Below are 57671 nucleotides of genomic sequence, written 5' to 3' on the forward strand. Positions count from 1 at the left end.
CCTTCGCGCCCCGCCGCGCACTTCTGGCTCTAGCCCTTACCCTGGGCGCCACGGCCGCCTGGGCAGCGCCTGACGTGCCGGCCACCACCGCGCCCGCCAGTAACTGGAAGATCTCGGCCGGCCCTGGCGTGTACGCCGCGCCGGATTTCCCCGGCTCCCGCAGCACGCTTGTTTATCCGATCATCTATCAGGACATCGACTACGGCGGCCGCTTCTTCTCGCGCGGCTTCGACCTGCTCGGGGTCTACGCGCTCAACAACGATATCTGGCAGATCGGCGCCGACTTCCAGTTCGACCCGACCTGGCGCAAAAGCAAGAATGACAGCCGGCTCAGGGGCCTGGGCGACGTCAACATGACCATGCGGGCGCGCGCATTCGCGCAGGCGCAGGTGTCGTTCGTGACGTTCTCGGCGGATGTGGCGCAGGATATCGCTGGCCAGGGCCAGGGCCTGATTGCGAATGGCGATGTGCTGTTCAGCCTGCCAGCGGGTAAGTGGCTATTCACATTGGGGCCAGGGGTGACCTGGACCAACGGCAAGTACATGCAGACGTTCTTTGGCGTCACGGCCGAGCAGAGCGCGCGGTCCGGCCTGCAGACGCATGCCGTGGGTGCCGGCCTGCGCGAGTGGCATGCGAATGGCATCGTTACCTACGAAATTTCGCGCAACTGGTCCGCGCTAGCCTCCGTGACCTTTGCCCGGCTGCAGGGCGATGCGGCCAGCAGCCCGATCACCGAGCGGCGCCAGCAATGGACCACCATGGGCGCCGTGACCTATCGTTTCCGCTAAGCGCGGGTAGCACGGATAGCGCAAGATGGGCTAGATGAGCGGGATGGCCGTGCCTCCCGCCTTCAGGGCCGGCCCGGCCCCGGCGCTACCGCATTCGCGCTCGCTGCCGGGGCCGCGGGCCGCAGCACCAGCCAGACGGCCATCCCGATCAGCGCCCCGCCAGCGGCGTGTGCCCACGACAACTGCTCGCCAAGGAAAATGGCGCCCCAGACGATGCCGAACGGCGGGATCAGGAAGGTCACGGTCAGCGAGCGAACCGGGCCCAGGTCGGCAATCAGCCGGTAGTACAGGATGTACGCAATCGCCGTGCAGAGCATCCCCACCCCCAGCATCGCCATCCACACGCCCGGGCCGGCTGCCGGCAGCGTGTTTTCGCGCATCAGTGCAGCCGCACTGAACGGCAGCAGGAACAGGGTGGCGCCAATCATGCTGCCCGTTGCCACAAGGCGGGCGTCCAGACCGCCCTGCGCGGTGATCCAGCGCCGCGCGAGGAAACCCGCCAGACCGTAGCATGCGGTCGCCACCAGGCAGGCGGCGGCGCCGAGCAGCACCTGGGGCGAGAACGCCACCGGTCCAGTGCGGGTCAGCACCGCTACGCCGGCAACGCCGAGGACGACGCCGCCGGCCTTGGCCAGCGTCAGGCGCTCGCTAAAGCACAACGCGCCGATCAGCACGCCCATCAGCGGCGTCATGGCATTGAACACCGCGGAGTAGCCTGCCGGCAGCCACAGCGCCGCGAAGGAGTACATGGCGAAAGGGATGCCCGAGTTGATCACGCCCAGCACCATGACCTGGCGCCACTTGCCGCGCATATCCCAGCGCACGCGCATCAACGCCAGGCAGGCCAAGAGCGTCAGCGCCCCGATCAGTACCCGCAGAAAGGCGGCGGTCAGGGGACCAAGCACCGGCGCGCCGATCCGCAGGAACAGGAAGCTGGCGCCCCAGATGGCGGCAAGGCTGAGCAGGCGAATCAGGTCGGTGGGTTTCATGGCGGGGAGAGAGACAAGGATGGCGTGCCCCGGATTAGACCCCGGTGCCAGTGTGGCCGCAAGCTGGTTTCGGACATCTCCCTGCCTGATATCGCCGCCAAATAAGAGATCTAATATTCACTTTTAAGCGGAATCGCCACGGAGACACCCTACTGAAGAGGGGACAGCTACACGTGTTTCGTGACAAATCGTAGTTAATTATTTTAAAATCTGATCTGCGCCAGAGTTAATTGACCCCTCCGACGCATTCCCGACAAGCCGCCACTCACGTGGCGGCTTCTTTTTTTGCGGCGCACGGTTCACAACTATAAATCAACGTCAACCGCAACGGGAGATGACGCGTTTGCAGCGTCATGAAACGACAGTTCCTTGGCTTGCTAGCCCGCATTTACGTCCTCCAATTTGCCGTCGAGGTGCCGGCCACCGTGGCCATGCTCGCCGAGATGCTGATGGAGTACGGCTTTCAGGTGGACATTGGCACCGTCCGTCCCTTGCTGCGCGCCTTGCAGATGGAAGGCTACATGGAAAGCGTCCTGCGCGACGGCATCGGGCGCGTCTACCTGATCACGGAACGTGGCCGGGAAGAACTGCGCAGCAGCCGCAGCCATGTGGACGACCTGTATCGCCGACTGCACTCGCGCAACGATCCCTCGGAAGCATCTCACAGCTGATTGCCAGCACGGCGGCCGGGCCTGGCCGCTTCCACGCAGCGCCCCCGGCGGCGCTTGCATCGGAGCAGCGTGAGTCCACACTCACGCCCTCGCCTCTCCTCGCATTCCCCCCGCAAGCTGTCCACCAAAAACGCCCAAACGGGGTCGTTTTGCCGCAACTCGTCATGCGACGAATAACGTACCCGTTTCTGCGTGGACCACCATGCTTTGCATCAATGAAAGCGCCCGGGCAAGCCGCATGCGCTGGATTGCACGCGGCTTGCCCGGGCTTGCCCGGGCTTGCCGGCTGACGATGATCGCCGGGTTTTACTGCTTTGCTTTCTGACTGATTTACTTCTTCTCGGCCTTGCCTTCGTAGCGCTTGCTCCACTCGGCAAGAATGCGGTCGCGGTTGGCGCTGGCCCAGGTGAAGTCGTTCTTGATCAGGCGCTTCTCGTAGTCAGCCGGCAGCAGCGGATCCGGCTTGGCGATGCCAGGGATGGCCAGCACCGCGAAGTTCTTCTCGTACAGCGCCATGGCGTCGGACGAGGCGGAGAAGTCGGCCAGCTTGCGCGCCGCCTCCAGGTTCTTGGTGCCCTTGATGATCGCGGTGGCCTCGATGTCCCAGCCCAGCCCTTCGGACGGCAGCACGATGTCGATGGGCGCGCCTTCCTTCTTGGACTTCATCGCACGGTATTCAAACGCGATGCCGATCGGGAACTCGCCTTGCGCCGCCATCTTGCAGGGCTTGGAGCCGGAGTGCGTATACAGGCCGATGTTCTTGTGCAAGGCGTCCATGTAGGACCAGCCCTTTTGCTCGCCCATCATCTGCAGCCACGCGCTCACGTCCAGGTAGCCGGTGCCCGACGACGCCGGATGCGGCATGACAATCTTGCCGGCGTATACCGGCTTGGTCAGGTCGGCCCACGACGTGGGCTTGGGCAAGCCCTGCTTTTGCGCTTCGATGGTGTTGAAGCAGATTGCCGCGCCCCACACGTCCATGCCAACCCACGCCGGCGGATTGGCGGCGCTGCGGTATTGCGCGTCCACCGCCGCCAGGTTCTTCGGCGCGTACGGCTGCAGCATGCCTTCCTTGTCGAGAATGGCGAGGCTGGAACCGGCCAGGCCCCACACCGCGTCGGCGCGCGGCGCTGCCTTCTCGGCCAGCAGCTTGGCGGTCACGATGCCGGTGGAGTCGCGCACCCACTTGATCTCGATGTCCGGGTTGGCCTTTTCGAACGCGGCCTTGTAGGCGGCGATCTGGTCGGCCTCCAGCGCGGTGTAAACCGTCAGCACGGTATTGGCATGGGCTGCGCCGGCCAGCAGCGCGAAGGCGGCCACGGCAGTGGCGGTGCGGAACAGGTGAGTCATGGTTTCTCCTTGGTGGAAAGCGTGTCGTGAAATTCGGGAGGTGAAAGGCGCCTTGATTGGCCGGCGCTGGTTAGCGACGGCGAATCAAGGCACCGGCGCGCGCCAGGCTTGCGTGCGGCGCAGCCAGCCGCGCGCGGCGCCCATCAGCAGCAGGCAGGCCAGCGCCGAAGTCAGCAGGATCAGCGTGGACATGGCCGCGGCCGGCGCGGTGTCGCCGGCGTCATCCATGTTCAGCACCGAAATCGCTGCCAGCACGGTATCGGGGCTGTAGAGGAAGATCACCGCGGATACCGTGGTCATGGCCGAGACGAACAGGTAGCGGAAGATATCGATCAGCGCGGGCAGGCAGATCGGCACCGTCACCCGCCAGCAGGTGACCAGCGGCGCCACGCCCAGCGACAGCGCGGCGGCCTCGAACTCGGCATCGAGCTGGCGCAGCGCGGCGGCGGCGGTAAGGTGGCCGGTGGTGTAGAAGTGGGCCACGTTACAGATCACCAGCAGCGTCATGGTGCCGTATAGCGCGTGCAGCGGATTAGACGGCGCGTTGAAGAAAAACACATAGCCCAGCCCGAGCACCAGGCCGGGCACGGCCATCGGCAACACAAAGCCGGCGCGCAGCACGCCATGCAACCACGCCGGCCCGCGCGTGCGCTCGGTCAGCCACGCGCCGAAGAAGATCGCCAGCGTGCCGGCCAGTGCGCTCAGCGCGGCCAGGCGCAAGCTGTTGCGGTAAGCCAGCCAGCCGCCGCCATCCATATTGTCGAAGTCGTAATGCGCCAGCGTGAGCTGCAGGTTGTACGGCCACAGCTTGACCAGCGAAGCGCCCACCGCCGCCGCCAGCATGGTCAGCAAGGCGGCGCCGATCACCATCACCACCAGCGTGCAACATGTGTCGCGCAGCCCGTCGCGGCCCGGCACATAGACCTGGGCACGGCTCGACATCTGCGCGCGTTGCCGGCGCTGCATGGCGATGTCCACGCCGAAGGTCAGCAGCGCCGGCAACAGCAGCAGCATGCCGATCAATGCGCCACGCGCGAACTGCTGTTGCCCCACCACGGCCTTGTAGGCTTCCAGCGCCAGCACCGGATAGCCGCCGCCCACCACCTTGGGCACGCCGAAATCCGTCACCACCAGCGTAAACACCAGGCACGCCGCGCCAAACAGGCCGTGGCGCGCGCCCGGCAGCGTCACCGTGAGGAAGGTGCGCCAGGCGGAGGCCCCCATGGCGCGCGCGGCCTCATACAGGCGCGCGTCGGCCAGCGAGAGCGCGGCCATCAGCACCATCAACGCATGGGGAAACGTATAGAAGGCCTCGCCCAGCACGATGCCCCAGAAACCATAGATGCCCCCCGCGCCGAATGCCCCCTTGAAGACGCCCTGGTTGCCGAACAGGTAAACCAGCGCGATACCCGGCAGCAGCGAAGGGGCGAACAGCGGCAGCAGCGCAATGCCCCGCCAGAGCGGCTTGAACGCGATCCGGGAGCGTTGCAGCGCGTAGGCAAAGCCAAAGGCCAGCGGCACGACCAGCGCGGCCACGGTCAGCGAGACGGCCACGCTGCGCCCCAGCAGCGGCAGGAAATTCGGGTTGGCGACCAACTCGGCCACGCGCGCGGGCAAGGCCCAGCGCCCGGCTTCATCGAACCACGCCTGGCCAAACAGCGCCAGCAGCGGCAGCACCAGCGCCACAGCCAGCCCGGCAAGCCAGAGCCACTTCATCGCAGCGGGCGCGGCATGCGCGATGCGGTCCGCCGCGCTGCCGGCGCCACGCCCGCGACCGGCAGTGGCACCGCTATCGGCCTTCGCCCCGGCCACGGGCAATGCGCGCGTCATGCGAACACCTGCAGCGCCTGGCTGGGCAGCGACACCCAGAACTTGTGGCTGCCCGGCGCCGGCAGCAGGTGGCGCTCCTCGCGCAGCACGTCGGCGAACAACGTGTGGCCCGGCAGGCGATCGGCCTCCAGCATCAGGCGATAGCGGCTGCCCAGATAGGTCTGGTCGACAATGCGTGCCAGCAGGCGGTTAGGCTCGCCTTCCACCGGATGCAGCCGGATGGCCTCCGGGCGGCAGCAAAGCCGGGCTGCGCCATCGGCCACCTCGCCGGCACGGGCCGGGGACACGGCCAGGTCGAGTTCGCCCACGCTGAAGGTATCGCGCCCGCTGAGCCGGCCATCCAGCCAGTTGGCCTGGCCGATGAATTCGGCCACGAAGGCCGAGGCCGGGCGCTCGTAGATCTCGCCGGGCGTGCCAACCTGGGCGATGCGCCCGCCCTCCATTACGGCGATGCGGTCCGCCATCGCCATGGCTTCGTCCTGGTCGTGCGTGACCATGACGGTGGTGACGTTCAGGCGCCGCTGCAACTGGCGCAACTCCAGCCTCAGATGCTCGCGCACCCGCGCATCGAGTGCCGACATCGGTTCATCGAGCAGCAGCAGCGACGGTGCCGGCGCCAGCGCGCGCGCCAGTGCCACGCGCTGCTGCTGGCCGCCCGAGAGCTGCCCGGGGAACTTGCGCTCGCTGCCCGCCAGGCCTACCAGCGACAGCATTTCGGTGACGCGAGCCTCGCGATGCGCGCGTCCCATGCCCCGGCCCTGCAAGCCGTAGGCCACATTCTGGGCCACCGACAGATTCGGAAACAGCGCATAGGACTGGAACAGGATGCCGTAGTCGCGCGCCTGCGGCGGCAAGCCTGTCAGCTCGCGCCCGCCGGCGTGGATACGGCCGGTGTCCTCGCGCTCCAGCCCCGCGATGATGCGCAGCAAGGTGGTCTTGCCGCAACCCGAGGGGCCCAGCAGGCACAGCAGTTCCCCCTGCGCCACCGACAGCGAAACGCCGTCCAGCGCCTGGAACCCTCCCGCCCCTCCGAAACGCTTGCCTACCTGCTCGACCGCCAGGAACGCGCGGCCCGGCGCGGACTCACCTGCTTGCATGGACAACCCTCTGCGCTTTGATAACAGCGGGCAGCATAGGAGCGGCGCATGCCAGCCGTGTGGCAGTTGGGCAAAGAATCCCGATGCAGGTATCGGCGGATTTTGGGGGGTGCGCCTCAATCGGCGGCCGGCACCCGCTGCGCCCAGGCCTGCAGGGTCGCTTCACCGCCTGCCGCGCAGATCTCCATCAGGCCGGCCAGCGGCACCGCCTGGCAGAACAGGTAGCCCTGCACGGCATCGCAGCCATGTTCGCGCAGGAAGGCGAACTGCGCGGGCGACTCCACGCCTTCGGCCACCACCTGCAGGTGGAGCTGGTGGCCAAGGGTGATGATGGCGGCCGCCACGGCCTGGTGATGCTCATCGTGCGCCACATCGTCGACAAAGGATTTGTCGATCTTCAGCTTGTCGATCGGCAGCCGCGTCAGGTAGCTCAAGCCCGAATAGCCCGTGCCGAAATCGTCGATCGACAATCCCACGCCGAGCGCGCGCACACGCTCGAAGGTGTCGATGGTCTTGCTGCCGCCCTCGATCAGGATGCCCTCCGTCACCTCGATGGTAAGGCTCGAAGCCGGCAGCCCGGCCGCCGCCAGGCAGTGCGTGACCATGGCGGGAAACCCTTCCTGGCGCAGTTGCAGCGGCGAGATATTCACCGCCACATCCAGCTCCACGCCAAGCTCGCCGCGCAGGTGCTGGATCTCGCGGCAGGCGGTGGCCAGGATCCACTCGCCCAGCGGCATGATCAGCCCGCTCTGCTCGGCAATCGGGATGAACTCCGTTGGCGGGATCACGCCGCGCTCGGGCGTTTCCCATTGAATGAGCGCTTCCACGCCGGCAATGCGCAGCGTGGCCGTGTCGACAATGGGCTGGTAGCGCAGCTTGAACGCCTGGGTGGCCAGCGCGCGCCGCAGCAGCCCCTCGATGGTGAAACGCGCCATGGATGCCTCGGCCATCTCGCTGGAGAAGCGGCTGAGCTGCGCACCGCCGCGGCGCTTGGCCGCGTACATGGCGGCATCGGCGTTCCTGAGCAGGTCGGCCAGGTTGTCGCCATCGTCGGGGCACAGCACCATGCCGATCGAGGGCGTCACGCGCAGGCGCTGGTTGCCTAGCTGCAGGTCTTCCGACAGGCGGGCCAGGATCTTGGCGGCGACCAGCTCGGCCTCGCTGTCCTGGCTCAACGGGTCGAGCACCACCACGAACTCGTCGCCGCCCATGCGGGCGACCAGGTCGGCGTGGCGCACCGCGGCCTTGAGGCGATCGGCCACGATACGCAGCACCTCATCGCCGATGTGGTGGCCAAGCGATTCGTTGATGCGCTTGAACTGGTCGAGATCGAGCAACAGCAGCGCGATGCGCTCGCCCTTGCGCAGCGCGCGCTGCAGCAACAGTTCCGTGCGCGCATGCAGCTGGGCGCGGTTGGGCAGGCCCGTAAGCGCGTCGTGATGCGCCAGGTGCCGGATGTACTCGTCGGCACGCTTGCGCTCCGTCAGGTCATGCGCGATGGCGAGATAGCCGCCGGTATCCAGGCCACCGATGCCGGCCTCGCCAGCAAAGGCCGGGGCCAGCGCATCTCCCGTGCCGCCGGGCGCGTGCGCCTCGGGCAGCGCGGTCAGCGTCAGTTGCACCGGCAGGCGCGAGCCACCCTTGCGGACATAGGTCCACTCCTGTTCGTCGGTCAGCCCGAGCCGGGCCTTGCCGACCACGGCGGCCAGGCCCGGCGCCACCGGCTCGCCCAGCTCGTTGGTAAGCACGGCAGCGCGCGCCGCGACCTCCTTGGGATCGAGGAAGTCCAGATAGCGCATGCCCGCGGCCACCTCGCTGGCCTGGTACCACAGCATGCGCTGGCCGGCGCGGTTGATGCCGGTCACCGTGCCGTTGCGGTCGAAGGTGATGACGCACAGCGCGGTGTGATCCAGCACGCGCGCGCTGCGCTCTGCCGCATCGGCGGCCGCCAGTTCGGCGCGGCGGATGGCGCTCAGGTCGGTCACTACCCACAGCACCCGCCCGGGCCCGGCGGTGGGCACCGGCGCCACCGCCACGCGCACGGGAATGATGGTGCCGTCGGACCTGCGGGCGTGGCTCTCCAGCCGCCCCTCCAGCGCCGTCGCGGCCAGCGTGGCGGCATCGGGCAGCAAGGTCGCGATGAGGGTGCCGGGGAACTGGTCCGGCGCCTTGCCGAACAGCCCTGTGGCCGCCGCGCTGGCGATCTGGACACGGCCGCCGGCATCGCACACCAGGAAGGCATCGCTGGCGCTGGCCAGGCCCGCGCGCTGCAGGGCGCCATCCGCCTGCCGGCCCTGGCGCGCCCGCGCCGCAAGCTGCCACGCCCTGCGCCGCTGGCGTGCCAGGCCAAACACAATCCAGGCGAGCAGCAGCGTGCCTGCCGTGCCGCCCGCCAGTACCAGCATGGAGCGCCGCGGGCGATGCGCCGATTCGAAGGCTGGCGTGGTGGTGGCGCGCAAGGTCCAGACCCTGCCGCCATAGGTCAGCTCGCGGTCGGCCTGCAGCAACGGCGCCGGGACCGGCGCGCCAGCCGGCAAGGGCTCGGCGTCACCGGCCAGGAGCGCCCCGGGCTTGGTGTCGCGGCCTTCATAAAGCAGTAGCGACAAGGCGCCGGCCGCGGGCAGGCTGACCCCGCGCAACAGGTCTTCCAGGCGCAGCGAGGTATAGACGTAGCCGGTCACGGCCAGCTGCCGCTGGGTGGGGGTGTTCAGCGGCAGGCCACTGCCATACACCGGCAGGTACAGCACCGCGCCGCGCTGCGGCGCCTGTGTTTCGCTCTCCCGCGTGAGTTCCACGCCGGCGCTCAGGCGCGCCTCGCCGCTATCGCGGGCAGCTTCGGCGGCAGCGCGGCGCACGGGATCGGACATGATGTCAAAGCCAAGCGCGCGCGTGATGCGCCCGGCGAAGGGCTCGACATACACCACCGGCGCGTACACATCGCGCGGGCCCAGCGGGTAGACCTCGAAGCCAGGCTGGCCCTCGCGGCGTATCGTCTCAACCAGCCAGTCGAGCTCCCGTGGCGGGGTCAGGCGCGCATAGCCGATCGAATGCGTGCCGGGCGGCAGGTCATCCAGCTGGGTGGTGTACAGGTAGGTGCGCCACTGCTCGCGGGTGAGGGCGGGATCGGCGGCGAACAGCCCGGCGGTGCCGCGCAGCAGTTGCTCGTTGTCCTGCAAGCGCCTTTGCAAGGCGGAGAAGACCGGCGAGAACACCGCCTCGAAATCGTCCCGCGCCACCTCGCGCTCGAGCGTATGCATGCCACGCCAGGCGCCGCCAGTCGCCAGGGCGCCGGCCGCGGCGACCAGCAGGGACAGCAGGACTGGCGAAATTGAGGGCAGTTTCATGAATTGGGGGTGCGCATGGGAGCCCTCGGTGGCCTCGCCCTGCCGCCGCAGGGCGACGGTCCACTATACCGTGGCGGCAATGGCTCGCCCACCCCCGGCGCGCCACTGTAACGTGCGGCGCCACACGCTGGCGTGCGCGGCCCGCGCACGCCCATGCCAGACTCGCGCGGGGCTAGCGCTTGTGGTAGGGTTGGCGGGCCTGCAAGCCTGCCGAAGCCCGACTCCCGGCAACCATGCGGGCCGGCCGTCCAGAAGGCGCGCGCCGTCCCCCGACACCGCCGGCTCGCATGCCCCAAGTTTCGCTTTCCCTGAAGGCGCGTCTCGCGCTGATTACCACGGCGCTTGCCGCCGTGCTTGGTACCGGCATCGTGCTGGCATCGCTCTATTACGCGCACGACGACCTGCGCGCCGCGCTGCAAGACCAGCAGGATTCCATCGTCAAGCTCGCCGCGGACCAGCTCGACACCGCCATGGAAGACCGCATCACCCTGCTGTCCCACGTGGCGCCGCAACTGGCCGGCGAGCTCGGCCGCCCGGGCGCGGAACTGCGCCTGCTGCTGGAGCGGCGGATTCCCGTGCCCGGCACCTTCAATGCGTTCATGCTGGCCGATGCCCAGGGCCGCGTGCTGGCCAGGGATGGCGTGCAGGTCAGCATTGCCGACCGCGACTACTTCCGCGAAGCCGCGCGCACCCTCGAACCCGTGATCACCCCGCCTATCCGCGCCCGTATCAATGGCGCGACCGGCGTGCTGGTGGCGGTGCCCATCGTCTCGAAGCAAGGCGAATTCCTTGGCCTGCTGGGAGGCTGGCTCGACCTGTCGAGCGCCAACTTCCTGGTGGAGATCACCCACAACCGGCTCGGCACCACCGGCTTCTATTGCCTGGTCTCGGGAGGGCGGATGCCGGTCTATGTGCGGCACCCCGATCCGGCCAAGGCCACGCAGCCGGCCCGCGCGCTGGGAGACACTTGTGGCGTCGACGACCACAGTGGGCGCGCCGAATTTCTCACGCCCGCCAGGCCGCTGATCTCGCGCTACCTGATGGAGAGCACTGGATGGGAACTGGTAGCGGTGCTGCCCGCGCAGGAGGCGTTTGCGCCGCTGCACGCCATGCAGGTGCGCTTCCTCGCGCTGGCGCTGCTGTCGCTGGCGGTGGTGGCCCTGCTGATCTGGCTGACGGTACGGCATCTGTTGATGCCCCTTACGCGCCTGCACGAGGTGGTCAGCGACAGCGCACATGACCTCGCGGCCTACGAGAAACTGCCGGCGCAGCAGCATGACGAGATCGGCGATCTGGCGCGCGCCTTCGGGCAGTTGATGCGTGACGTGCGCGAGCGGCGCGAGCAGCTCGACCTGAGCGAGCGCCAGTTGCGCGCGGTCACCGATACGCTGCCCGCGCTGCTGGCCTTTATCGGTCCCGATGAGCGCTATATCTTCAACAATCTCGCCTACGAGCGGACTTTCGGTATCACGGTGCAGGCGCTGCGCGGCATGACCGTGCGCGAGGTGATCGGCGACACCCGCTATGCGCGCGCCCGGCCGTTCCTGCAAAAAGCGCTGGCGGGCAGCGCGGTGACGTTCGAGACGGAAGAAAGCGATCCGGATTACCACTGCATGGAGACCAGCCTGCGCCCCGAATGGAGCGCGGATGGCAGCCATGTGGTGGGCGTGCATGTGCATGTGCAGGACGTGACCCAGCGCAAGCTGGAGACCCTGCGGCTATCGCGCATCTCCCGGCTCGACCATCTGACCCAGTTGCTCAACCGCAACGCCTTCGAGGCGCTGCTGCAGGCCGCCATGGCGCGCAGCCGCGAAGACGGCCGGCTCATGGCGCTGCTCTACCTGGACATGGATCGCTTCAAGGCGGTCAACGACTTCCACGGCCACATCACCGGCGACCTGCTGCTGCAGGCCTTCGGGCGGCGCTTGCAGCGCTGCGTGCGCGAGCGCGACACGGTGGCCCGCCTGGGCGGCGACGAGTTCGCGGTAGTGCTGGAGGATATCGGCGGCGCGGCCAATGCGCAGCGCATCGCGCAGGCCATCGTGCACTCGGTGAGCCGGCGCTTTTTCATCGACGGGGTGTTTGCCGATGTGGATGTGAGCATCGGCGTGGCGCTCTACAAGGGCGCGCCCATGCCGGACCAGGAACTGATGCGCCAGGCCGATGCCCTGCTCTACCGCGCCAAGGCGGCAGGCCGGGGCCGCTTCGAGATGGGGCCGCCGGAACTGCTGGATAGCTGACTAAGCTCGCCTGGCTGACTTACTTGCCTTCTTCGAACGGCACGTGCTTGCCATCGCGCGACTGATAGCCCAGCTTGGTGTCCGCGCCCATCATCCGCTCCCATGCCACCATGGCATCCGCCACGGCCTGGGGCTCGCCCTTGAACACCAGCACGTCGTTGCCGCAGCTCGGGCACTGCCCGCCAAACACGGCATCGATGCCGCGCAGGTTGGGAGCGTCGATGGCATCGAAGGTACTGAACGCCGTCTTGCACGCGCCGCACACCAGTTGCGCGGGCCGCATGCCTTCGAGCCGCGCGCGGGCCTGGTCGGCACGCTCTGCCTGGCTGCCCCGTTGTTTTGCTTCACCCATGATGGACTTCCTTTGCGCAGCCGCCTGGCTGCGCTTCACTTGATTGATTCATCCGTTGCGCGCCCCTCAGAACGGCGCGGGGCCCACAGCCGACTGTGGCGCCACCGGCGGGAACGCGATCAGCCCGGTCTGGCGTTGCAACGCATAGCGCACATAGACGCCGGCATACCACTGGCGATAGTCGCGCGCGTTGTCGATGCCAAGCATGCCGCCGACAAACAGCTGCTGGGCCGCCTGATACTCCATCGAGCCAACCAGATTGTAGGCCAGGCCGGTCTTGGACTGGCCGGGATAGACGAGATTGCCGGCCGCCGACTGGGCCGCTCGATCGGTCGGGAAATAGTCCGTCGCATCCTCGCGGAACGCCTGCATGCCTAGCGCGCCGCGCACATTGTAGGCCAGCCGGCCGCTGCGGCCTGCCAGCGAGAGCGGCACGGTCACGGCGAAGTAAGTCTGCGGGCTGAAGTAACCGCCCTGCCCGAAGGTGAAGTAGCGCAGGTTATCCGCGTATCCCATCGAGGTGAAGTTCACGCCGCTCATCAGGCGCTGCTCGGTGCTGTCGATCAGGCGCAGGTAGAACCCGCCACCGCCTTCCCAACGCGTGTTGCGCTTCACATCGTGCCCGGTCAGCAAGCCGTAGCCGCCGTAGCCGTAGATGCCGAAGAAGCCATCGTCCCAACCCAGGTCGACACGCCCGCTGCTATTCATCACGCCGCCCCACTGCAGGCCGGTGCGGTCATCGCGCGCGCCCGCATACGACAGCAAGCTGTCGGTGACGGGACGGCGCGATGCGCCAAGCGACAGCGTGGTGCGTTGTGTCAGCGGCAGGTTGAAGCGCACACCGGTATTGACGTCGGTGTAACGGAAGCCCAGCGGCGTGCTGCCAATGTCAGCCTTGATGCGGTCCGACTCATAGGCCACGCCCAGCGCCACACCAAAGGCGTTCTGCTGGCCGGCGGACGTGGATTGCAGCGGCGTGCCGGCCGAGTTGACGGGCGCGCCGCCCACCGGGACCGCCAGCGGGCCGCCGCCAAAGCGCGAGGCGGTGTTGAAGTCGCTGCCGACGGAGCCAGCATCCAGCGCAACCGGTGTCACGCGCGCCACCAGCTTGCCGTTGCCAACGGCCACCTTGGCTTCGGCCACCACTTGCATCTCGGTGAGCTGGCTCATGCCGGAGTCGCCATTGCGCCCGCGTAGCACGGGGCCACCGGCGAGCGTGCTGGTGCGCTGCGATTCGATCTCGTTGAGTTCCTGCTGCGCGGTCTTGGGACCGGTCGGGTTAGCCTGCGAATCGGCTTCGGCCAGCCAAGGCGCGCGCGACTGCGCGCCAATCGGCTGACGCCCGGTCGCTGCCGGCGCGGCGTACTGCGCAGCGGGATACTGAGGTGCCACGGCCTGCTGCGGCACAGGATAGGGCACGCCCGGTTGCTGGGCGACCTGCGCGTTGGCCGGATAAGCGGGGTAAGCCTGATTGGCCGGATACGCCTGCGCCGGCGCCTTGGCCGCGCGCGTGTTCTTGCCGCGCGTGCTGGCGGGCGCCTGCATCGGCATGGGCGCTTGCACCTGCTGCGGATAGTAGGCCTGCGGCTGCTGGATCTCCGGTGCCATGCCCTGCCCGGCAGCGGACACCGGCGCCGGGATGTAGGGTTGCGAGGCCTGTGCGCCGGCGTTCATCATCACCGGCGCGGGCGCCATTGCGGGCTGGGGCGCGGCCGCGGCGCGCGTGGGCCCGGGCACGATCAGGTACGGCGCCTGCGACCCGGGCGGCGGCAACTGCGAGCTGCCGCGCTGGCCTGGCAGGCCGACAAACGGGTTGGACGGCACGCGGTCGAAGCCCGCGCCATCCTGGCGCGCGCCGGCCGAGGATATGCCCGCGGCGTTTTCTGCCGCCACCGCTGCGCGGAAGTACTCCGCGGCGCGCGAGGTCTTGCCTTGGGCGCGGTAGAGCCGCCCGGCGGCGGTCAGCACCTTGGGCGATCCGGGTGCCTGCGCCAGCGCCATCTGCAGCGTGCCTTCGGCCCAGCTGTACTCCTTGGCGGCGGTGGCGGTGCCGATCGCCGCCAGCATCAGGTCAAGGTTGCGCGGATCCTTCTCCAGGACGCTCTCGTACAGCATCAGGGCCTTCTTGTTCTCGCCCGCCTGCGCGTACATGCGCGCCAGGCTGGCGCGCACGGCGCTGTTGCCGGGGCGCTCGGAGAGCGCCGGCGCCAGCATGTCGTAGGCAGCCACGAGGTCGCCGCTCTCGGTCAGCGCATCGGCCTGGCGCACGATGTAGGCGACCCGCAGGTCGTCATAGTCGCGGCGCTGCGAAGTACTCAGGTTGGCGTTGGCAAGCTGGCGCAGCACACCGGCCAGCTCCACATCCTGCTTGGTCTTGAGCAGAATGGCAGCGTACTGCAGTTGCATGCCGACGTCCGGGCGCACCGTGCGGCCCATGACGTTGCGCATCAGCGAGAGTGCACGCGCCTCGTCGCCCGCATCGGCGTAAGCCAGCGCCAGCGCGCCGAGCTGGTCGGGGTCCTGCTGGGCGTAACGTTCCGCTTGCTGCAAAACGCCCAGCGCGGCGGCCTGCTGGCCGCCGGCGGCGAGCCCGCTGGCTCGCTCGGCTTCGGCGTGCACCCACAGGCGGCGCTGCAGGGTGCCCATGTCGCGGGTGCGGTTCTGCGGGGGAATGCGCTCCAGCGCTTCAAGCCCGCTTTGCCAGTCGCCGGTTTCGGCGGACAGCAGCGCGCTGGCGTACAGCGCGTCCGGCATATTGGGGTTGGACAGCAGCAGGCCGTCCATGACGCTGCGCGCCTGCTCCTTCAAGCCCATCGACGCATAGGCGCGCGCCACATCCAGGCGCACCCACGGATTGGTCGGGTCGGCCGCCATCGCGTCTTCCAGCGCGCGGCGCGCGCTGGCGGTATCGCCGCGCTGCAAGGCGGCGCGAGCCTGGCCACGGGCCTCCTCGGCGCGCAGCTTGCCCAGCGAGCCCACCTTGTCCTGCTGGGCAGGCGTCAGGTTCTGCACGATGGCGAGCGCCTCCGCGCTCTTGTTCTGCGCCGCCAGCACGCCAACCAGGCCGCGCGTGGCGTCGGGGTTGTCAGGCTGCTGCTTGAGCACGCGGCGATACGCGGCTTCGGCCGGGGCGTACTGGCCTTCCTCGGCCATCACGTCGGCCAGCGCCACCTGGGCGGAAGGCTCGCGCGGGTCGAGCTTGACCGCACGCTCCAGCAGGCTGCGGGCCTCGGCGCGGTTGCCCGCGCCGCGTGCGGCGCTGGCCTGCTCGGACAGCAGCCAGTACGTGGCGCTGTTCTGCGCGCTGCGGTAGCGGCCGCCGGCACCACGCTTGGCGGCCTGGTCGAGGAAATCCAGGGCCTCCGCAAACTTCTCCTGCTTGAGGCGCAGCACGCCCATGCCGCCGAGCGCGTCGGCGTCGCCGGGGCGCTCCTGCAGCGCGGTCTGGAACCGGTCGCCGGCGCGTTCGAGGTCGCCGGCATCCATGGCATCGAAGCCTTGCTGCACGACCTGGCGCACGGGGTTGCCAGCGGCGCCTGCCGCTTGCGTGGCTTGCTGCTGTTGCTGCTGGGCCTTGACCGCATCGAGCTTGGCGCGGATGGTGGCGTCGTCGGGATGGCTTGCCAGCCAGGCCTGGTACAGCGGCACATCCGCCGGGCGGCCGCCCAGCCAGGTCAGCGCCCGCCGCCAGCTCTCGCTGGCCTGGCCAGCTACGTCACTGCTTTTGGACAGCGCCTCCAGCTGGCGAATGCCATCGCGGCGCGTGGACTCGCGATAGGTCAGGTGCTGCGCCAGCGCGAGCTGCGCGCGGTTGTCCGAGGGATTGGCGCGGGCCAGTTGCTCCAGGCCCTTGCGCGCTTCGTCCCAGCCCTGCGCCGTGCCGCCCAGCGTCTGGTAGTACTCCAGCGCCAGGTTGCCTTGCGGCACCGCGCCGCCCGTGGCTTGCTGATAGCGCTTGACCGCTTCCTCGCTCTGGCCGCTGCGCGCCAGCTGGCGCGCCTGCTCGACCTGCTGGGTCGCGCCGCCGCTGCTGATCACCTGCGTGAGGCGCGCCACCAGCGGGGAGTTGGGCTGGGCCTTCTTCAGGCGCTCCAGGTAGGTGCGCGCGCCGTCGGGGCGGCCCGCCTCGGCTTCGGCCACGCCCATGCCATACAGGGCTTCCGGCTGGGCCGGATTCAGGCGCAGGATCTTCTGCCACGCTTCGGCAGCGCGGTCGCTGCGGCCGCGTTCCTGCCAGTACTTGCCCTGGTCCACCAGCAGCTTGACCGGGTCTTCCTGCGCCGTGGCGGCCGCGGCAAACGCCGTCAGCAGGCTCAGCACCAGCGTCTTGGCACGCAGGCCCTTGCCGCGCGCGGTGTCCGCAACAATATGCTTCCCGCCCGCCGAGCGGGGGGTGTTCGCGCGTCCGTTCATGGCCGGGCGCTTGCGGTTCGACATGTCTTCTCCCACTCCAGCTCCAGTTGCCCCGAAGGCGCGAACCGGTAGCGGCCTTCGGCAAAGCCGAGGCCGAATAATCCCAATACGGTGTCGTAGTACGTGGCGGCGGATTTGCCCGTGGCCGAGTCGATCATCGTCTCCGCCCGGGTGCGCTGCACCGCGGCTGCCGGCGATCCGGCCGCCTGCAGGAACGGCACCAGTGCGGCGGAGAAGCCCGCCGGGCCGTCTCCGTCCACGGCGCCGCTGTCGGCGTGCATGCGTTCGGGCGGCGCGGCGCGTCCCGCCATGCGCTGCGCCTGCGGCGCCAGCGCCTTCATCAGCATGCGGCCAGCGGCGTCGCCGCGCGGCGTCACGCCGGCCCACAGGTAGACGCGGATGGCGTCATAGCTGCTGACATCGCCCTTGTCCGGGTCGGTGAGAAAACCGGTGCCGGCCGCGTCGCTGCGGTAGGCCGACCAGTCGGGCACGATGCCCTGCTTGGCCACTGCGTCGACCAGCTTGCCGGCCTGCGTGGCGAGCGTGCCCCACGGGCCGGACGGCTCGACTGCGGCCAGGCGGCGCAGCAACGGCACCGGCAGGTAGCTGGCATTGAGCCGCCACTGGCGCGGGCCGTCGGCATTGCCCTGGACAAAGCCCTGCGGCGCCGGCAACAGCATGGTGCCAAAGCCGGGCAGCGACACCACCTCTTGCTTGGCCACCAGCTTGAGCAGCGCGCGCGCCTGCTCGCCATAACGCGGCTGCTTCCACAACCGCGCGGCTTCGAGCAGCGCGAAGGCGAACCACAGGTCGGCATCCGATGCGGGGTTCGCATCGATCACGCCCCACGAGCCGTCAGCCCGGTGGCCCCACTGCCAGGCGGGCAGCTTGTCCTGCAGGTTGCCCGCGCCGAGGTTGGCAACGCTCCATTGCCACAGGCGGTCGAAGGTAGCGCGGTCATTGGCCATCAGGGCGAACACCATGCCGTAGGACTGGCCTTCGGAGGTGCTTTGCTGCTCCTTGGTGGACGGGTCGAGCACGCGGCCATCGGCCTGCACGAAGCGGGACAGGAACTGCTGGTACAGCGGCCACGCGCAGGCAACCTGCGGCGATGTCTTCGGCGCCGCGGCGCGGGCCAGCGCGGGCCAGCCACCCAGCGCCCCGAGCGCGCCCAGGCCGGGCAAGCCCGCCAGCCATCGGCGGCGTGTGCGGTTCACGCTCACTTGTGTTCCCCCATCTTGCGGCGCACGGCGCGCGCCCGCAGCGACAGATACATCAACACTGCCAGCAGCAGCGCGGCGCCGCCGATCATCAGCACCATGACTAGGGGGCGCTGCGATAGCCACCACTGCACATAGGTCCAGGGCGGCAGCTTGCCCACGTGGTAGTTCTGCTGTGCCGCCAGGCTGTCGATCTCTTTGCCGCGCACCAGCGCCAGGCTGCCTTGCACCTTCGTGACCCGGTCGGGATCGAGCAGCACCTCGGTCACGGTCTGCAGGCCTTGCGGCGCGTTGCTGGTGACGGCCACCACACTGCGCCCGGACGCCAGTGGCGACTCGAAGGCGCTTAGCGCGGCATCGGTGCTGGCGCTGCTGATCGACATGCGCGTCTCGACCGGGCGGTTGCGCGTGCCATCCGCGCCGTTCCACCAGCCCGTCACGGCGGACACCAGATCGGTCAGCGCAAAGCGCTTTTCATTGCCGGCCAGCGTGACCGGCATGCGCTCGGCCCATTGCGTGAAGAGCGGCTGGCTCTGCGTGGTGCCGATCACCAGCAGGTCGCGCGCGGCCTGCTTGTCGACCTGCGCGGCGCCGCTCACGGCAACTCCGGTGGCGGGGTATCCGGTGGATTCGCCCATGCGCCCCATCAGCGTGAGGTAGGTCGAGTAGTCCTCGGCAGCGGGCTTGTCCGGCAGGATGACCGCGGTCTCGGAGAGGTCGGCCATGCGCGTGAAGGGGAAGCCGCTGTTGCCGAACACCGCCAGGTCAGGCAGCGCGATAAAGTGCGGCAGGCCGGTGATGTTGATGGTCGAGTCCGGGTCGATCGCGCCCTTGACGTTGTCCAGCATCACGTCCTTGCACGCGCCCTGCTTGAGGTAGTCGTAGTAGAAATGGAACTGCAACTGCGACTGCGCGGGCAGCATGAACAGCGGCAGCTCGATGCGCTCGTCGACCGGCACCGAGCCATCCGGCAGCACCTTGGCCAGCAACTGGCTGGCACGGCCATCCTGGTTCTTGACCGAGCGCAGCGCGTAGGCGCGCAGGAACTGGTTGCTCACACTGATGTTGAGGGTGGACTTGTCCACCACCGGGCGCGGCGTATAGCGGTACTTCAGGTCGATCGGGATGCCCTTGCTGCGCCAGCCGAACAGGTCGGGCGGCAGCCGGAAATTCACCCGCACCAGGTCCGGGTTGTAGCCCGAGACATTGAGGTCGCGCACTTCGGCGAGCTCGCCGAAGCGCACCGGGCGGTCGCCGCGGATCCAGTTGGGTGCGTCGTAGGGCACGCGCGGTGCCACGTCGTCGAGCTTGTTGATGGTGGCGCTCTGCCCGGACAGCGCGCGCGCGCCGAGCGTGAGCGCCTGCGCCGCGGTCTTGAGCTCGGCGCTGTCGCGGCCCATCACCAGCAGCAGCTTGCCGTTCGCATCGCCCGGATTCGGCACCACCGCGATCGACGGCCCGCCGATGGCGGGCACCTGCACGCCGGCGGGCTTTTCTTCGTTGCTGACGAACACCACCGCATTGCCGGTGGCTGGGACCTGGTTGAGCGTGGCGGCAAACGACGCACCGCGATAGCCGGCCAGTGCGCCGAACCACGACGAGACCGTGCCGGCGGCTTCCAGCGTGGCCGTCGACGGCGCGCCGGCGAACACGAAGGGCAGCCTGAGGCGGCTAACGTCCCGGCGATCGAAGAACGGCAGCGGCAGCAGCGCCAGGTCGTTGGCCAGCGCCACCGGCGTGAGCGTGAGCTCCAGCACGCTGCTGTTGCCAACGGTGGCCCACAGGCTGGAGTGGAAGGGATCTTCGCAATCGGTGGTGTAGTGGCCGATCAGCTGCAGGTTGAGGCGGTTGAACTCGGTGATCAGCCGCGGCTCGATCGGCACTTCGCGCTCCAGGCTGGTGCCCGCGGTGTCCTTGGGCACCGGCACGGTGCCGGCAACCTCGCCGTTGACCATCACGTTGATATGCGACAACGCCGGTATCAGCGCGGGCGAATACGTGTAGCGCAATTTCAGGCGCGCGCCGGTCACGACCTCGTCGGCGCGGATCGAGAACGGCACGCCGTTGATGGCGTCCACGCCGCGCAACTGGAACGGTGCGGTGGCGCCCAGTTGCTTGAGCGTGAGCTGCACGGTGCGCGCGCCGCTGCGGGGCGCTGCGGCGGCGGCCTGCGCCGCCACCCCTGCGGGCGACTGCGCCGCGACCGCCTCGCGCGTGGTGTCGGGCACGCCGGCGCGCTGGGCGCCGGCCGGGGTCACCGTCAGCATGGCGAGCGCGAGCAATGCGCTAAGGCGGGTCGCGGCGGGCAGGCGCGCGGTGCGGTGCGCGGTTGAGCGCGCAGGCGAGCGATCGGTCAGGCGTGGTGTCTTGGTCAAACGCATTCTCTGTCTTTTTGCCAGTGGTCCGGTGCGTGTTCAAGCCGCGACCCGAACCGTTCCGGGACGCGGCGCTGGGCCAACGAGGCCGATCAACGGGTGGAAGCGCCAGGTTCTGGACGGCGCAACAAGTGGCGCATCTCGCGCCCAAGGTGGAACATCACGTTATGGAAGCCAAGCAGGCCGATGCGCAGGATCTGGCCGGCGGCCAGCCCCGGGGCATCCGGCCGCTTGCGGCCCCACGAATCGATCCACGCGTCGGCTCGCGCAAAGGTGCACTGCACGAAAGCCATTTCCTCGCGCGGGCTCATTTCCGCCAGCTCCAGGCCGGTGTGCGTGTCGCCCTGGAACACCACCTTGGCGGGGAACATATGCTCGTCGTTCTGCAGGTAGAGCGAGATCTGCACCTGCTCGCCCACGGCTGCCTTCATGCCCGGCGGCAGCCGCATGCCGATGCCGCCCTCGGCGAAGTCGATGGTCTCGCACACCAGCGTGCGGCCATCGGGAAAGTGCAGCGTGGCGGGCAGCTTCATCGCCACGCGGTGCGCCACGCGGATCTGGCGCGTCTCGCTGGCGACCGCAATCGAGGCGCCGAGGATGATCAGGTTGTAGAACGTCCAGATCAGGTTGAGCACCACCGTGGTGGCCTCGAACTGGTTCCACAGGAACAGCCGCAGGAAGCCCACCACCACGCCCAGCACGTTGAACAGCAGCAGCACCAGGTAAGGCCGCGAGATCACCCAGTCGAAGTAGGCTTCCTCGATCACGCCGCCCTTGGGCGTCACGTTGAACTTGCCGGCCGCGGGGTTGACGAACGCCACCAGCACGGGCCGCATGATGTACCACGCCAGCACGGATTCGTAGACCTCGTTCCAGAACGAATGACGGAACTTGCCCTGGATGCGCGAGTTGGTCATGTTCGCGTGCAACAGGTGCGGCAGCGCGAAGGTGGCGATGGTCAGCGCCGGGGCCTGGATCACGTGGGCGCCGAACAGCAGGTAGGCCAGCGGCGCCGTCAGGAACACCAGCCGCGGCAAGCCGTAGAAGAAGTGCAGCATGGCGTTGAGGTAGCACAGGCGCTGCGGGATCGACAGGCCCGGCCCAAACAGCGGGTTGTCCACCCGGCAGATCTGCGCCATGCCCCGGGCCCAGCGAATGCGCTGCCCGACGTGGCCGGAGAGGCTTTCCGTGGCCAGCCCCGCCGCCTGGGGGATCGCCAGGTAGGCGGTGCCGTAGCCCTTGCGGTGCAGCTTGAGCGCGGTGTGCGCGTCCTCGGTCACGGTTTCCACCGCGATGCCGCCCACTTCCAGCAGCGGCGCGCGGCGGATCACGGCGCACGAACCGCAGAAGAAGGTAGCGTCCCACAGGTCGTTGCCGTCCTGCACCAGGCCGTAGAACAACTCGCCCTCGTTGGGGACTTCCTGGAAGGTGCGCAGGTTCTTCTCGAACGGATCGGGCGAGAAGAAATAGTGCGGCGTCTGCAGCATGGCCAGCTTGGGGTCCTTGAGGAACCAGCCCATGCTGATCTGCAGGAAGGAGCGCGTGGGAATGTGGTCGCAATCGAAAATCGCCACGTACTCGCCGTGCGTGCCCTTGAGCGCCTCGTTGATGTTGCCTGCCTTGGCATGGCGATTATGGTTACGCGTCACGTGGGTAACGCCGACCTTCTCGCAGAACTCGCGGAATTCCTCGCGCCGGCCGTCGTCCAGCACGTAGACGTTGATCTTGTCGCGCGGCCAGTCCAGCGACATCGCCGCGAATACCGTCGGCTTGACCACCGACAGCGGCTCGTTGTAGGTCGGGATGAAGATATCCACGGTCGGCCAGCTGGCAATGTCCGCGGGCATGGCCACCGGACGGCGCTTGAGCGGCCACGCGGTCTGAAAGTAGCCCAGCATCAGCACCACGAACGCGTAGATCTCTGCCAGCACCAGGCCGATGCCAAAAGCCGAGTCGAACCAGCCGCCCAGCCCCACCGTTTCCGTCAGGCGCCAGTACATATAGCGGCTGGAAGCCGCAATCGACAGGATCACCATCATCAGCGTGGCGAGGTGGCCCTTGACCCGGTTCAGCCAGACCGCCAGCCCGAAGCACACCGCGGCAAACCCGACCTGCTGCCAGAAATCCAGCGGCACCGTGATGACCAGCGCAAACATGAACAACCCGGCCAGCAACGCCAGCATCCGCGCCACCGCGCTATCCCAAAAGGGAAGCGAGACGAAGTTGTTGCCGAAACCCTGCAACGCGGCCGACAGCGCGTTGGGCTTGTCGTTGCCCTTGCTTTTGACTTTGCCCTTGGCCCGTGCGCCCTTGGGCGCCGCGGCGGCCTTTGCCTTGGCTGGCTTCACGCGGCTTCTCCGTGAGCGGCCAGGGCCTGGCGCACCCATGCAGCGCAACGCTGCAGGTCGTGCGTGGCCTGGCTGTGAGGGTTGTATTCGAGCACGCTGCGGTCGTAGGCCAGCGCCTCTGCCACCGCCTGGTCCTGGTGGATCACGCCCAGCACACGCTCGCCCAGCTGGGCGCGCAGCACCTGCACCACATCCTTGCCAAGCTGACGGCTCACGTCGACCTGGTTGATCACCAGCATATGGCCCAGGTAATCGGGCCGGCCCTCGCAATAGGTGCGGATCAGGTCTTCCATCAGGGGCATGGTGGCGTAGGACGCGGCGTCCGGCAGCGACACCATCAGGCACAGCTGCGCACATGACAGTGCCTGGCGCATGTAGGGCGACGGGCCCGGCGGCGTATCAATCACAACGACATCGTCGCGGCCCAGGCCAAGTCCGGCAAGCTGGGTGCGCAGCCATCCCGGATGGGTGGAGAGGTGCGCTTCAAACGCTGAGCGGTCCGTCTCGTTGAGCGAGCCGAACGGCATGACCAGCACACGGGAGCGGCCCTTGTACATGCTCTGCTGCCACGCTTCCCCGGCCAGCGTGGCGCGCGCATGCCCGGCAACTTCCTGCGGCGGCATGCCGAAATGCAGGCGCAGCGCATTCTGCGGATCCAGGTCCACGGCGAGTACGTTCTCGCCGGCAACCGCCAGCGCTTCAGCCAGGTTGGCCGACAGCGTGGTCTTGCCCACGCCGCCTTTGGCCGAGACAACAGCAATGATCTTCACGAGCGATTCAGCCGATCAAGAAAGGAGCGGCGCGCGGGTGCGCGCTCGCTGGTGGTGGCCGGCTCCTGGCGGCCTTCGAGGCGGGCGAACACCTTGGATAATTCGGTGTCGGCGGCGCGGGCTGGCTCAGGCGCCGCCGGGGACCAGATGCGGGCCGGCTCGGGCTCGGGGGCAACGACCGGGTTCGCTACGGCTGCCGGTTGGGGCGGCGCTGCGGCAACTTCCGGCGTTGATCGCGGCATCGAGGCCGACGCCACCGGCGCCATGCCTTCCGGCGTGCGGAAACGCGGCATCATCGCCGAGGCGGTCGCGCCCGGTGCCGCCGTTGCCACCGGTGCGGCCGGGGGGGCAGCCTGGGCGGCAGGCGGAAGCTCGCCTGCCGGCAGGGCCGCGCGCCACAATGGCGCGGGCGGCGCAGACGGCGCCTCTGCCGTGCCGGCAACGTCATGCGCATGCGGCGCGGCAGGCTGCACGGGTGGCACTACGGCAGCGCGGTCGACCCGCACGGAAGTCAGCAGCGGCCAGCGCTCGCGCGCCTGCGTCGCCGCGTCTTCGCGCACGATCTCTTTGTATGACTCCGCCTTGCCGCCGAAACGCTGGAACAGCTTGGACAAATCGTCGGATTGACTCATGGGATCTCACTCACGCAAGGCAGTACGCCGGCGCGAAAACTGCTGCAAACGGCGGACGGCACTTCAACGCCCGAACCGGAACTCCACGCATCCGGTGGCATCGATCGGTGTACTTTGGCTGACCCGCAGGGTCTCGGACGAGCCGAGCATGCGGAACCAGTGCTGGTACGCCCCCTCCAGGAATGCCGGCGACCAGGTGTCGGCCCCGTCCCCAAGCGCCGCATTCAGCGGCGCGCAGTAATGCCGGACCACCAGTGCGCCGCCCACATCCTCGATGCTGGTCCAGCCCCAGTCCACATCCAGCCAGATCTGCGCGACGGCGCGCTCCAGCTCGGCAAGCGTCGCGCAGGCACCAGGATCGAAACGCTTGGCAAAACGCGTGCCAACGCGCCACATCACGGCGCGCAGGCCGGCCACGTCCATGGTCTCGGATAGTTCTTCGGCGAGCGCCGACAGCACATCACGCCATTGCGACGAGCAATGCCGCTCAGTGAGATATTGCAGAATTGCTTGATTCACCCCGAGATCCTGTCTTAATTGCTTACAGTCAATATTCTTCTTATTGTTGGAGCGCCATTTTCTTACCAACCCGGCGATCTGGGCAAATGCTTTGCGCGCAACAATGGCTATGTTCCATCCTCGCAACATCCACAACGGCGCCGCCATGCCCCGAACCGCACGATTTCCCGCGCGGGTAGGCGCCACGGCCTTTCGCGGGCAGCCCAAGCCTGACAGTTTCCACGTCACACGGGAACCCACCCCCTTCTGAAGCGGGGAACACTTCACATTGCCAGTCAAATGTCTCTACATTACCCCGCAAGGTGCCGTTGCCGGTCAGCGAAGACCGCTCACAGTGCCATTCTTGCGCGATAAATTGCAGACCGGCGCATGTATTTTCTCCCGGCGGGAATATAGCGCGGCTTGGGGCGAGAAACGATAGGACAGGGCCCGCGGCACTAAGGCAGGTGGCTGGGGCTTAGTCCGGCATGACCTGTGCGCCGGGGCGGGCCGCAGCGACGAATGCATCAATCAGGCGCGCTCCGCGCCGTTCGCGCAAGAAATAGAGATACTCGCTCATTTCCTCGCTACTATCCTCAAAATCCAGCATTTTCAGGTGTGGATGGCTCGGCACCTCATGGCGGGCAATGACGGATACGCCGAGCCCGCGAATGACCGCCTCGCGAATCGATTCCCGGCTGCCGATTTCCATCGGCGTGGCAGGCACCACGCCCGCCCGTGCCAGCATCTGCTCGGTGACGATACGCGTGGTCGACCCTGCCTCGCGCATCAGCAGCCGGCAACTGGCCAGCGCGGCGACCGGCACCCGTGCCTGCGCCGCCAGCGCATGGCTGCGATGCACCACCAGCACGAGCGGGTCCTCGCCCAGCAGCATGCGCTCCAGGCGGGGGTCATCCACCTTCTGGGAGGACGAGGCCACGTCCACGCGATATTCCTGCAGGGCATCGAGCACTTCCTGCGAGTTGCCGGTCTCGACCGTCACATCAATGGCCGGGTAGCGCGCGCTGAAGCGGCCGATGATGTCGAGCACGTAGTACGGCGCGGTGGCGCCAATGCGCAGGCTGCCCGTGCGCAGGTCGCCCGAGTGGCGCAGGAAAAAGTCGATTTCCGTTTCCTGCTGGACCAGCGCTTCGACCTTGGGCAGCAGCGCCAGCCCGGCATCCGACAAGGCCAGCCGGCGCCCGCCGCGATGGAACAGCTCGACGCCGTAGGCCTCCTCCAGCGCGCGGATCTGGGCGGTGATGGTCGGCTGCGACAGGCCAAGCCGCTTGGCGGCCTGGGTCACGCTGCCGATGCGGGCGACCATGAAAAAGGACTTGAGCTGGGCAATGAGCATGCTGGAGACGCGTGGTGATAGCGCAGGTGAATCGGGTGCTTGCCCTCGGTGGACGCGCCCGGCACAACGGATGACGCCGTTGCTGCCGGGGGCGTATTCTAAGGCCCGGGATCTGTTGCCACGCCGCTTTCGACCGAACAGGAGAATGCCATGCCCGAGCGCAAGCAGGACGCCACCCGGATCGAGACCGACAGCCTGGGCGACGTACCGGTGCCAGCCCGGCACCTGTGGGGCGCGCAGACCGAGCGCTCGCGCCAGAACTTCCGCATCGGCTGCGAGACGATGCCGCCCGCGCTGATCGAGGCGTTCGCCATCCTCAAGCTCTGCGCAGCGCGTGCCAACAGAGAGCTGCACGTGCTCAAGCCGGAACTGGCCCACGCCATCGAGGCGGCGGCGCAGGAGATCATCGCCGGCAAGTGGCCCGGGGAGTTTCCGCTCTCGGTCTGGCAGACCGGCTCGGGCACGCAGACCAATATGAACCTGAACGAGGTGATTGCCAACCGCGCGATCCAGTTGCTGGGCGGCGAGCCGGGCGCGAAGCGGCCGGTGCATCCCAACGATCACGTCAACGCCAGCCAGTCTTCAAACGACAGCTTTCCCACGGCGATGCATATCGCCGCCACCCGGGCGATCCAGCTGCAACTGCTGCCCGCGCTGGAGCGCTTGCAGCAGGCGCTCGGGCGCAAGGTGGACGCGTTCAGCGATATCGTCAAGGTGGGCCGCACGCACTTGCAGGACGCCGTGCCGCTGACGCTCGGCCAGGAGTTCTCCGGCTACGAAGCCCAGGTGGGCGATGCCCAGTCGCGCCTGCGCCAGGCCATGCTGCGCGCCATGCCGGTACCGCAGGGCGGCACCGCGGTAGGCACCGGGCTGAATGCGCCGCACGGTTTTGCCGCGGCCTTCGCGCGCGCGCTGTCGGACTACACGGGCCTGCCGTTCGAGCCCGCGCCGAACCGCTATGCGCTGCAAGCCTCGCACGATGCGCTGGCCGACCTGTCGGGCGCGCTCAATACCACGGCATCGTCCTTCCTGAAAATAGCGCGCGATTTCATGCTGCTCGGCTCCGGTCCGCGCGCGGGCCTTGCCGAACTGATCCTGCCGGCCAACGAGACCGGCTCTTCGATCATGCCGGGCAAGGTCAATCCCACCCAGGCCGAGGCGCTGGCCATGGTGTGCTGCCGGGTGATCGGCAACCACACCACCGTCACGCTGGCCAATAGCCTCGGCACGCTCGAGCTCAACGCGTACAAGCCCGTGATCATCTACAGCCTGCTGCAATCGGTCACGCTGCTTGCCGATGCCGCCGCGAGCTTTGCCGAACGCATGGTGGAAGGGGTACAGGCGGATCGCGAGCGCATCGCCGAGATGCTCGGGCGCTCGCTGATGCCCGTGACGGCGCTCAACCCGCACATCGGCTACGACCGCGCCGCCGAGATCGCCAAGCTGGCGGTCACGCGAGGCCTGCCGCTGCGCGAGGCGGCGCTCGCCTCGGGACATGTCACGGCGGCCCAGTTCGATGCATGGATCGACCTGAAGGGAATGACCAAGGAAATATGAGGCGCCGCTTAGCGCTGGCCCATCTCGCACACGGCGCAGACGGTAACGGCCGCACCACAGGTGAAGACCAGCATCACCAACACCATCAAGGCGTCGACAAAGCTCATGCTGCCCGGTGCAATCGCGCTGACCAGCCGCCAGCAGATCCAGGCGATCCATCCCAGCGCCGCGATGGCACTGCAGACCGCCAGGGTTGCACAGGCACGGTGCGTCGGCCGGCGCCAGGAACCCGCAGGAACGGCAGCAGGGGCGCTTTCGTTATCGGAAATAGCAGTCTGCATCCGGATTCTCCTTAGCCAAGCCTTGCGGCCTTGGCGGAGCACGCCTGGGCCCGCATCGTATGCGCCTGAGAAGAGCCCCGCGCGGCGAGGCGCGCACGGGGCTATGAGGACGCATTGGGCCGCATTCGACGATCAGCTTGCGTGCCGCCCGAATGCCGCCCGGACTGAAGTATGGTTCGGCGAACGCCGGTTGGCTATCGGTGGCCGTCTGACAGGGTGCATGGGCCGACCTTTGTGGCCGAAAAGCAAAAGCGTACCCGTTTCTGCGTACCTTGAAACCCAGTTGCAACGGCAAGAGAGGGGCTCGCGCCTACTTGCCCGCGGCCTTCTGCCGATAACGCGCCAGTTCGGCGCCTAGCCACGGTGCGCTCTCCACCGGCTGGGCCTGGCCGCACTTGACCAGGTAAGGCTTGCCGCTGACGCTGCTCTTGCTCGCGCCCAGTTCGATAAAGCTCTCGCTGGTGCTGATGGCCCCCTTGTCGGCCAGGTAGTCGTACTTCTTCTTGAGGTGGGCAGCCGCATCTGGCGCCGGATACCAGCTGCCATTGCGGTTGAACTGGCAATTCGAGCCTGCCAGGTAGGCAAAGAGATGGGTGACCTCGGCCTGCGTGGCAGCGGGCGGTGGCGCCGCGGCGGCGGGGGCCATGGGGACCGCCAGCGCAGTGGCTAGCAGCAGGGCGGACAGGAAGGCAGGCTTCATTTTCACGGAGTCGATAAGTCGCATCCGCTGCATTAGAGCGGTATTTCCGCTCCAGTTCAAGGCTTGAGGAGCGGCCAGAGCGCCCGCCGCGCGGGCGGAACCAACTGCCCGCGCGCCAAAGCGTACCCGTTTCTGCGTAGCAATCCGGAGCCTCAGCCGATCGCGCCACCGCCATCGAGCAGCACCGTCGAACCCGTGGCAAAGCCCGTCCCGGCCAGGTAAAGGATGGCTTGCGCCACGTCTTCGGGCTGGCCAATGCGCTGCGCCGGGAGCCGCGCGGCCACGTTTTCGAACATGGCCTTGCGCGCGGCGCCGTCCAGCTTGTCCCACAGCGGCGTGGCGATCAGGCCCGGGGAGACGGTATTGACGCGCACCGGCGACAGTTCCAATGCCAAGCCGCGGCTGAGCGCGTCCAGCGCGGCATTGATGGCGCCCTGCAGCACGGATGCCTTGCTCGGCCGAACGCCCAGGAAACCCGAAACCAGCGTCAGCGAGCCATGCTCGCTGATCGGCACCAGGCGCGCAACGCGATAGGCGCCCCAGAACTTGCTGTTCATCGCGGCGTAGGCATCGGCCAACGGCAACTGGCGCACCGGGCCGGTGGGTGTCTGCGCGGCGGAGATCACGACGTGGTCCCACGGGGTGGCGCCGTCCATGAACTGCGCCACGCTGGCGTCGTCGGTAATATCGACCGTGGCGCCGCTGACCGTGCCGGCGCTGGCCAGCGTGCGTACAGCGGCATCGACTTTTTCCTGCGAGCGCGAGGCAATCGTGACGCTGGCGCCGCGCTCGGCAAAGGCAGCCGCAGTGGCCAGGCCGATGCCGGAACTGCCGCCAACCACCAGTACCCTGGCGTTCTTGAAATCGGGAAACATGGCAAGACTCCTTGAATTTCCTTCAATGGCCAATCCATGCGGCAAGAAGGAAGGCCGCATGCTTGCCAGCCATTATGGTCACGGCGCGCCGGCGGATCATCCACCCAGGATTGGAAGCACTCTTGGCAGGTATTTGATAATCGAGGGAGCGCCGGAGCACGCCAGCAAGCCCGGCGCACCGCCGCTACAATGCGGCGGTGCAGCTTAGGCCCCGTCCCGGGACCGCTCACCCTCCTCCCAGCCGTCGCCAACGGCCCCGAAACAATCTCCTGCCCATCATGAAGCCGCTCCTGCTCGTCCTCAGCCACGTCAGCGCACAGCATCTGTCCTGGATTGCCGAACAATACGAGGTGCGCTACGCGCCCGACAGCGCGGCCCGTGCCGCGCAGGTCCGGGAGGCCGGCGCCCGCGTGCGCGCGGTGCTGACGATCGGCACGGTCGGCCTCACCGCTGCGGAGATCGACGCCATGCCCGCGCTGGAGCTGGTGTGCGCGCTGGGCGCAGGGTACGAGAACATTGCCGTGGCCCACGCCCGTGCGCGCGGCATCGTCGTGGCCAACGGCGCCGGCACCAACGACAGCTGCGTGGCGGACCACGCCATGGCGCTGCTGCTAGCCACCGTGCGCGCCATCCCGGTCCTGGACCAGGCCACGCGCGCCGGCAAATGGCGCACCGCGCTGCCGATGCAGCCCAATGTGTCGGGCAAGCGCATGGGGATTCTCGGCCTCGGCACCATCGGCCGGCGCATTGCCCAGCGCGGCCTGGGCTTCGACCTGGAGGTGGGCTATCACAACCGGACCCGGCGCGATGACGCGCCGTATCGCTATTTCGACAACCTCGGCGCGCTGGCCGAATGGGCCGACTACCTGATCATCGCCACGCCCGGCGGCGCGGACACCCGCCACCTGGTCGACGCCAAGGTGCTGGCCCAGTTGGGCCCGGGCGGCTTCGTGGTCAATATCGCGCGCGGCAGCGTGCTCGACACCGCGGCGCTGGCTGATGCCCTGCGCGCCGGCAAGCTCGGCGGCGCCGGACTTGACGTGTACGAGACCGAGCCCGAGCCGCCCGCCGAGCTGTTCGACTGCCCCAATGTGGTCCTGACCCCGCACGTGGCAGGCAGGTCGCCAGAAGCCATCGATGCCTCGGTGCGGCAGTTCCTGGAAAACAGCCGGCTGCATTTTGCCGGCGAGCCTGTACTCACACCGGTAGGCTGACAAGAGGCCCCGCCGCGCGCTCACGCGGCGGGAAACACCACCCGCACGCGCAGCCCGGGCGCGGCATCTTCCAGCGAGACCTGCGCGCCGTGCGATTGCGCGATCTCCGCCACGATGGCCAGGCCCAGCCCGCTGCCCCCGGTGGGCGCTTCCGGCACCCGGTAGAAGCGGTCAAACACGCGCGCGCGCTCGGCGGGGGCAATTCCCGGGCCATCGTCCTGCACGATCAGTTCCGCGCTCTGCGTACCCGATTCTCCTCCGCCCGGCGCGGCCCGCCCCCGGCCAACCAGCACATCGACCCTGCCGCCGGCCGGCACATAGCGCAGCGCATTGTCGACCAGGTTGGTCAACAGGATGCGCAGCGCATCGACGTCGCCGCGCACCATGACCGGGCCGGCGGCGGCGTCGAGCCCCAGGTCGATGTGGCGGTCGAGCGCGGCCTGGGTCATCTCCGCCACCACGCTTTGCGCCAGCGCGCGCAGGTCCACCGGCTCATGCGGGGGCGCTGCCGCACCGGGCTCCTGGCGCGCCAGCGTGAGCAGCTGGGCCACCATGTGCGTGAGCCGCTCCAGCCCCTGGCGCAGCTTGGCCACGGCCTCCTGCCGCTCCTCGGCCGTATCGGCGCGCTCCACCAGCTGGGCCTGCAACTGCAGCGCGGCCAGCGGCGTGCGCAGCGCGTGCGCGGCGTCAGCCACGAAGGCGCGCTGGGTATCGATGGCGTGGGAGAGCCGCGCCAGCAACTGGTTGAGTGCCTCGGTCAACGGCGCGATCTCGTCCGGCATGCGGCTGACCGCCAGCGGGGCCAGGGCGTTGGCGTCACGCTGGCGCACCCCGGCGGCGATCTCGCGCAAGGGCCGCAGGCCGCGTCCCACGGCCACCCACACCAGCCAGCCAATCAGCGGCAGCAGCAACAGCAGGGGCGCCACGGTGCGTAGCGCCATGCGCGCGGCAACCTCGCTGCGCGCCGACATCGGCTGGGCAATCTGCACCACGCCGAGCCCGAGCTGCACGCTGTAGATCCGCCATTCGCCCTGCGCGGTCTTGACGTTGGAAAATCCCAGCTCGGCACGCGGCGGCAACGCCGGATGCGCGTGCGACAAATACAGGCTGCGGCCGGAGCCATCCCAGATATGGATCACGACGTCTTCATCGGCATGGAACAGGCTGTCGCTAGGCGAGCCCGGCGCGCCGGGCGACTGCTGCGCAACGAACGGCGGCATCACCGGATCGGCGAACTGGCTGGGCAGCGCGGCGGCCACCTGCTTCATCTGGTAGTCGAACAGTGCGTTGGCTTCCTGCCGGGCCTGCCCGTAGATCAGCGCGGTGGCAATGGCGATGCCGGCCAGCAGGCCCAGGGCAAGCCACCACAGCAGGGTTCTCTGGATGGAACGCATCAGCCCGCGCTCCCGGCTTCGAGCTTGGGCACCACATAGCCCACGCCGCGGATATTGCGGATCAGCCCCGCGCCGAATTTCTTGCGCAGCGCGTGGATGTAGACCTCCACTGTGTTGCTGCCGACTTCATCGCCCCAGCCGTACAGGCGCTCCTCCAGCTGTGCCACCGACCACACCTTGCCGGGCCGCGCCAGCAGCGCCGAGAGCAAGCCGAACTCGCGCGCCGACAGGCGCACCGCCTCGCCGTCAAGAGTGGCCTCGCGAGTCACGGGATTGATCACGATGCCGCCATAGCGCAGCAGCGGCTCCGCCCGGCCTTCGGCGCGGCGCACCAGCGCGTGCATGCGCGCGGCCAGTTCCTGCAGGTCGAAGGGCTTGACGAGGTAGTCGTCAGCGCCGGCGTTCAGTCCCGCCACGCGATCGGCCACGGCGTCGCGCGCGGTCAGGATCAGCACTGGCGTATTCACGCCGCGCGCGCGCAGCGCGGCGAGCACCTCCAGCCCGGAGCGGCGCGGCAGGCCCAGGTCGAGCAGGATCAGCGCATAGCAGGCCTCGCCATCGGGGCCGCCCGACTGGGTGGCCGCGGCCAGGCCGGCCTCGCCGTCCTGCACCCAGTCCACCGCGAAGCCTTCCTGGCGCAATGCCAGCTTCACGCTATCGCCGATCATGGCGTCGTCTTCCACCAGCAACACTCGCATGGTCAGGTCCGGATCAGGCAGGGTTAGGTTGGTTGGCCGGGTTGGCTCGACTGGCGCCATCGCCATCGCCATCGCCGTCGACGCCGTGCGTGATCGCTTCCTCCAGCGCCTGCGCCAGTCCGGGCAGCGCCGGGTACTGCGCGTTGATCACGTAAACCGGCAGGCTTTCCAGGTACGCGCTCATCCGCCCCTTGGCGGTAAAGCGCGCGTTGAACGCGGAGTTGCGCAGCGCGGGCACGAAGCGCGGCACGATGCCGCCGCCCAGGTAAACGCCGCCACGCGCACCCAGTACCAGCGCAATATCGGCCGCCACGGAACCCAGCAAGCCGCAAAACACGGCAAGCGCGCGCTCGCAGAGCGGGTCGTGCCGGTGAATCGCGCCTTCGGTTACCGCTGCCGGTTCGAGCTGGCGAGCCAGGGGCGTACCCGTTTCTGCGTGCAACGCGGCATGCGTCAGCGACAGCCCCATGCCCGACAAAAGACGCTCGGCCGAGACACGGCCGAAGGCCTGGTGCGCCGCGCGCCACGCGGTCCATTCGTCTTCGGTCTCCGGCATCAGCTCGATATGGCCGCCCTCGCCGGCCAGCGCCACGGCCGGCCCGGAGCGCGCGGGCACCAGCCCGGACACGCCCAGCCCGGTGCCCGGCCCCACCAGCGCGAGCGGCGCGCCGGCCACGGCCACGCCCTGGCGCAGCGGTGTCAGGTCCTGCGTGCCAAGGTGTGGCAAACCCAGCGCCAACGCGGTGAAATCGTTGATGGCCAGCAGCAGGTCCAGGCCCAGCGAGCGCTGCATCTGCGAGATGGAGAACGCCCAGGCGTGATTGGTCAGCTTGACGCGATCGCCGGTCACCGGGTTGGCGAGGCCTACGGCCGCGTGGCGCGGCCTGGCAATGCCGGCCGGCAAGCCGCCGAGGTAGTGCTGCATGGCAGCCTCGAGCGAGGGGAAATCGGCGACTTTAAGCGCGGTCACCGGGCCGATGCGCTGCGGCGCGGTCTCCAGCGCAAAGCGCACATTGGTACCGCCGACATCGCCCAGCAGGCGTGGAAAGCTCTGCATGGCGTCAGGCCGAGAAGACATCGGTGCCATGCCGGTGCCGGCTCAGCACCAGGCTGATGGGCAACGCCGGGGTAGGTCCCTTGCAGGCGCGCGCGAACACGGCCGTCTTGACGGGCCCCGCGAACGACAGGAAGACGCGCTCGGCAGCCAGCAGCGCCGCCAGGTTCAGCGTGATGCGCGCGTGCGGCGCCTCGCGCGGATGCGTGACCATATAGCCCGGCTGCGGCTCGGCAAGGGCCTGCTCCAACTCGGGCGCCTCGGGAAACAGCGAAGCGGTGTGGCCATCCTCGCCCATGCCCAGCACGATCACGTCGGGCTGGCGCCAGGCCGCGTTCAGCCGTGCCACCGCGCTGGCGGGGTCGACCACTTCGGCGGCGTCGGCCACCAGCGGCACGAAGGCCGCCTTGCCAGCCGCCTCGCGCAGCAGGTGGCGGCGCACCAGCGCGCCGTTGCTGTCGTCATGGTCGGGCGGCACCACACGCTCGTCGACGAGCGTGATGGTGACCGCGTCCCAGCGGATGGTGCGATGGCGCAGGCGCTCGAACATCGCCACCGGCGAGCGGCCGCCGGACACCGCCAGCACCGCCCAGCCGTTCACGCCGATGGCGATCTCCAGCGCGTGGGCTACCGAGATCGCCATCGCTTCGGCCAGGTCCGCCTCGGAGGTATGTTCGTAGCGTCGCATGGGCAGTGTCTCCTGTTCGAATGAGGGTCTATCAATGATCAGCGGGCGCGGCTCACACCTCTTCGTGCCAGAGCGAGCCGTCGCGCGACATCAGCGCGGACGAAGAGGCCGGACCCCATGTGCCGGCGGTATACGCCTTGGGCGGCATGGTGCTGCCAGCCCACGTATCGATGATGGGCTCGACCCAGCGCCACGCCTGCGCCTGCTCGTCGCGCCGCACGAACAGCCCGAGGCGGCCGCGAATGACATCGAGCAGCAAGCGCTCGTAGGCGCCTGCGCGGCGCACCTTGAAGGAGTTGGCGAAGTCCAGGTCGAGCGAGGTGCCCGTGAGCGCCACCGTATCACCGGGCTGCTTGACCAGGAAATACAGGCGGATGCTTTCCTCCGGTTGCAGCCGGATCACCAGCCGGTTCTGCGGCGACAAGGTCAGCGGGCGCGGGAAGATGGCGTGCGGCACATCGCGGAAGTGGATGACGATCTCCGCCACGCGCGACTGCATGCGCTTGCCGGTGCGCAGGTAAAACGGCACGCCAGACCAGCGCCAGTTGGCGATCTCGGCCTTGATGGCGACAAAGGTCTCGGTATGGCTGTCGGGCGCGATGCCCTTCTCGTCGAGGTAGCCCACCACCGGCTTGCCGCCCACGGCGCCGGCACGGTACTGCCCGCGCACGGTTTTCTCGGCCACGTCCTGCGGCGTGATGGGCTTGAGCGCCTTGAGGATCTTGATCTTTTCGTCGCGGATCGCATCCTCGGACAGGCTGGTGGGCGGCTCCATCGCCACCATGCACAGCAGTTGCAGCAGGTGGTTCTGCACCATGTCGCGCAGCGCGCCGGTGTTGTCGTAGAACTCGCCGCGCGTTTCCACGCCAAGCTCCTCGGCGATGGTGATCTGCACGTCCTGCACCCATTCGCGGCGCCACAGCGGCTCGAACAGCGCGTTGCCGAAGCGGATCGCCATCAGGTTCTGCACCGACTCCTTGCCCAGGTAGTGGTCGATCCGGTAGATCTGGTCTTCGGCGAAGTACTGCGCCACGGCCGAGTTGATCGCGTCGGACGAATGCAGGTCGTGCCCGAGCGGCTTCTCCAGGACGATGCGGACATTGGGATGATTGAGCCCGGTGCGCGCGAGCTGCTCGCAGATGGGGACAAAGATATGCGGCCCGGTGGCGAGATAGCACACCACCACCTCTGGCGAGCGCTGCAGCACCTTGGCCGCCAGCGCGTCGAAGTGCTCGGGCACGCGGGCGTCGGCCTGCACGTAGCTGATGCGCGCAAGGAAGGTGGCCCAGGCTTCGGGTGGTGCATGCTCAAGACCCGGCCGCACGCTCTGCTCCAGCGAACCGATATAGTCTTCGGTGGAAAGGGGATGGCTGCCGGTGGCAAGAATGCGGGCGTTGGGATGAAGCAGACCCGCGCGGTGTGCATCGAACAGCGCCGGCAGCAGCTTGCGCCGCGCCAGGTCCCCGGTGCCACCGAACAGCACCATGTCGAAATCGGGCATGCTCACCCTGTACTCCTTGTCTTGGCCAACGTGAGTGCGGCGCAAGGGCCCGGCGGGGCCTGCGGGGTTCCAGGAACACCAGTGCGCGTCACTTTACTGAGTGCCGTGGTGCGCCGCATAAGTTCCGGCCAGTTTAGTTGAGTCGCTGCCGCTTGGCGAGGCGTGGAACGCTCGGCGCGGCCGCGGAGGTTTGCCTGCGCGCGCTAGCCGAGCAGCAGATCCACCCACAGGCCGCGAGCCTGGAGCTGGTAGGCGCGCGTGGCCTCGATCAGGGCGCGGCGGGGCGCCGGGTCCATGATGGCCTCGGGCAGCAGCGGATCGCGCACGATGGCGCGGATGATGGCGCGGCCCACCAGCATGGCTTCGCGCGCGGCGGCATCCGGCGCCATGCGCGCCAGCTTGGCCTGGCTGCGCTCAAGTTGCGCCAGCGCGCGGCGGTACGCGGATTGCAGCGCCGGCACATCCCACAGCTGCACCATGCGCGCGGCGGCATCGGCATCGAACTCGCGGCCCACAAAGAGCAGGCTGGCGCCGGCCATCCCGAGCCGGGACAACGCGGTACGTATGGCCGGGGCGCCGCCCGCGAGATTGTCCGGGCGCACGTTGATGCCAGCGGCCAGCACCCGAAAGCCGGACAACGAGAGCGCGCGCGCATGGTGGCGCCAGGCGGTCTTCTCGCTGCGCGCCACGGCGGCGTCCTGCACCACCAGCCAGTCGCCAGCCCAGTGCCCCAGCCGGCTCTCTTTTTCGAACCAATGCTCGACCTCGTCGTAGACCGGGTTGCCTTCCGGCAGCACCGCGTAGCAGCCACGCTCCGTCTTGACGATGCGGCCCTGGCGCTGCAAGCGCGTCAGCGCCACACGCACGCTGGGCGTGCCGATGCCCATCACCTCGGCGCCGCGCGCCAGCGCCTGCACTGGCAGGGTACGCTCCGGATGGCCATAGAGCAGGTCCAGGACCAGGTCGGTCGCCGAGGGCTCGCGGATCTCTATTTCATGCATGGGTCGAAAGCGGGAGCAGCGTAGGCGGCAAAGGATGCCGCGAAGGGTAAACCAGAAATATTTCTTTTCTTGGCACAAATATATCATCCGATGAAATATTTATGCATGTGGAAAAACACCTGGAAAGTGCCCGATTCGTGCAATTCACCCCTGCCAGGCGCAGGCACCGAGGATACGAGCATGGATAGTAAGCCCAGTCAGCCCAACCATTATGTCAGGACCGAAACGTCCGGCCCGGTCCTCACCATCATTCTGGACCGCGCCGACAAGCGCAACGCCGTGGACGGCCCGATGGCGCTGGCGCTGCGCGAGGCATTTGCCGGGTTCGAATCCGACCCGGCGCTGCGCGTGGCCGTGCTATGGGGCGCGGGCGGGCATTTCTGCGGCGGCGCCGACCTGTCGGCGGTGAGCGACCCGACGCGCCGTCACGAGCTGGATCCGCAAGGCGGTGGCGCGGGCCCGATGGGCCCGAGCCGGATGGCGCTTTCCAAGCCGCTGGTAGCCGCGGTCAGCGGCTATGCGGTAGCGGGCGGGCTGGAGCTGGCGCTGTTGGCGGACCTGCGCGTGGCGGAGCGCGATGCCGTCTTCGGCGTGTTCTGCCGGCGCTGGGGCGTACCGCTGATCGACGGCGGCACGGTGCGCTTGCCGCGCATCGTCGGCATGGGCCGCGCGCTCGACATGATCCTGAGCGGCCGCCCGGTGCCCGCCGAGGAAGCGCTCGCCATGGGGCTGGCCAACCGCATGGTCGAGCCCGGCCAGGCCCGCGCCGCGGCCGAGGCGCTGGCGCATGAGCTGGCCGCCTTCCCGCAGCGCTGCATGCTGGCGGACCGGGCCTCCGCCTACGGGCAATGGGACCTGCCGCTGGCCGACGCACTGCGGGCCGAAGGCATCAACGGCACGCCGATCGTGTTCGAGGAGGGCATCCAGGGGGCCGCCCGCTTTGTCGGGGGTGCCGGCCGGCACGGCGATTTCTCCGGCTAGGCGGGCATCGGGAACAGGGGCGGGAACGGGGCAAACACGCCCCGGCTCGGCAAAGCGTACCCGTTTCTGCGTAGCCGGGGCGGGATGCAATGGCAGTGGAATCAGCCCTGTCCCGCCAGTGCCGAACTCAACCCACCATGCATGGCCGGCCCGGCGGCGACGATCCCCTGGCACCCCCACGTAAACGGCTTGCCATCCAGCGCGGTCACCACGCCACCCGCCTCGGTCACCAGCAACACGCCTGGCAACCAGTCGTAGTAATCCTGTCCGCATTCCCAGTAGCCGTCTAGCGCGCCACCGGCAACCAGCGCCAGCAACAACGACGTAGGACCGTATACGCGCTGCCCGAACACCTGCGGCAACAAACGGCCAAAGCGATCCAGAAAGGCCGCGGTATCGTTGCGCACCTGCCCTGGCCAGTTGGGATGCGCCGTGGCAATCAGCGCCGAGGCCAGCTCCCCACGCGCATTGGCGCGCAATGGTGCCCCATCGCAATCGGCGCCCTGGCCGGCCACCGCCCGATACGTCCGCCCGGTGGCCGGGTCATGCACCAGCGCCAGTGCTGGCACGCCTTCTACCACCAGGCACAGTGCAATGGTCCAGCCCGGCATGCCGCTCAGGTAGTGCAGGGCGCCATCGATGGGGTCGCAAACCCAGTAAGCGTCGGCATACTCAGGCGCCTGCTGCTCGCCGCTCTCCAGTTCCTGCTCGGAGAACGGGATCCGCGGCCAGCGCTCGAGCAAGGCCCTTTTCAGCGCCGAGCCGACGGCGCCGCTGTGCTGGTCGAACGCCGCCCGCAGTGCGTGGAAGTCGGCGGGGGCGCTGCGTGGCTGCTGCGTGTGCAGCCGCCGGCCTTGCTGGGCAAGCAAGGCGCTCAGGCTATCGAGCACGGCCGCCACGGGCTGGCCGAGACGTTCGGCAAGGGGCTGAGGGTTGATGTTGGCATTGACGTTGGCATTCACGATGCATCGCTCCTGGCTGGGTTGGAGCCGCCAGTCTAGGCACTCACCGCATTGCCATCTAACGATAGAATGCCAACTTATATTCGAAACGGGCCAAACCGATGTCGCTACGAGAAATCCGGCCAATCGCGCATGAAGCCGCCCAGGAGCAGGTGCCCCATGCGCATGCCGAGGGCCAGCTGTTCACGGTGAAGTCCGGCGTGGTCAGCATCGAGGCCGGTGGCGGGCGCTGGCTGATGCCGACCGGCTGCATCGGCTGGGTGCCGCCGTATGCATCGCACGGTGCGCACATCCATGGCGCGATGACCGGCATGAGCCTGTATTTCGACGAGGCATGGAGCCGTGCCGCCATGCCGGAAACCCTCAAAGTGGTACGCCTGTCGCCGCTGCTGGCCGCGCTGCTCGACACGCTGGCGCAAGCCGAGCCGCCGTCCGGGCCGATGCGCGAGCATTACCTGGCGGTCTTTGCCGATGACTTCATCCGCCAGCCGGCGCAAACACTGTTCCTGCCCATGCCCCAGGAGCCGCGCCTGCTGCGCATGGCCACCGCCTTGCTGGCCAGCCCGGACGACAACACCGGCCTGGATGGCTGGGCGGCGCGCATCGGCATGGGCCGCCGCACGCTCACCCGACACTTTCAGGCCGACACCGGCTGGACCCTGGCGCAATGGCGCCAGCAGTTGCGCATGCTGGCGGCCATGGAGCGGCTGGTGGCTGGCGAAAGCGTCACAGCCGTGGCGCTAGGCCTGGGCTACGCCAGCGTCAGCAGCTTCATTGCCCTGTTCCGCCGTTACACCGGCACCACACCGCGTGCCTACCTGGCGCTGGGCAAGGGCTGAGACAGGACAAGCGCGGGAGGCCTCTCGCGGGTGCAGCAAGCGCCAACCCACCCGCTCTTGTATGCTACGGCTATTGCCGCCGAAGAAGCCTGACCGCGCCATGAGCCACAAATCCCGCAGCCTCCTGCAGTCGATCTTCAGTCACCCGCTCAGCAACAACATCCACTGGCGCGAGGTGGAATCGCTGCTGCAGCAACTCGGCGCGAAGGTGGAGCCAATCCAGGGCGCCCGCTTCAGGGTGGTGCTCAACGAGTACGAGTTCTACCTTCATCACCCGCACCATGGCAATGTCTGCGCCAAGCAGGAGATCAAGCACCTGCGCGATTGCCTGGTCGCCGCCGGCGTCAGCCCACCCGACGGCGACGACAAGCCGAAGTGACACGGCGCTCGCCCGGGCAGGCCCCGCGGCGAACCCCGGCACGGCCATCCTCATCGGCCGCCAAGGCCAACCATTGCCCCAGCCCATCCATTCCTACGGATTTCCATGACCAATCTTTCCGCCTTCCTCGTTACCAATAAATGGCCCGCCTTGCGCCCGGAGCGGATCCAGCTCTATTCGCTGCCCACGCCCAATGGCGTCAAGGTCTCGATCATGCTCGAGGAAACCGGCCTGCCGTACGAACCGCACCTGGTGCGTTTCGACTCCAATGACCAGTACACACCGGAATTCCTGTCGATCAGCCCCAACAACAAGATTCCCGCCATCCTCGACCCGAACGGCCCCGGCGACCAGCCGCTGGCCCTGTTCGAGTCCGGCGCGATCCTGCTCTACCTTGCCGACAAGAGCGGCAAGTTCATCCCGCAAGATCCCGCGGGCCGCTACGAGACCATCCAGTGGCTGATGTTCCAGATGGGCGGCATCGGGCCGATGTTCGGGCAACTGGGATTCTTCAACAAGTTCGCCGGCAAGGAATACGAGGACAAGCGCCCGCGCGACCGCTATGTCGCGGAAGCCAAGCGCTTGCTGGCCGTGCTCAACGGACGCCTCGCGGACCGTGCCTGGATCATGGGCGACACCTACACCATTGCCGACATCGCGACCTTCCCTTGGGTGCGCAACCTGATCGGGTTCTACGAGGCCGGCGAGCTGGTCGGCATCCAGGACTTCCCCCACGTCACGCGCGCGCTCGAGGCCTTCCTTGCGCGTCCCGCGGTGGCAAAGGGCCTGGATATCCCGAAGCGCGTCTAGGCCAACCCGGAGCCACGCCAGTGCCGCTGATTCAGTTTGACGACCTTGCCGCCGCGCTGCCGAGCGCATGGAAGTCCACGGTCTTGGGCCAGGTCGGCCCCGCCCGCATCAAGGTGCTGCGCATGGATGAACAAGCGTATGAAGCCGAGACGCATGACTACAACGAAGGCCTGCTCGTGGTGAGCGGACGGCTTATGTTGCAAGTGCAAGGCGAAGCCGGCACGGTTGTCGTCGAGCCCGGGCAGATGTACCTCGCCCTTGCCGGCATCCCACATGCCGTGCTGCCCGGCAGCCACGGCACGCTGGTGATCATCGACGTCTGAGCAAGAGGCGGACGCCCACGCGGCGCCCGCCCGATTGCAGCTGCCGTCAGGCTCAGCCAGCCATCTCCACCACCGCCGCGGCTGGTGCCGCGGCATAGTGATCGAACTGCATGGCAAAGCTGGCGCGGCCCGAGGTCAGCGCGCGCAGGCTGCCGATATAGCCGAACAGGCTGGCCAGCGGCACATGCGCCTGCACCACCGTGGTGTTTCCGCCACCGCGTTGCGATTGCCCGCGCACCATGCCACGGCGCCGGTGGATATCGCCGATGACGTCACCCACATGGTCGGCGGGCGTCACCACTTCCACGCTCATCACCGGTTCCAGCACCACGGGCGCGGCCTGCCGCGCGGCTTCGCGGAAGGCGGACGCGGCCGCGGTCTCGAAGGCCAGGGCCGAGGAGTCGCGCTCGTGATAACTGCCGTCCAGCAAGATGGCCTGGACATCCACCACCGGGTAGCCCGCGAGCACGCCCTGCGCAGCCGCGCGCCGGATGCCGGCCTCCACCGCTGGCACGAACTCGCGCGGCACCGCGCCGCCGCTGATGCGGCTCTCGAACCGGACGCCCTCGCCGCGCGCCAGCGGCTCGAAGCGCAGCACCACTTCCGCGTACTGGCCCGGGCCACCGCTTTGCTTGCGATGCAGGTAGCGCGCATCGGCGGCACGGGTCAGCGTTTCGCGATACGCCACCTGCGGGCGGCCTACCGTGACCTCCACATGAAAGCGCGTGCGCAGCTTCTCCAGCGTGACCTCCAGCTGCAGCTCGCCCATGCCGGACAGCAACGTCTGCCCGCTCTCCGGATCCTGGCGCAGGCGCAGGCTCGGATCTTCCTGCACCAGCACTTGCAGCCCGCGCGACAAGCCGGCCTGGTCGGACTGGCTCTTCGGCTCGATGGCCACGTCGATCACCGGCTCGGGCGTGTCAATCGTTTCCAGCACCATGGGGTGCGCGGGATCCGTCAGCGTGTCGCCGGTGATGGTGGCCTTGAGGCCCGCGATCGCCACGATGTCGCCGGCCACGGCAACCGCCAGCTCCTGCTTGCGGTCCGCGTGCATCTCGTACAGCCTTGCCACCCGCTCGCGCTTGCCGCTGCCCGCGTTGAGCACGGTGTCGCCGGCAGCAAGCCGCCCGCGATACACGCGCACGAACGTCAGCGTGCCGTGCGCGTCGTGCACGACCTTGAAGGCGAGCGCCACCAGCGGCTGGTCAACGTCCGCGCTCACTGCATGGCGGCCCGCTTCGCCAGGTTCTGGCAGGTACGCAGTCACCGCATCGAGCAAAGGCTCCACGCCCTTGTTCTTGAAGGCGGAACCCGCCAGCACGGGCACCACGGCGCCGCTGATGGTCGCGCGCCGGATGGCTGCGCGCAGGGCGTCACCGGCCGGCTCGCGGCCCGCCAGGTAGTCTTCCAGCAAGGCATCGTCCTGCTCGGCCAGCGTTTCCAGCAAACGCTGGCGCCAGGCCCCGGCCTGCTCCGCCAGCGCCGGCGGCACGGCATCGGTCACGTAACCCGTGCCGCCTTGCCATAGCAGGGCCTGCATGCTCACGAGGTCGACCACGCCGTGGAAATCGCCTTCGCGGCCGATCGGCAACTGCAGCACAAGCGGCACCACGCCGAGGCGTTCTTCGATCATGCCGGCCACGCGCAGGAAATCCGCGCCGGTGCGATCCAGCTTGTTGATGAACGCGAGGCGCGGCACGCGGTAGTGGTCCGCCAGGCGCCAGTTGGTCTCCGTCTGCGGCTCCACGCCGGCCACGCCGTCGAACACCACCACGGCGCCGTCGAGCACGCGCAGCGAGCGGTTCACCTCGATGTTGAAATCGATGTGGCCCGGGGTATCGATCAGGTTGATCTGGTGCCCGCGCCAGTACACGGTGGTGGCCGCGCTGTTGATGGTGATGCCGCGCGCCTGCTCCTGTGGATCGAAATCCATGGTGGCGGCGCCGTCATGCACCTCGCCCAGCCTGTGGCTGGCACCGGTGTAGAACAGGATGCGTTCCGACGTGGTGGTCTTGCCCGCGTCCACGTGGGCGATGATGCCGATGTTCCTGAGTTTCCTGCTTTCCTTCCTGCTTTCCTTCCTGCTTTCGTTTCTGCTTTCCATGATGGGCTGCCTGAATGCAAACACCCTGGCGGGTGCGTGCCTGCCAGGGTGTTTGTGGTCCCTGGGAGGCGATCTGCGAGGCCTCCCGGACTGCATGTGCAGCCAGGAGGCTATGGGATCGCTTGCGAGGCGGCGCCGGCATGCCGCATGCGGCACGCAAAGGTCTCGGTGACTACGCCAGACGACGCCGTTACCGCACCAAGGGACGAGCGCAAGCCCCCGTTCCCTTGGCCGGTTTGAATCGTGGCAATCAACTTGTCGTAGGTACGCATGGCGTGTCAGATGGTGGCGAAACAAAAAAACAAAACCCCGGCGGGCCTGCGGGCCGTCCGGGGTTGGCGATGATCGGTTTCGTCGTTCCCGGAACTGGCCTTGCAGCCTTCCGGGCGGGATGCTCGGAAGACTAGACGTGAATAGCCAGCAGCACGCGCTCACCGTAAGGTGCCGCGGCAAACGCTGCGATGGCGGGGCGTTGCGCTGCTTGCTTCATGTCGTTTGAACTCCTGAGAATGCGGCGGAGTCTAGCACTTGTGGAGAAAACGTGCAGCGGCTCATACTGGCGCCAAGCGTGCACCGACCGCGCACCGGCCGCTCACCAACCGTGCGCCCCTCCCCAAAGTGCACTAGGCTGAAAAAGCACCCACGCAGGAGATCCCCATGCCAAGTCACCCAGTCCTGGAACGGGTCACCGCCCGCATCGTGGCGCGCAGCGCCGCCACCCGCCAGACCTACATGGATCGCACCCGCGCCATGGCGGGACAGAAGGTGGAACGCGCGCAGCTCTCGTGTACCAACCTCGCGCACGCCGTGGCGGCCATGCCTGAGCAGGCCAAGATCCGCCTGAAAGCGCAGGAGCGCCCCAACCTCGCCATCGTCTCGTCCTACAACGACATGCTGTCGGCGCACCAGCCCCTGGCGGAGTATCCGCAATGGCTCAAGGAAGCCGCGCTGGAGGCGGGCGGCACCGCGCAATTCGCCGGCGGCACGCCCGCCATGTGCGATGGCGTGACGCAGGGCCAGGACGGCATGGATCTCTCGCTGTTCTCGCGCGACGTGATTGCGCTATCCACGGCGGTGGCGCTGTCGCACCAGATGTTCGACGGCGCGCTGTACCTCGGCGTGTGCGACAAGATCGTGCCGGGGCTGGTGATGGGCGCGCTGTCGTTCGGCCACCTGCCCGCCATCTTCGTGCCAGGCGGCCCTATGACCACCGGTATCGGCAACGAGGAAAAGGCCCGCGTGCGCCAGCGCTATGCCGAGGGCAAGCTCAGCCGCGCGGAGTTGCTGGAGGCGGAGAGCCAGTCATATCACGGCCCGGGCACCTGCACCTTCTACGGCACCGCCAACTCCAACCAGATGCTGATGGAGATCATGGGCCTGCACCTGCCCGGCACCGCCTTCGTCAATCCCAACACGCCACTGCGCGAAGCCCTCACGCGCGAATCCGCGCGTCAGGCGTTACGCCTTGTGCATGGCGGCGCTCGCTATACGCCGGTAGCGGACGTGCTCGACGAGCGCGCCTTCGTCAATGGCATCGTCGGCCTGCTGGCCACCGGCGGCTCCACCAACCATACGTTGCACCTGGTGGCGATGGCGCGCACCGCGGGCATCGTGCTGGGCTGGGACGATTTTGCCGAGCTATCGGAAGTGGTACCGCTGCTGGCGCGCGTGTATCCGAACGGCAGCGCGGATGTGAACCAGTTCCAGGCCGCCGGCGGACTCGGGCTGGTGATTCGCGGCTTGCTGCAGCTTGGCCTGCTGCACGACGACGTGACCACCGTGGTCGGCAAGGGCCTGGCCGACTACACGCGCGAGCCGGTGCTGCGCGATGGCCAGCTCACCTGGATCGACGGGCCCGAAGCGCCGCTGGACGACACCATCGTGCGCGCCGCCGGCCAGCCTTTCGCGCCGGAAGGCGGCATCAAGCTGCTCGACGGCAATATCGGCCGCGCCGTGCTGAAGATATCGGCAGTCAAGCCCGAGCACCACATCGTGCAAGCCCCGGCGATGGTGTTCCACACGCAAGACGCGCTGATCGAAGCGTTCAAGCGCGGCGAGCTGGAGCGTGACTTTATCGCGGTGCTGCCATGGCAAGGGCCGGCCGCCTGCGGCATGCCGGAGCTGCACAAGCTCACACCCACGCTGACCGTGCTGCAGGACCGCGGCTTCCACGTGGCGCTGGTGACGGACGGACGCATGTCCGGCGCGTCGGGCAAGGTGCCGGCCGCCATCCATGTGTGCCCCGAGGCATTGAGTGGTGGCGGCATCGCCCGCGTGCGCGATGGCGACCCGATGCGCGTGGACGCGCATGCGGGCGTGCTCACGGTGCTGGTCCCCGAAACGGAATGGGCCGCGCGCTCGGTGACGCCGCCCGACCTCTCAGCCAACCGGCACGGCGTGGGGCGCGACCTGTTTGCCAATTTCCGCCGTCATGTGAGCACGGCGGAGGCGGGAGCCTGCTCGCTGTTTGCCGAGGAAGGCTGACGCGAGATAGCTTGTGCGCGGCTTAGAAGCTGTGGCTGATACCGGCGCCAAATCCGGTACCGCCACTTGCGTAGCGGCTGTGGCGATACGACACCGCGCCATACAGCGTGGTGCGCTTCGATAGCGCATAGTCCACCCCGCTGGTGACGTAGTCGGTCACGCCCGCCGCGCCATAGCCCTGGAAATCGCGCGCGCCCGAAAGCTTCAGCGTATAGGCGCCCACGCGCCAGTTGACGCCAAGCGTGGCGGCGCTGCGCCTGGCGCTGGCGTCGCCGAGGAAGGCCTGGCTCGCGGCGCTTAGATGGGTCTGGCTGTACGAGGCCATCAGCCGCACCTTGGTGAACGCGTAGGCCAGCCCCGCGAACCACGTATTGTCATACGCCGAATTGCGCTCCGCCGTCAGCATGGCCGACCAGGGCCCGGCATCGTAGTTGAGCGAGGCCGCCAGCGGCCGCGTGCGGTCCCGGTTGCCGGCGGCATCCGGCGTTTCATTCTTCTCAACACCGGCGGATACGTGCACGTGTATCCCGCCCCATTTCGGCGAGTCGTAGAACACGCCGTTGTTCAGGCGCGAGTATTCGCCCGCGGGGCCATTGTGGTACGGATCGGTGCGATAGGACGGGTGGTACACGTACCACGCCACCGAACTCACGCGGTTGAAATTGTCCCAGCTGTCGTACTGCCAGTCGTATTGCCACATCGGCGTCAGCGCACGGCCAACGCGCAGATCGCCGTAGGGCGACTGGATGCCAATAGTGGATTCGCCCTGGAAATACGGCGTGGCGCCGCTGGCTTCGAGCCGGCCATCGCCCATGTCGAAGCGTGTTTGCAGGTTCAGGGTGGCGGCCCAGCCGGGGGCCAAGGTCTCGTTGCCGCGCAGGCCGATGAAGCTGCGCTGCATGGTGCCGAGCTGAATGGGCTGGCCGGGCGCGGGACGGAAGATGCCGACGTCGGCAAACCCGTACAGCGTGAGGCTGCCCTGCGCGTGCGCAGTCGGTGCGGCGGGGGCGAGCACGGTGGCGCAGGCCAGCGCAGGCAGGCACCGCGCCAGCCTTGCGCGCGGCGCACAGGACTTTCGGGCAATGGGGTTCAGTTCGAGCTTGTGTGCAGACTGCAAATCCAATTCCAGAGATTGAAGGCAAGCCGTGTTTCGCCGCGTGGCGCAACGAAACGCGGATACCGGTGAAGAACCCAAAGGGGCGAGAGAAATGGAGTGGCCAATGGCGGCGCAAGCGCTCGCCACAAGCCTTGATCGCCGCCGGGGTGCTTGCGCACCGCTGCAGCGGGAGCCGAAGAGCTTGGTTCGTCAGCTCAGGCGATGCGCGGGGCCCGGCGCGACGGGCGCGGTCGCTTGCGCGTCCTCGGACACGCGCCACTCCTGCACCGGCACGGCGATGGCGCAGCCGGCGGCTTCGAGCACCTGCTTGATGCGCTGGTAGAAAGCGAAGCGCACGTTCCAGTAATCCCCGGCGGCAACCCAGCAGCGCACGTTGAGCGTCACGCCCTGCGCAGCGTAGTTGATCACCATGGCCTCGGAGGCCGGGTCCGCCAGGATGCGCTCCTCGGCGGCGAGCATGGCGCGCAGCGCATCGAGCGCGGCCTGGATGTCGGCGCCAAAGTTGACGGTGACTTCGATGTCGAGCCGGCGGGTGGGATTCTCGCTGTAGTTGGTGATGGCGCTGCCCCAGATCTTGCCGTTGGGCACGCGCAGGCAAACCCCGTCGAAGGTGGTCAGCTCGGTCATGAACAAACCCGTCTCGCGCACCGTGCCGGCCACGCCCTGCGCATCGATGTACTGGCCCACGCGAAACGGCCGCAGCAGCACCAGCATGATGCCCGCGGCAATGTTCTGCAGCGTGCCCTGCAGCGCCAGTCCGATGGCCAGGCCGGCGGCGCCGAGCATGGCAATGATGCTGGCGGTCTGCACGCCAAACTGCGACAGCACCAGCACCACCGTGATCACGCGCACGATCCACTGCGTGACGCTAGCCAGCATCGGGCGCAAGGTGGCGTCCACGCGCGGGCGGTCAAACGCGCGCAGCACCGCGGCGCGGGCGCGCCCGGAGAGCCACCAGCCCAGGATCAGGATCAGCATGGCGGCGATGCAGTTCAGGCCTTGCTGCACCACCAGTTGCAGCAGGTACGCCCACGCTGCTTCCAGCTTGTGGGGCTCGATGAAGTTCAGGTTCATGGATTCGGCTCCGGCGATCAGTGTGGAGAAGCTGGACATGCGCGGCTCAGGCTGCGTCGTCGTCGCGGCGGCGGTGCGCCGGTTCTCCGGCGTGCGGCAGCGGCGTTTCGCTGCACGCAAGGTGCACCGGCACGGACAAGCGTGTGCGCGCGTAGCCATGCGTGGTCTTGAGGTAAAGCGGGTCGATCTTCAGTGTCTGCATGCGGGGGGGTTCATGGTTCGGTTCGAGAGATTTCAGGAAGAGGTTGGTACGCACGAGCGTGGCATCGGGCCGTGAACGGCAACAGCAGGTCAATTCCGAAGCCGAAGGCGTAGGTGCGCAGGTCGGGCGTACCCGTTTCTGCGAGCAAATTCTGCGAGCAATCCGGTGATCAGGCTGGCGTCCATGCCGCCCGACAGCAGCACGCTCGTCGGCGCCTGCGCCACGATGCGGCGATGTCCCGACTTGATATCAGACGATTGCCTGGATTTGATTGAAATTGGCAATACTTTCAGGACAAATAACGGGGGAATTGGTTTCCCGGAGATGCGCGACGACAGCTGGGCGAATCGGCGCCAGCCCTGCGTGGGCAAGGGCCGGGCGCGAATGAAAAAAATTTCACCGGAGCGGGCTTGGGCGTATTTTTATGTGGGGAGAATCGTGCGGCCCCCTGCGCGGGAGCACGCAGAATTGGGTACGCTTTGGTGCGGAGGAGGTATTGCCGAGGAAAAACAGGCGCCGCACCCGGCCGGTGCTCGGACCGGCCGGTTTGGACCTTATTTCAAGCCGTGACGGGGTGATCGTGCAAGCGGTCGCGCGAGGCTAGTGAGGGAAACAGGCGCATCCACACCACCACCACCATCAGCGTGCCGATGCCGCCAAGCAGCACCGCGCCAACCGGCCCGAACAGCGCGGCCGTCACGCCGGACTCGAACTCGCCAAGCTGGTTGGACGCGCCGATAAAGACCGAGTTGACGGCGCCCACGCGCCCGCGCATATCGTCGGGCGTATCGAGCTGTACCAGCGTGGAGCGCACCACCACGCTGATCATGTCGGAGGCGCCAAGCATGACCAGCGCCGCCATCGACAGCGGCAGCCAGTGCGAGATGCCGAACACCATCGTCGCCATACCAAAGACGGCCACCGCGCCGAACATCACGCGACCCACGCGGCGGTTCATCGGATGGTGGGCGAGCCATAGCGCGGTCGCCAGTGCGCCGATGGCGGGCGACGAGCGCAGCAGGCCCAGGCCCCAGGGGCCGGTATGCAGGATGTCGCGCGCGTAGATGGGCAGCAGCGCGGTGGCGCCGCCCAGCAGCACGGCAAAGAGATCCAGCGAAATCGCGCCAAGCAGCACCGGCCGGCCGCGGATATACGAAAAACCCGCAAACAGCGTGGCGATGCTGACCGGCGTGGTCAGCCGCTGCGCGGCCTGGCGCAGCTTGAGCGCGGTGACCAGGCAGGCGGCCACGGCGAACAGCGTGGCACTGATGGCGTAGACCACGCCCGGGCCGGCCACGTAGGCGAAACCACCCAGTGCGGGACCGATGATGATGGCCGTCTGTGTGGCGGAGCTGGACAGCGCCACCGCGCGCGGAAACATGCGTGGCGTGACCACGCTGGGCAGCAGCGCCTGCAGCGTCGGCGTCTCAAAGGCGCGGGTGGCACCGATCAGGGCCACGAACACGAAGATGTGATCGCGCGTGATCCAGCCTGACAGGCTCGCCACCGCCATCGACACCGCGATCAGCGCTTCCAGCGTCTGGCAGGTGCGCACGATCAGGCGCCGGTCAAAGCGATCGGCCACGTGGCCGGACATCAGCAGCAGCATCACCGAAGGCAGGAACTGCACCAGCCCCACCATGCCAAGCATGAACGGGTTGCGGGTGAGGTCGTAGATCTGCCAGCCTACCGCCACCGTAAAGATCTGGTAGCCGATGGTGGTGCACAGGCGGGCAAACCAGAACAGCCGGAATGAAGGATCGCGAAAGACTGAGTCCGGCTCGGGGGCCGGAACGGAAGCAGGGGTCGACATGGATGGCGGTGATGACGGGGCGGCGGCGGGGCAAAGCTGGGACGCATTCTATCCGAGGCCCGTGATGCATGCAGGCGTATGCATCACGTCCCAGCTCACCCATGTATCTCCAATGATGCAATGTAGCAACAGGAAGACACGCTGCCGACCCGCAGCCGGCCGCTGCCCCGGCAGGCCAAGGTGCTTTCAGCGCCGAAAGCACCCTTACCGCCGTCACCGTGGTCAGCAACTGGCTGGAGAGCCCGAAAAGCGACTAAGGCGACTACCGATGCGACAGCGCCGTGCGCAGGCACTGTGCCAGCGCCGCGGAGGCTGGCGCGGCGTCGCGGCGCGACAGCAGCAGCACGCGCGTATCACAGCCGGCATCGGCCAGCGGTACGCAGCGCACGCCCGGCGGTGCCAGGCGACTGAGCGAAGCCGGCACCAACGCCACGCCAAACCCTGCCTCCACCAGCGCCAGCTGCGACAGCTTGCGCGAGATCGCCGCCGCCGCGCGCGGATAGAAGCCGCGCGCCAGGCAGCACTGCGCCACGCGATGACTCAGGCCGCCCCGGTCCGGATGCGGCAGCGACACGAAGGGCTCTTCCCGCAACCTATCCAGCGCCACGGTTTCCTCGTGCGCGAGCGGATGCGCGCTGCTTACCGCCAGCACCAGGCGCTCTTCATAGAGCGGGTCCACCTCGACGCCGGGAAGCCGGCGCAGCAGCGGCTCGCGCGCCAGGCCCAGGTCGGCGCGGCCCTCCTCGATCTCCATCGCCTGCTGCTCACTGGATGCCTGCGAGATCTCGAAACGTATCCCGGGGTGCTTGGCCTGGTACTCGCGTAGCACCGCCGTGCAGGCCGGCGTCAGCGGCACCGAGCTGGAATGCAGCAGGCGCACCGTGCCTTGCTCGCCGCGCTCGACCTGACGCGCCTGCGCCGAGGCCTCGGTCAGCTCGGCCAGGATGCGGCGTGCCGCCTCCAGGAAAGCGCGGCCGGCCGGCGTGGTCTCTACATGGCGCGGCTTGCGCACCAGCAGCACCACCTGCAGCATGCCCTCCATCTCCTTGATCTGCCGGCTCAGCGCCGACTGCGCGATAAAGAGGCGCTCCGCGGCCAGGCTGAAGCTGCCGGCATCGACGATTTCAACGAAGTAGCGCAACTGCTTGAGGGACGGACTCATTGAATGGGCGGGCTCATGGGACGCACGGGCTGACATCGGCCTGAGATTGTGCGCGCAAGTGTGCCATGGCGCGCGCGCCGCGCCCAGCGCGCTGCCATGCCGCTTTGCGATGGATCGCGGGGCGCTTTGATATTGGTCCGCGCACGCGGGCGTCCCTATGCTGTGGGGCACGCAACCCTGACGCCAATGCCCGTGGACCTGACCGCACTGACCGCCCTGCTGCCCGATGTTTCCCTGTCCGCCTACCTTGCCATGTGCGTGGCGATCGCCGGCGCCTATGTGATCTTCGGCATGGCGGGCTTCGGCACCGCGCTGGTGGCCGGGCCGCTGCTGGCCTACCTGATGCCAGTGAGCCAGATCGTTGCGCTGCTGGCGCTGATGGACTGCACAGCCGCAGCCTTTGCCCTGCTGCGCGACGGCCGCGCCGCCGACCGCGCCGAGCTTGGGCGGCTGCTGCCCTGCATGCTGGCCGGCAGCCTGGTGGGCGCCGCACTGCTGCTCAAGCTGCAGTCTGACCTGCTGCCGCTGCTGCTTGGCGTGTTCGCCATGGGATATGCGATCTGGTCGCTTGCCGGCAAGCGACCCAACGGCTTCACGCCACGCGCGGCGCTGCCCTTTGGCCTGGGCGGCGGCGTGTGCTCGGCCATGTTCGGCAGCGGCGGCTTTCTCTATGCGATCTACCTGTCGGGCCGACTAGGCAAGGACGCCATGCGCATGACGCAGTCCACGCTGATCGGCGTGAGTACGCTGACGCGGCTGGTGCTATTTGCCCTGGCGGGAGTCTATGCGGGTGCGGCCATCATCAAGCTGGCGCTCCTGCTGGCGCCAGCGATGGCGCTGGGCCTGTGGGCCGGGCGCAGGATCACGCTGCGCTTGTCGCGCGAGCAGTTCCTGCGCATGGTCAATGCGGTGGTGCTGTGCTCCGGCGGCGCGCTGGTCCTGCATTACCTGCTGCGCCTGGATTAAACGCGCCGCCCGAACGGGCGGCGCTTGCGCCAGATCGCCCTGGCAGCGCGAAAATCAAACGATTTCGCGCGTCTCCATGAACTGCAGCTTGGGGAAGCGCTCCTGCGTCAGGCGCAGGTTGACCATGCTGGGCGCCAGGTAGACGTGGTCGCCGGCGCCGTCGAGCGCCACATTGTGGCCCGCCTTCTCGATCAGCTTCTCGATCTCCGCGGGGTCGCCCTTGAGCCAGCGCGCGGTGGCGCAGTCGTGCGACTCGAAGATCGCGTCGACACCGTACTCGTGCTCCAGGCGGTGCGCCACCACATCGAACTGCAGGATACCGACGGCGCCCAGCACCAGGTCGTTGGAGGCGATCGGGCGGAACATCTGCGTCGCGCCTTCTTCCGCCAGCTGCTGCAGGCCCTTTTGCAGCTGCTTGACCTTGAGCGGGTTGTTCAGCCGCGCGCGGCGGAAGAACTCAGGCGCGAACGACGGGATGCCGGTGAACTTGAGCGCCTCGCCCTCGCTGAACGCATCGCCCAGCCGGATGGTGCCGTGGTTGGGCACGCCAATGATGTCGCCGGCGTAAGCCTCTTCGGTCGTATTGCGGTCCTGCGACATGAAGGTGATGGCGTTATTGATGGCCATGGTCTTGCCGGTGGACACATGCAGCACCTTCATGCCGCGCTCGAAGCGGCCCGAACAGACGCGCACGAACGCGATGCGGTCGCGGTGGCGCGGGTCCATGTTGGCCTGGATCTTGAACACGAAGCCGGTGAACCTGGGCTCCTGCGGCTCCACCGCGCGCGACTCGGCATTGCGGCCCTGCGGCGGCGGCGCCAGCTCGCACAAGGCGTCGAGCAGCGATTGCACGCCGAAGTTGTTGACGGCCGAGCCGAAGTACACGGGCGTCTGCTTGCCGCTGAGGAACGCGTCCTTGTCGAAAGCATGCGACGCGCCGCGCACGAGTTCGATCTCGATACGCAGCTCTTCCGCCTGGGTGCCCAGCACGCGGTCCAGCTCCGGGTTGTCCAGGCCCTGGACCATCGCCGAGGTGCCCTTCTCGCCGTGCGGGTCGAACAGCTGCACGCGGTCGTCGATCAGGTGGTACACACCGCGGAAGGCCTTGCCCATGCCGATCGGCCAGGTCATCGGCGCGCACTGCATCTTCAGCACGTCCTCGATTTCGTCGAGCAGCTCGATGGGCGAGCGGCCTTCGCGGTCGAGCTTGTTGATGAAGGTGATGATGGGTGTGTCGCGCAGGCGGCAGACGTTGAGCAGCTTGATGGTCTGCGCTTCCACACCGTTGACCGAGTCGATCACCATCACCGCGGAGTCCACCGCTGTCAGCGTGCGGTACGTGTCTTCGGAGAAGTCCTCGTGGCCCGGGGTGTCGAGCAGGTTGACGATGTTCTCGCGGTACGGGAACTGCATCACCGACGAGGTCACCGAGATGCCACGCTGCTTTTCCAGCTCCATCCAGTCGGAGGTGGCGTGGCGATCGGCCTTGCGCGCGCGCACTTCGCCCGCGACCTGGATGGCGCCACCGAACCACAGCAGTTTTTCGGTCAGGGTCGTCTTACCCGCGTCAGGGTGCGAAATGATGGCAAAGGTGCGACGACGCGCAATTTCGGATACGAGCGAGCTCACGGCAGTGGATTCGGCAAACAGAAGATGAAAAGGGGCCCGGGGCGCAGCGGACCGGCGCCAGGGGCCGGCGCGACCATCAGCTTGCGGTCGGGGGCCGGGCACTGCGGGCATGCACGAAGGGAATCGGGCCGTATTTTACCGGTTCGCGGGACCGGCCGCGCGCGGATCGGGCGGCGGGCTGACGCTTTGCCCCCGCAAACTGCCGAATTGCAGCGCGTATTGGCGAGTCAGCTCGGCACCGAAGAAGAAAATTTGTGCTGAATAATACACCCACAACATCAATGCGACCACAGAACCCGCAGCCCCATAGGATGAAGCCACAGCGCTATTGCCCAGGTAAAGGCCGATCAGCCGCTTGCCCACCGAGAACAGCAGGGCGGTGATGATGGCGCCCATGACCACGTCGCGCCAGGCGATGCGGGCATTGGGCAGCATCTTGAAGATCACGGCGAACAGCAGAGTCACCACGCCAAACGAAAATGCCGTTGAAAGCACGTCCGCCACCGGCGCAAACCACGATTGCGTCCACATCTGACCCCAAAACCGGTCGACTACCGCCAGCGCGGCATTGACGATCAGCGACACCAGCAGCATGAAGGCCAGCACCAGCACCAGGCTGAACGAGAGCAAGCGAGCGCGCAGCAATTGCTGCCAGCCTGCGCCCTGTGGCGCCGGTGTCTCCCAGATCTCGTCGAGGCTGCCTTTGAGTTCCGCGAAGGCGCTGGTGGCGCCGACAAACAAGATGCCGGTGGCGATGGCCGCGGCCAGCCCGCCACCACCCGAGCGGTGCGTGGCGGCAAGGATTTCCTGGATGGCAGCCGCGCCCTGGGCACCAACGAGGCCGTCGATCTGGGCGAAGATCTCGCCCCGTGCCGCTTCCGCGCCAAAGAAGATGCCGGCAATCGAGATCACCAGCACCAGCACGGGCGCCAGCGAGAAGAGCATATAGAAGGACAGCGCCGCGCCCTTGCTGGCGGCTCGGTGCGCCAGCCATGCACTGACCGCGGCCAGCACCACCCTGGCCGTGCGCGTGGCGGTATGGCGATCGGGCAGCCAATGGCCGATGTCGCGAGCGCGTTGCTTGGGCGGCGTACGGTCCAGGGACTGGTCGGGGGAATCGGCTGGATTCAAGCGTGGATCCCGCTGTTGGTCGGGGGGCTAAAGGGTCTGGCGACCTGCCCTAGCCCCGGTCTTTGCTCAGGCCCCATATCAACGACACCGCGCACAGCACGAGGAAGATGATGAAGAGGATCTTGGCGAACTCGGCCGCCGCGGCGGAGATGCCGCCGAAGCCAAACACGGCCGCGATCATGGCGATGACGAAGAAAACCACGGCGTAGCGCAACATGATGGGACTCCAATGAAGCCTTCTCCCGTTTTGTTATCCGTTCCAAGGTTCATGATACAGCCCATCCCGCGCTTAGCCCAAGCCGCCCGGACGCGGGCTCGCGCCCCGGTTCCGGCCCGGTCCGGGCAGTGAACGGCTAGACTGGAAGACGGGCTACGCGCCGTCTCGCTGCGGGTAAACGGCGCCACCGGCGCGGTTGGCCGCAAGCACCAGCCGTCCAGGCACCCTCCTCCCGCACACTCCTTTTCGACAACCAGAAGGAGGCACCATGAACCGGAAAACCCTCCGCCGCCTTGGCACGGCCGTCTTCCTGGCGCTCGGCCTGCTCGCCGCCACTGGCTGCGAACGCAGCCAGCCGGGACCCAAGCCGATCTCCGGTGCACTGGACGAGCAAGCCGCCGGCACCGCGCCGCCCCTCCTTGCGCTACCCGCCTTGCCCGTGCTGTCGGCCTGAGCGCCAACAGCTTCGCAACGGCGCGCCCAGGCCAATGCCGCCGACGCGGGCATCACGCTCCTGCAAGCCCGGAGCGTACCCGTTTCTGCGTACAGTGCCGCGCGCCGGCAAACGCGCGTAAAGCGGCGCAGACGAGGCGCAAACGGCCCGGGCCGCCCGCCTTGCCGCCGGTGCCAAAGACGGGGCGGCACACTTGCCGGCCCTTGCCCTGTTTCAGCAATGCAACCAGCGCCAGCCTGCCCTCGCAGGCGCTCGTGGCGCGTCGTCGTGCCTGACTCAGCATGGCCGCGCGCCCAATCGGCAATCACTTTCATCCAGCGCCATCGGCAATGCCGCGTTACAGCGCTGCAACCAAAATGTTCTTCCTCTATCAGGGAACTTCCGCGCGCTCTTGCGCACCACCCGCAAACCGTTGACAGCGCTCGATTGCAGGGTATTGGCACGCTTGTCGCTCTGTTTGCCACAGGGAGACATAAAAAAATGACGCGACGAGTCCTACAACGCGGGAGTGAGTTCAGCCATGCGTCAGCCGCCAGCGCGAATGACGGCACGGAGGCGTTCGTATCGACTGGCGCGGCCTGCGCCATCGGTCTTGCAGCTTTTGTCGCCGCCCTTGCTTCCCTCTCCGCGATTGCAGACCCAGGCGATATCGTCGTTCTGCGCAGCGTCGAGCCGCGTATTGCCTATCGCGGCATACCGCAGGGGGACATGCCGATAGCCGCCGCCGTCGAGCCGTTTCCGTCCGCACGCTTCCAGCAATCCACCGCCGCCGTAGCCAGCGACCTGACCGACAGCGATCTAGCTGCCGCGGTAGGCCGCAGCGCAGCCGTGTCCGGCGCCAGCCAGTCCGCCACCGGGCGGCTGGCCCTGGCGCCCAGCCAGATCGAGGGACTGGCTAATGGCAGCGGTGCCGGGAGCGTTTCGGGCGGCATCGCCGGCCAGGTCGCGCAGGCTACCGGCAACATGACTGGCGCCTTGATGCACGGATTGGCGCCGCTTGCGGTGGGAGGCCGGCCATGACCGGCGTCCACACCGCGCGCGGCAACCACGCTGCCTGGCTTGCCGGCCTGATGCTTGCCTGCCTGCCGCTCCACGCGCAGGTCCAGGGCGCAGCCACCGACAGCACCCGCATCGATGCCGGCGCGCTCACCGGCGTTGCCGGTCGCGCCGCCGTGAATCTGGCCGCGGGTAGCAGCAACGCGCAAAGCAACCAGGCCGCCATCGCGAATGGCAGCGCGGACGTGCAATCGCAGCAGCGTGCCGGCGCCAACGCGCCCGCGACAGGCGCCGTCAGCCAGATCGGTGGCGGTGCCTTCGCCAATGGCAGCGGGCTGCTTTCGGCAAACGTGGCCAGCGGCAACGGCAACGTGCAAATCAATGCGGCAGTGCTGGCGCCGGCCGCCAGCGTAAAGATCGAAGCCATCTCCGACGGCTTGCTAGCCGCGGAATCGGCCGGAGGAAGTCGCCCGGGTTCAGCGGGCCACGCAACGGGTCCGCGCGAGGCAGTCATCCAGCCAGATGCCTACCGCAACGCATCTGGCCTGGTGCAGCTGAACCAGACGGCAGGATCGGGGAATGTCTCGTCCAACGTTTTTGTGCTCCGTCCCCCGGCGGGCACTTTTTTCTAAGCAGGGAAGGAGAAAACCATGAGAACGAAAATCCTCGCCATCGCAGCGGGCATTGCGCTTTCAACCAGCGCATTCGCGGGCGGCTTCAGTTATTTCGACCGGCCGGACGACGCCGATATCTACAGCCAGACAGCGATCAGCAACGACATCTATGTCCGT

General features: G+C 67.9%; 51 protein-coding genes (1 of these 51 running past the window's edge). 17 read left to right on the top strand and 34 right to left on the bottom strand.

The window, feature by feature from the left end:
• Positions 1-788: MipA/OmpV family protein (locus A9975_RS22045; protein ID WP_255503370.1), on the top strand; the 788-nt coding region annotated here is incomplete at its 5' end.
• A gap of 62 nt (positions 789-850) precedes the next feature.
• Here A9975_RS22045 and A9975_RS22050 read toward each other — a convergent pair.
• Positions 851-1777 (bottom strand): DMT family transporter, encoded by a 927-nt coding sequence (locus tag A9975_RS22050; protein ID WP_183034678.1) that lies wholly within the window; start codon positions 1775-1777, stop codon positions 851-853.
• Between the two features lie 353 nt (positions 1778-2130).
• On the opposite strand from A9975_RS22050, the gene A9975_RS22055 reads away from it, so the two are divergent.
• On the top strand, positions 2131-2448 hold the full coding sequence (locus A9975_RS22055) for a PadR family transcriptional regulator (RefSeq protein WP_183034679.1): 318 nt from the start codon (positions 2131-2133) through the stop codon (positions 2446-2448).
• A 330-nt stretch (positions 2449-2778) separates the two neighbouring features.
• Here A9975_RS22055 and A9975_RS22060 read toward each other — a convergent pair whose 3' ends face one another.
• The 4 genes from A9975_RS22060 to A9975_RS22075 form a co-directional block, all read right to left on the bottom strand.
• Positions 2779-3798: a putative 2-aminoethylphosphonate ABC transporter substrate-binding protein gene (locus tag A9975_RS22060; RefSeq protein ID WP_150985104.1), complete on the bottom strand. Its 1020-nt coding sequence runs from the start codon at positions 3796-3798 to the stop codon at positions 2779-2781.
• 84 nt (positions 3799-3882) lie between these two features.
• Positions 3883-5628, bottom strand: coding sequence for a putative 2-aminoethylphosphonate ABC transporter permease subunit (locus tag A9975_RS22065; protein WP_183034680.1), 1746 nt, complete (start codon positions 5626-5628; stop codon positions 3883-3885).
• The gene (locus A9975_RS22070; protein ID WP_183034681.1) at positions 5625-6725 is read right to left on the bottom strand and encodes a putative 2-aminoethylphosphonate ABC transporter ATP-binding protein; all 1101 of its coding nucleotides are present in this window, start codon (positions 6723-6725) and stop codon (positions 5625-5627) included. Before A9975_RS22070 ends, A9975_RS22065 begins: the two co-directional genes overlap by 4 nt.
• A 116-nt stretch (positions 6726-6841) precedes the next feature.
• Positions 6842-10069 carry an EAL domain-containing protein gene (locus tag A9975_RS22075; RefSeq protein ID WP_255503371.1) on the bottom strand — a complete coding sequence of 1076 codons (3228 nt, stop codon included), beginning with the start codon at positions 10067-10069 and terminating at the stop codon, positions 6842-6844.
• Positions 10070-10356: 287 nt separating this feature from the next.
• Here A9975_RS22075 and A9975_RS22080 point away from each other — a divergent pair, with 287 nt between their 5' ends.
• Positions 10357-12309: a diguanylate cyclase domain-containing protein gene (locus tag A9975_RS22080; RefSeq protein ID WP_183034682.1), complete on the top strand. Its 1953-nt coding sequence runs from the start codon at positions 10357-10359 to the stop codon at positions 12307-12309.
• A 19-nt stretch (positions 12310-12328) separates the two neighbouring features.
• On the opposite strand, the gene A9975_RS22085 is transcribed toward A9975_RS22080, so the two are convergent.
• The 9 genes from A9975_RS22085 to A9975_RS22125 all read right to left on the bottom strand — a co-directional run bounded on the left by A9975_RS22085 (position 12329) and on the right by A9975_RS22125 (position 26274).
• A complete protein-coding gene (locus A9975_RS22085; protein WP_043357448.1) occupies positions 12329-12661 on the bottom strand; it encodes a hypothetical protein in 333 nt (110 codons plus the stop codon).
• A 66-nt stretch (positions 12662-12727) separates the two neighbouring features.
• On the bottom strand, positions 12728-17098 hold the full coding sequence (locus A9975_RS22090) for a cellulose biosynthesis protein BcsC (RefSeq protein ID WP_183034683.1): 4371 nt from the start codon (positions 17096-17098) through the stop codon (positions 12728-12730).
• Positions 17071-18297 (bottom strand): cellulose synthase complex periplasmic endoglucanase BcsZ, encoded by a 1227-nt coding sequence (gene bcsZ, locus A9975_RS22095; RefSeq protein WP_183034684.1) that lies wholly within the window; start codon positions 18295-18297, stop codon positions 17071-17073. The genes A9975_RS22090 and bcsZ overlap by 28 nt, the downstream gene beginning before the upstream one ends.
• Positions 18294-20561 (bottom strand): cellulose biosynthesis cyclic di-GMP-binding regulatory protein BcsB, encoded by a 2268-nt coding sequence (gene bcsB, locus A9975_RS22100; RefSeq protein WP_183034827.1) that lies wholly within the window; start codon positions 20559-20561, stop codon positions 18294-18296. The genes bcsZ and bcsB overlap by 4 nt, the downstream gene beginning before the upstream one ends.
• A gap of 200 nt (positions 20562-20761) precedes the next feature.
• Entirely contained in the window at positions 20762-23017 is a 2256-nt protein-coding gene (gene bcsA / locus A9975_RS22105) for a UDP-forming cellulose synthase catalytic subunit (RefSeq protein WP_370565215.1), read from the bottom strand.
• Entirely contained in the window at positions 23014-23787 is a 774-nt protein-coding gene (gene bcsQ / locus A9975_RS22110) for a cellulose biosynthesis protein BcsQ (RefSeq protein ID WP_174425716.1), read from the bottom strand. The genes bcsA and bcsQ overlap by 4 nt, the downstream gene beginning before the upstream one ends.
• Positions 23784-24419, bottom strand: a complete 636-nt coding sequence (gene bcsP / locus A9975_RS22115) for a cellulose biosynthesis protein BcsP (RefSeq protein ID WP_183034685.1) — start codon at positions 24417-24419, stop codon at positions 23784-23786. The genes bcsQ and bcsP overlap by 4 nt, the downstream gene beginning before the upstream one ends.
• 63 nt (positions 24420-24482) lie before the next feature.
• Positions 24483-24938: a cellulose biosynthesis protein BcsD gene (locus A9975_RS22120; RefSeq protein ID WP_183034686.1), complete on the bottom strand. Its 456-nt coding sequence runs from the start codon at positions 24936-24938 to the stop codon at positions 24483-24485.
• Positions 24939-25395: 457 nt separating this feature from the next.
• Entirely contained in the window at positions 25396-26274 is an 879-nt protein-coding gene (locus A9975_RS22125) for a LysR family transcriptional regulator (protein WP_183034687.1), read from the bottom strand.
• A 150-nt stretch (positions 26275-26424) separates the two neighbouring features.
• Here A9975_RS22125 and A9975_RS22130 point away from each other — a divergent pair, with 150 nt between their 5' ends.
• On the top strand, positions 26425-27831 hold the full coding sequence (locus A9975_RS22130) for a lyase family protein (protein ID WP_183034688.1): 1407 nt from the start codon (positions 26425-26427) through the stop codon (positions 27829-27831).
• Positions 27832-27839: 8 nt separating this feature from the next.
• Here the strand turns inward: A9975_RS22130 and A9975_RS22135 are convergent, their stop codons facing one another.
• From A9975_RS22135 to A9975_RS22145, 3 genes are all read right to left on the bottom strand, one after another.
• Positions 27840-28112 carry a hypothetical protein gene (locus A9975_RS22135; protein WP_183034689.1) on the bottom strand — a complete coding sequence of 91 codons (273 nt, stop codon included), beginning with the start codon at positions 28110-28112 and terminating at the stop codon, positions 27840-27842.
• A gap of 310 nt (positions 28113-28422) precedes the next feature.
• The gene (locus A9975_RS22140) at positions 28423-28812 is read right to left on the bottom strand and encodes a DUF5329 domain-containing protein (protein WP_253928610.1); all 390 of its coding nucleotides are present in this window, start codon (positions 28810-28812) and stop codon (positions 28423-28425) included.
• A gap of 152 nt (positions 28813-28964) precedes the next feature.
• Complete coding sequence (locus A9975_RS22145) at positions 28965-29687, bottom strand: SDR family oxidoreductase (RefSeq protein WP_183034691.1); 723 nt, start codon at positions 29685-29687, stop codon at positions 28965-28967.
• 278 nt (positions 29688-29965) lie between these two features.
• Between A9975_RS22145 and A9975_RS22150 the strand changes: the two genes are divergently transcribed.
• Positions 29966-30901 carry a 2-hydroxyacid dehydrogenase gene (locus A9975_RS22150; RefSeq protein WP_183034692.1) on the top strand — a complete coding sequence of 312 codons (936 nt, stop codon included), beginning with the start codon at positions 29966-29968 and terminating at the stop codon, positions 30899-30901.
• Between the two features lie 20 nt (positions 30902-30921).
• On the opposite strand, the gene A9975_RS22155 is transcribed toward A9975_RS22150, so the two are convergent.
• From A9975_RS22155 to A9975_RS22180, 6 genes are all read right to left on the bottom strand, one after another.
• A complete protein-coding gene (locus tag A9975_RS22155; RefSeq protein WP_183034693.1) occupies positions 30922-32295 on the bottom strand; it encodes an ATP-binding protein in 1374 nt (457 codons plus the stop codon).
• The gene (locus A9975_RS22160) at positions 32295-32993 is read right to left on the bottom strand and encodes a response regulator transcription factor (RefSeq protein ID WP_150993448.1); all 699 of its coding nucleotides are present in this window, start codon (positions 32991-32993) and stop codon (positions 32295-32297) included. Before A9975_RS22160 ends, A9975_RS22155 begins: the two co-directional genes overlap by 1 nt.
• 13 nt (positions 32994-33006) lie before the next feature.
• On the bottom strand, positions 33007-34071 hold the full coding sequence (gene glk, locus A9975_RS22165; RefSeq protein WP_370565222.1) for a glucokinase: 1065 nt from the start codon (positions 34069-34071) through the stop codon (positions 33007-33009).
• Positions 34055-34735, bottom strand: coding sequence for a 6-phosphogluconolactonase (pgl, locus tag A9975_RS22170; protein WP_183034695.1), 681 nt, complete (start codon positions 34733-34735; stop codon positions 34055-34057). Before pgl ends, glk begins: the two co-directional genes overlap by 17 nt.
• 52 nt (positions 34736-34787) lie before the next feature.
• Positions 34788-36236, bottom strand: coding sequence for a glucose-6-phosphate dehydrogenase (gene zwf / locus A9975_RS22175; protein WP_150989294.1), 1449 nt, complete (start codon positions 36234-36236; stop codon positions 34788-34790).
• A 203-nt stretch (positions 36237-36439) separates the two neighbouring features.
• A complete protein-coding gene (locus A9975_RS22180) occupies positions 36440-37237 on the bottom strand; it encodes a PaaX family transcriptional regulator C-terminal domain-containing protein (protein ID WP_183034696.1) in 798 nt (265 codons plus the stop codon).
• A 180-nt stretch (positions 37238-37417) separates the two neighbouring features.
• Here A9975_RS22180 and A9975_RS22185 point away from each other — a divergent pair, with 180 nt between their 5' ends.
• Positions 37418-38218 carry a crotonase/enoyl-CoA hydratase family protein gene (locus A9975_RS22185; RefSeq protein WP_183034697.1) on the top strand — a complete coding sequence of 267 codons (801 nt, stop codon included), beginning with the start codon at positions 37418-37420 and terminating at the stop codon, positions 38216-38218.
• Positions 38219-38319: 101 nt separating this feature from the next.
• Here the strand turns inward: A9975_RS22185 and A9975_RS22190 are convergent, their stop codons facing one another.
• Positions 38320-39180: an inositol monophosphatase family protein gene (locus A9975_RS22190; RefSeq protein WP_183034698.1), complete on the bottom strand. Its 861-nt coding sequence runs from the start codon at positions 39178-39180 to the stop codon at positions 38320-38322.
• Between the two features lie 101 nt (positions 39181-39281).
• On the opposite strand from A9975_RS22190, the gene A9975_RS22195 reads away from it, so the two are divergent.
• From A9975_RS22195 to A9975_RS22210, 4 genes are all read left to right on the top strand, one after another.
• Positions 39282-40019 (top strand): AraC family transcriptional regulator, encoded by a 738-nt coding sequence (locus tag A9975_RS22195; RefSeq protein ID WP_183034699.1) that lies wholly within the window; start codon positions 39282-39284, stop codon positions 40017-40019.
• Positions 40020-40119: 100 nt separating this feature from the next.
• Positions 40120-40398: a type II toxin-antitoxin system HicA family toxin gene (locus A9975_RS22200; RefSeq protein ID WP_174425730.1), complete on the top strand. Its 279-nt coding sequence runs from the start codon at positions 40120-40122 to the stop codon at positions 40396-40398.
• A gap of 105 nt (positions 40399-40503) precedes the next feature.
• Positions 40504-41208, top strand: a complete 705-nt coding sequence (locus A9975_RS22205; RefSeq protein WP_183034700.1) for a glutathione S-transferase N-terminal domain-containing protein — start codon at positions 40504-40506, stop codon at positions 41206-41208.
• 20 nt (positions 41209-41228) lie between these two features.
• A complete protein-coding gene (locus A9975_RS22210) occupies positions 41229-41531 on the top strand; it encodes a cupin domain-containing protein (protein ID WP_183034701.1) in 303 nt (100 codons plus the stop codon).
• A gap of 52 nt (positions 41532-41583) precedes the next feature.
• Here the strand turns inward: A9975_RS22210 and fusA are convergent, their stop codons facing one another.
• A complete protein-coding gene (gene fusA, locus A9975_RS22215) occupies positions 41584-43635 on the bottom strand; it encodes an elongation factor G (protein ID WP_183034702.1) in 2052 nt (683 codons plus the stop codon).
• A 657-nt stretch (positions 43636-44292) separates the two neighbouring features.
• Here fusA and edd point away from each other — a divergent pair.
• The gene (gene edd / locus A9975_RS22220; RefSeq protein ID WP_183034703.1) at positions 44293-46119 is read left to right on the top strand and encodes a phosphogluconate dehydratase; all 1827 of its coding nucleotides are present in this window, start codon (positions 44293-44295) and stop codon (positions 46117-46119) included.
• Between the two features lie 22 nt (positions 46120-46141).
• Here edd and A9975_RS22225 read toward each other — a convergent pair whose 3' ends face one another.
• The 4 genes from A9975_RS22225 to A9975_RS37820 form a co-directional block, all read right to left on the bottom strand.
• The gene (locus tag A9975_RS22225) at positions 46142-47236 is read right to left on the bottom strand and encodes a porin (protein ID WP_183034704.1); all 1095 of its coding nucleotides are present in this window, start codon (positions 47234-47236) and stop codon (positions 46142-46144) included.
• 189 nt (positions 47237-47425) lie between these two features.
• Positions 47426-48310, bottom strand: a complete 885-nt coding sequence (locus tag A9975_RS22230) for a mechanosensitive ion channel family protein (protein WP_183034829.1) — start codon at positions 48308-48310, stop codon at positions 47426-47428.
• A 46-nt stretch (positions 48311-48356) separates the two neighbouring features.
• Positions 48357-48512, bottom strand: a complete 156-nt coding sequence (locus A9975_RS22235; RefSeq protein WP_183034705.1) for a hypothetical protein — start codon at positions 48510-48512, stop codon at positions 48357-48359.
• An 89-nt stretch (positions 48513-48601) separates the two neighbouring features.
• Complete coding sequence (locus A9975_RS37820) at positions 48602-48736, bottom strand: asparagine synthase-related protein (RefSeq protein ID WP_370565295.1); 135 nt, start codon at positions 48734-48736, stop codon at positions 48602-48604.
• Between A9975_RS37820 and A9975_RS37825 the strand changes: the two genes are divergently transcribed.
• A complete protein-coding gene (locus A9975_RS37825) occupies positions 48696-49082 on the top strand; it encodes a hypothetical protein (RefSeq protein WP_220810865.1) in 387 nt (128 codons plus the stop codon). The genes A9975_RS37820 and A9975_RS37825 overlap by 41 nt on opposite strands.
• Here the strand turns inward: A9975_RS37825 and A9975_RS22245 are convergent.
• Positions 49072-50325 (bottom strand): MFS transporter, encoded by a 1254-nt coding sequence (locus tag A9975_RS22245; RefSeq protein ID WP_183034706.1) that lies wholly within the window; start codon positions 50323-50325, stop codon positions 49072-49074. The genes A9975_RS37825 and A9975_RS22245 overlap by 11 nt on opposite strands.
• 262 nt (positions 50326-50587) lie before the next feature.
• Complete coding sequence (locus A9975_RS22250; protein ID WP_183034707.1) at positions 50588-51487, bottom strand: LysR family transcriptional regulator; 900 nt, start codon at positions 51485-51487, stop codon at positions 50588-50590.
• A 186-nt stretch (positions 51488-51673) separates the two neighbouring features.
• Here A9975_RS22250 and A9975_RS22255 point away from each other — a divergent pair, with 186 nt between their 5' ends.
• On the top strand, positions 51674-52453 hold the full coding sequence (locus tag A9975_RS22255; protein WP_183034708.1) for a sulfite exporter TauE/SafE family protein: 780 nt from the start codon (positions 51674-51676) through the stop codon (positions 52451-52453).
• 54 nt (positions 52454-52507) lie between these two features.
• Here the strand turns inward: A9975_RS22255 and A9975_RS22260 are convergent, their stop codons facing one another.
• From A9975_RS22260 to A9975_RS22270, 3 genes are all read right to left on the bottom strand, one after another.
• Positions 52508-54082, bottom strand: a complete 1575-nt coding sequence (locus A9975_RS22260; protein WP_183034709.1) for a peptide chain release factor 3 — start codon at positions 54080-54082, stop codon at positions 52508-52510.
• A 135-nt stretch (positions 54083-54217) separates the two neighbouring features.
• On the bottom strand, positions 54218-55183 hold the full coding sequence (locus A9975_RS22265) for a YihY/virulence factor BrkB family protein (RefSeq protein WP_183034831.1): 966 nt from the start codon (positions 55181-55183) through the stop codon (positions 54218-54220).
• A gap of 79 nt (positions 55184-55262) precedes the next feature.
• The gene (locus A9975_RS22270) at positions 55263-55430 is read right to left on the bottom strand and encodes a DUF1328 domain-containing protein (RefSeq protein ID WP_150989214.1); all 168 of its coding nucleotides are present in this window, start codon (positions 55428-55430) and stop codon (positions 55263-55265) included.
• A gap of 268 nt (positions 55431-55698) precedes the next feature.
• On the opposite strand from A9975_RS22270, the gene A9975_RS22275 reads away from it, so the two are divergent.
• The 4 genes from A9975_RS22275 to A9975_RS22290 form a co-directional block, all read left to right on the top strand.
• Positions 55699-55884 (top strand): hypothetical protein, encoded by a 186-nt coding sequence (locus A9975_RS22275; protein WP_183034710.1) that lies wholly within the window; start codon positions 55699-55701, stop codon positions 55882-55884.
• Between the two features lie 480 nt (positions 55885-56364).
• Entirely contained in the window at positions 56365-56904 is a 540-nt protein-coding gene (locus A9975_RS22280; RefSeq protein ID WP_183034711.1) for a hypothetical protein, read from the top strand.
• Positions 56901-57512: a hypothetical protein gene (locus tag A9975_RS22285; protein WP_183034712.1), complete on the top strand. Its 612-nt coding sequence runs from the start codon at positions 56901-56903 to the stop codon at positions 57510-57512. Before A9975_RS22280 ends, A9975_RS22285 begins: the two co-directional genes overlap by 4 nt.
• Positions 57513-57530: 18 nt before the next feature.
• Positions 57531-57671: the beginning of a hypothetical protein gene (locus A9975_RS22290; RefSeq protein WP_183034713.1), read on the top strand. 666 nt of this gene lie beyond the right edge of the window; the window shows 141 of its 807 coding nt (coding positions 1-141); it begins with the start codon at positions 57531-57533; the stop codon falls past the right edge of the window.

It is taken from the genome of Cupriavidus sp. UME77, from assembly GCF_014170355.1.
GTDB lineage: Bacteria > Pseudomonadota > Gammaproteobacteria > Burkholderiales > Burkholderiaceae > Cupriavidus > Cupriavidus basilensis.

Bases quoted from the DNA above. Each gene is read 5' to 3' on its own strand.
- A9975_RS22050 (WP_183034678.1), bottom strand. From the start codon at position 1,777: ATGAAACCCACCGACCTGATTCGCCTGCTCAGCCTTGCCGCCATCTGG.
- A9975_RS22055 (WP_183034679.1), top strand. From the start codon at position 2,131: ATGAAACGACAGTTCCTTGGCTTGCTAGCCCGCATTTACGTCCTCCAA.
- A9975_RS22060 (WP_150985104.1), bottom strand. From the start codon at position 3,798: ATGACTCACCTGTTCCGCACCGCCACTGCCGTGGCCGCCTTCGCGCTG.
- A9975_RS22065 (WP_183034680.1), bottom strand. From the start codon at position 5,628: ATGACGCGCGCATTGCCCGTGGCCGGGGCGAAGGCCGATAGCGGTGCC.
- A9975_RS22070 (WP_183034681.1), bottom strand. From the start codon at position 6,725: ATGCAAGCAGGTGAGTCCGCGCCGGGCCGCGCGTTCCTGGCGGTCGAG.
- A9975_RS22075 (WP_255503371.1), bottom strand. From the start codon at position 10,069: ATGAAACTGCCCTCAATTTCGCCAGTCCTGCTGTCCCTGCTGGTCGCC.
- A9975_RS22080 (WP_183034682.1), top strand. From the start codon at position 10,357: ATGCCCCAAGTTTCGCTTTCCCTGAAGGCGCGTCTCGCGCTGATTACC.
- A9975_RS22085 (WP_043357448.1), bottom strand. From the start codon at position 12,661: ATGGGTGAAGCAAAACAACGGGGCAGCCAGGCAGAGCGTGCCGACCAG.
- A9975_RS22090 (WP_183034683.1), bottom strand. From the start codon at position 17,098: ATGTCGAACCGCAAGCGCCCGGCCATGAACGGACGCGCGAACACCCCC.
- bcsB (WP_183034827.1), bottom strand. From the start codon at position 20,561: ATGCTGACGGTGACCCCGGCCGGCGCCCAGCGCGCCGGCGTGCCCGAC.
- bcsP (WP_183034685.1), bottom strand. From the start codon at position 24,419: ATGAGTCAATCCGACGATTTGTCCAAGCTGTTCCAGCGTTTCGGCGGC.
- A9975_RS22125 (WP_183034687.1), bottom strand. From the start codon at position 26,274: ATGCTCATTGCCCAGCTCAAGTCCTTTTTCATGGTCGCCCGCATCGGC.
- A9975_RS22130 (WP_183034688.1), top strand. From the start codon at position 26,425: ATGCCCGAGCGCAAGCAGGACGCCACCCGGATCGAGACCGACAGCCTG.
- A9975_RS22135 (WP_183034689.1), bottom strand. From the start codon at position 28,112: ATGCAGACTGCTATTTCCGATAACGAAAGCGCCCCTGCTGCCGTTCCT.
- A9975_RS22140 (WP_253928610.1), bottom strand. From the start codon at position 28,812: ATGAAGCCTGCCTTCCTGTCCGCCCTGCTGCTAGCCACTGCGCTGGCG.
- A9975_RS22145 (WP_183034691.1), bottom strand. From the start codon at position 29,687: ATGTTTCCCGATTTCAAGAACGCCAGGGTACTGGTGGTTGGCGGCAGT.
- A9975_RS22150 (WP_183034692.1), top strand. From the start codon at position 29,966: ATGAAGCCGCTCCTGCTCGTCCTCAGCCACGTCAGCGCACAGCATCTG.
- A9975_RS22155 (WP_183034693.1), bottom strand. From the start codon at position 32,295: ATGCGTTCCATCCAGAGAACCCTGCTGTGGTGGCTTGCCCTGGGCCTG.
- A9975_RS22160 (WP_150993448.1), bottom strand. From the start codon at position 32,993: ATGCGAGTGTTGCTGGTGGAAGACGACGCCATGATCGGCGATAGCGTG.
- glk (WP_370565222.1), bottom strand. From the start codon at position 34,071: ATGTCTTCTCGGCCTGACGCCATGCAGAGCTTTCCACGCCTGCTGGGC.
- pgl (WP_183034695.1), bottom strand. From the start codon at position 34,735: ATGCGACGCTACGAACATACCTCCGAGGCGGACCTGGCCGAAGCGATG.
- zwf (WP_150989294.1), bottom strand. From the start codon at position 36,236: ATGCCCGATTTCGACATGGTGCTGTTCGGTGGCACCGGGGACCTGGCG.
- A9975_RS22180 (WP_183034696.1), bottom strand. From the start codon at position 37,237: ATGCATGAAATAGAGATCCGCGAGCCCTCGGCGACCGACCTGGTCCTG.
- A9975_RS22185 (WP_183034697.1), top strand. From the start codon at position 37,418: ATGGATAGTAAGCCCAGTCAGCCCAACCATTATGTCAGGACCGAAACG.
- A9975_RS22195 (WP_183034699.1), top strand. From the start codon at position 39,282: ATGTCGCTACGAGAAATCCGGCCAATCGCGCATGAAGCCGCCCAGGAG.
- A9975_RS22200 (WP_174425730.1), top strand. From the start codon at position 40,120: ATGAGCCACAAATCCCGCAGCCTCCTGCAGTCGATCTTCAGTCACCCG.
- A9975_RS22205 (WP_183034700.1), top strand. From the start codon at position 40,504: ATGACCAATCTTTCCGCCTTCCTCGTTACCAATAAATGGCCCGCCTTG.
- fusA (WP_183034702.1), bottom strand. From the start codon at position 43,635: ATGGAAAGCAGAAACGAAAGCAGGAAGGAAAGCAGGAAGGAAAGCAGG.
- edd (WP_183034703.1), top strand. From the start codon at position 44,293: ATGCCAAGTCACCCAGTCCTGGAACGGGTCACCGCCCGCATCGTGGCG.
- A9975_RS22230 (WP_183034829.1), bottom strand. From the start codon at position 48,310: ATGAACCTGAACTTCATCGAGCCCCACAAGCTGGAAGCAGCGTGGGCG.
- A9975_RS22235 (WP_183034705.1), bottom strand. From the start codon at position 48,512: ATGCAGACACTGAAGATCGACCCGCTTTACCTCAAGACCACGCATGGC.
- A9975_RS37825 (WP_220810865.1), top strand. From the start codon at position 48,696: ATGCCGCCCGACAGCAGCACGCTCGTCGGCGCCTGCGCCACGATGCGG.
- A9975_RS22245 (WP_183034706.1), bottom strand. From the start codon at position 50,325: ATGTCGACCCCTGCTTCCGTTCCGGCCCCCGAGCCGGACTCAGTCTTT.
- A9975_RS22250 (WP_183034707.1), bottom strand. From the start codon at position 51,487: ATGAGTCCGTCCCTCAAGCAGTTGCGCTACTTCGTTGAAATCGTCGAT.
- A9975_RS22255 (WP_183034708.1), top strand. From the start codon at position 51,674: ATGCCCGTGGACCTGACCGCACTGACCGCCCTGCTGCCCGATGTTTCC.
- A9975_RS22270 (WP_150989214.1), bottom strand. From the start codon at position 55,430: ATGTTGCGCTACGCCGTGGTTTTCTTCGTCATCGCCATGATCGCGGCC.
- A9975_RS22275 (WP_183034710.1), top strand. From the start codon at position 55,699: ATGAACCGGAAAACCCTCCGCCGCCTTGGCACGGCCGTCTTCCTGGCG.
- A9975_RS22280 (WP_183034711.1), top strand. From the start codon at position 56,365: ATGACGCGACGAGTCCTACAACGCGGGAGTGAGTTCAGCCATGCGTCA.
- A9975_RS22285 (WP_183034712.1), top strand. From the start codon at position 56,901: ATGACCGGCGTCCACACCGCGCGCGGCAACCACGCTGCCTGGCTTGCC.